Source organism: Caulobacter sp. UC70_42, assembly GCF_044056025.1.
Classification (GTDB): domain Bacteria; phylum Pseudomonadota; class Alphaproteobacteria; order Caulobacterales; family Caulobacteraceae; genus Caulobacter.
Genome location: NZ_CP171994.1, coordinates 954,642 through 1,007,595, shown reverse-complemented (window position 1 = coordinate 1,007,595; position 52,954 = coordinate 954,642). Strand labels below are relative to the sequence as shown.

The window sequence follows — 52,954 nt, the reverse complement described above, 5'->3', positions numbered from 1 at the left end:
GGTCCATTTCGACGTCATCGCCAGCCTGTTCGTGGTCGCCGCGCTCGCGGGCGCGCTAGACGCCATCGCGGGCGGCGGCGGACTGGTGACCCTGCCGGCCTTGCTGCTGGCCGGCCTGTCGCCGGTCCAGGCCCTGGGCACCAACAAGCTGCAGGGCGCGGTCAGCGCCCTGTCCTCGACGACGGCCTTCGCCCGCCGCGGCTTGATCGACTGGAAGACCGCCCTGCCGGTCGCCGGCGCCGCCGTGATCGCCGGCCTTTGCGGCGCGCTGTGCGCCAGCCTGCTTTCGCCCCAGCTGCTGAGGGCGATCGTGCCCCTGCTGCTGATCGCCATCGCCCTCTATTTCGGCTTCTCGCGGGCCCTCAAGGCCGAGGATGTCGCGCCGCGCATGGCGCTGATCCCGTTCGCCTGCTTTGTCGCCCCGCTGGTCGGCTTCTACGACGGCATCTTCGGCCCTGGCGCGGGGGCCTTCTACATGGTCGCGATCGTCACCCTGCTGGGCTACGGCGTGCTGAAGGCGACCGCCCACACCAAGCTGGCCAACGCCGCCAGCAACCTGGGCAGCCTCTGCCTTTTCGTCCTCAAGGGCGCGGTCGTCTGGCCGGTCGGCCTAGCCATGGCCGCCGGCGCCTTCATCGGCGCCCAGGTCGGCTCGAGGCTGGCCATGCGCTTCGGACCCAGGCTGATCCGGCCGCTGCTGGTGGTGATCTCGTGCGCCATGGCCGTGAAGCTGCTGGCCGATCCGGCCAACCCGCTGCGCCAGGCGGTCGGGTTCTAGGCCGCGACCAGCTTCTCGGCCGTCGACAGATCCACGCTGACCAGCTGGCTCACGCCCCGCTCGGCCATGGTGACGCCGAACAGGCGGTCCATCCGGCTCATGGTCACGGGGTTGTGGGTGATGGCGATGAAGCGGGTCTGGGTGCGCCGGCGCATCTCGTCCAGCATGTTGCAGTAGCGATCGACATTGGCGTCATCCAGCGGCGCGTCGACTTCGTCCAGCACGCAGATTGGGGCCGGATTGGCCAGGAAGACGCCGAAGATCAGGGCGCTGGCCGTGAGGGCCTGCTCGCCGCCGCTCATCAGGCTCATGCTGGCCATGCGCTTGCCGGGCGGGCAGGCGAAGATCTCCAGGCCGGCCTCCAGCGGGTCGTCGCTCTCGATCAGCTTCAGCTCGGCCTGGCCGCCGCCGAACAGGGCCTGGAAGAGGGTCTGGAAGTTGGCGTTGATCACGTCGAAGGCGGCCAGCAGGCGCTCGCGGCCCTCGGCGTTCAGCTCCTCGATGCCCGCCCGCAGCTTGCCGACCGCGCCCGACAGGTCGGCGCGCTCGACCCGCATGGTCTCCAGGCGGCCGGCATATTCCTGGGCCTCCTCCTCGGCGCGCAGGTTGACCGGACCGATGGCGTCGCGCTCGCGTTCGAGCGCGAACAGGTGGGCCTCGACCCCGGCGGCGTCCTTCGGCACGGCCACGGCCTCGCCTGCGACGTGGCGGCCCAGCTCTTCGGGCTCCATGCGGGCCTGCTCGCGGATGGCCGAGGCGACCTCGCCGAAGCGCTGGCGGGCGCCGTCCAGGTGAGCGACCAGGGCCGCGCGCCTCTCGCGAGCCTCGCCGGCGGCCTGTTCGGCGGCCCGTGCGGCGCGGTCGTTGTGAAGGCGGGTGGTTTCGGCGGCTTCAAGAGCGTCGCTGGCCTTGGCGCGGCGAGCCTCGGCGGCGGCGAACTCGTCCAGCAGGATGACCAGCTTCTCCTTCAGCGCCGCAGGCGCCTCGCGCGCGCCCTCCAGGGCGGCGGCGGCTTTCACGCGGTCGCCCGCGAGCGACTCCGCGCGCTTGCCGGCGGTCTCGGCGCGCTTGGCCCAGTCGGCGCGGTCGCGCTCCAGGCTTTCCAGACGCCGTTGGCGGCCAGCGCGCTCACGGGTCTCGACATCCAGCGCCGTGCGGGCGGCACTGGCGGCTTCGCGGGCCTGGGCCGAGGCCTGGCGCGCTTGCGCCAGTTGAGGCTGCAGGTCGCCCGAGGTCTGGGCGGCGGCGTGGGCTTCGCGGGCCTGATCCAGCGCCGCGTCGACCTCGGTCTTCTCGGCCTCGAAGCGGGCGATGGTGTCGTCCAGGGATTGCGCGCGGGCGGCCCGCATCGCCTGCTCGCGCTCGAACTTGGCCACCTGCTCGCGGGCGCCGTTCAACAGGCGCTCGGCGTCTGGCGGGCCGCGGCGCTTGTCGCGCAGCAGGTCCTCGACGGCGCGCATCCGATCGGCGGCGGTCTTCAACGCGGCGGCGGTGGCCTCGGCGCGCGGCGTCATGAGGTCGATCTCGGCCTCGACCTCGGCCAGGCGGGTGCGCTGCTCCAGGCGGACGGCGGCGGGCTTGGGCGCGTCGGCGCGGGCCACGAAGCCGTCCCAACGCCACAGGTCGCCCTCCTTGGAGACCAGGCGCATGCCGGGCTTCAGCGCGGACTGGAGACGGTCGCCATCGGCGCGGGCTACGACGGCGACGTGCGAGAGCCGGGCGGCCAGGGCGGGCGGGGCCTTCACGAGCGGGGCCAAGAGGCTGCGCGCCCTCGGGCCAGGTCGGGGCCGGCGCCTCGGCCCCGCCCCAGTAGGACGGCGCCTTGGCGTCGAGCGCGGCGTCCAGGTCGTCGCCGAGAGCGGCGGCCAGGGCCGCGCCATAGCCCTTGTCCGGCGAGACGCTGTCGAGGGCCGGGGCGTGGCCGCTCTTGGAGCGTGGGGCGGTCAGCTGCGCCAGGCCGCGCGCTTCCGTGCGCAGACGGCCCAGCTGGTCCTCGAACATTACGCGCCAGCTGGCGGGCCTGGGCCTCCTGCTCGGCGGCCTTGACCCGTTCGTTTTCCGCCTCCTCCAGCGCCGCGCGGGCGGCGGCCAGGGCGGCCTCGGCGTTGGCGAAGCGCTGGCGGGCTTCGGCGGCGGCCGGATCGACCTCCGGACCGACGGCGGCCCGCTCGGCCTTGGCCTGATCGAGGGCGCGGCTGGTGCGGTTGGCGCGGGCCTCCGCTTCCGAGAGGCGGGCGGCGGCGGCGCGGCCCTGCGCCTCCTCGGCCGCGACCCGGGCGGCCAACTGTTCGACAGTGGCCTCCGCGGCGGCGCGGGCCTCCTCGGCGACCTTGGCGGCGGCGGCCAGCTCGGGCCCGCGCTCCGGCGCGGCGGCGACCAGGGCGCGGACTTCCGTCAGCTCGGCGTCGATCCGGGCCAGGGCGGCGGCGGCGTCATCCTTGGCCTGCGCCTCGCGGGCCAGGTCGGCGTCGATGCGCGCCAGATCGCTTCCGAGGCGTTCAAATTCGGCGGCGGCGGCCTCGGCCTCGCGCTCGGCGCGGTCCTTCTGGATGGCCAATTGGCCCAGGATCGCCTGGGCGATGGTCGCCTCCTCGCGCAGCGGCGGCATGGCGGCCTCGGCCTCGGTGATGGCGACCTGGGCGGCGGCGCTGGCGCGGGCGGTCTCCTCGACCAGGCGGGCGGCTTGGGTGGCCTCGCTCGTCGTCCGCTCCAGCGTGTCGCGGGCTTCGGTCCAGCGGGCGTAGAGCACCGCGCCCTGCACGGCCCGGATCTCGGACGACAGGCGCTTGTACTTCTCGGCCTGGCGGGCTTCGCGACGCAGCCGGTTCAGGGCCGTCTCCAGCTCGCGGGCCACGTCCTCCAGCCGGGCGAGGTTGCTCTCGGCGGCGCGCAGGCGCAGCTCGGCCTCGTGGCGGCGGGTGTGCAGACCCGAGACCCCGGCGGCCTCTTCCAGGATGCGGCGGCGGTTCTGCGGCTTGGCGCCGATCAGCTCGCTGATCTGGCCCTGGCGCACCAGGGCCGGCGAATTGGCCCCGGTCGAGGCGTCGGCGAACAGGAGCTGGACGTCGCGAGCCCGCACCTCGCGGCCGTTAATCCTGTAGGTCGAGCCCTCGCCGCGGTCGATCCGTCGCACGACCTCCAGCACCGGGTCGTCGTTGAACTGGGCCGGCGCGGTGCGGTCTGTATTGTCGATGGTCAGGGCGACGTCGGCGTGGTTGCGCGCCGGGCGCGCGCCGCTGCCGGCGAAGATCACGTCGTCCATGCCGCCAGCCCGCATGGCCTTGGCGGAGTTGGCGCCCATCACCCAGCGCAGGGCTTCCAGCAGGTTGGACTTGCCGCAGCCGTTCGGGCCGACGATGCCCGTCAGCCCGGGCTCGATCCGGAACTCGGTCGGCTCGACGAAGGACTTGAAGCCCGAAAGGCGCAGGCGCTGGAACTGCACGGAGGCGGTCCCCTGGGGCCTAGAGCCTGTCCGTTTCTGATGGGACCATCAGAAACGGATAAACAGGCTCTATCTGTTTGCCTGGAGCGTGGCAGGCGCCGAAACCGCTGGCACTTTCGGCTGCCACGCTCTAGCCCTTCGCCGCGCCGGCGAAGGCCTTGGAGAGCACGGCGAAGTCGGCGCCGTGATCGTAGGGCGCGCCGTTGACGAAGAAGGTCGGCGTACCTTCGACGCCATCGTTCACCGCCTTGGCCATGCGCTCGTTGACGGCCTTCAGGGCCGCCGGATCCTCCAGCGCCGCCTTGAACTGCGCGTCGGTCAGGCCGTACTGCCTGCCGATCGCCTGCAGGCCCTCGAACAGCTTCTCGCTGCGATAGATCTCTTCCTGCTTCTGAAAGACGGTGGTCAGCACCTCGAAATACTTGCCCGGAACGCGGCGGGCCAGGATGAAGCCGGCGGCGGCGAACTCGTTGGGCGGGGTCAGGAACTCGCGGAACACCAGGCGAACCTTGCCGGTGTCGATGAAGGTCTTGCGGACCTCGGGCAGCACCGTCGTCCACCAGTGGGCGCAGTGCGGGCAGCTGGCCGAGGCGTAGACCACCAGCTGGACCGACGCCTTGGCCGAGCCCAGCGCCATCTCGCCCGGGACCGGCGGCAGCGGCGCGGCGCGCGCGGCCAGAGGGCTCGCCGTCAGAGCGAGACCCGCAACGATCAGAGCGCGCCGGTCGAGGCCCATTACTTCGAGGCTTCCGCGATGGCTGCGTCCAGCTGGGCCAGGGTGACCTCGCCGCCGGAACTCGCCGCCGACCTTCTTGCCATTGACGATGAAGGTCGGGGTGCCCTCGATCTTGTCGGCCTTCATCGACTTTTCGATGCGCTCCGCCGACTTGGCGGCGTTCTCGTCGGTCAGGCAGGCGTTGAACTGGTCTTCGCTCATGCCGGCGGCCTGGGCGATGGTCAGCAGTTCGCCGCGGATGTCGCCGGTCTGGAAGATGCGCATCTGGGCGGCGTAGATCGCGTCGGTGACCTGGAAGTACTTATCCTTGCCGGCGCAGCGGGCCAGCATGGCGCCGGCGTTGGCCAGGCGCGGCTCGCCGGTCAGGGCTTCGCGGGCCACGTAGTTGACCTTGCCGGTGTCGATGTACTTGGCCTTGAAGGCCGGGAAGACTTCCGCGTTCCAGGTGGCGCAGTGCGGGCAGGCGACCGAGGCGTATTCGACCACGGTGACCTTGGCGGCGGGGTTGCCCAGGGTCATGTCGTCGGCGGTGACCTTGGTTCCCGTGGGGCCGCAGGCGGTCAGAGCGCCCAGCGAGGCGGTGAGGGCGACGGCGGTCAGGAGCCGGCGGGTCAGCGGACGCATGTTCGATCTTCCTTGCGGTACGGCGGCGAAGTTAAGCGCGATTCTTAGAGGCGGCGAAAAGGGCGCCGATAAGGCCTTGCAACAGCGCGATCAGGGTCGGGTTGTCAATCGGAAGGTCTGTGGATCGTCGGCTCAAGGATGCTCGCGCAGCACGCCGCGCCCCAGTTTCAGCAGGGCGTCCTTGAGGCCGCCGTCGGGCTGGTCGGCCAGGCTGTCGGAGAGCTGCTTTTCCAGCGCCGCGTCCAGCGGCGGCTTGCGGCGCGGACGTTGCGCGACTGGCGCGGCGGCGGCTTTCACGGGGCCCTGGACGATGCGCAGGCGGGTGACGACGCCCTTGCCCAGCAGCATGTCGAGACGGGCGGTGATCTGCGGCGCCTGGTGCTGGATCAGCGAGGCCACCGGGCCGTCGACGCGCAGCTCCAGGGCGCCGCCCTCGCCGTTGCGGCCCTTGATGATGCGGACGGGCTCCGTCCGGCGCGCGAGGGTGTCGCCGACGATCTCGCGCCAGCGGGCCTGCAGGGCGGCGGGACCCTTGCCGAAGCGCTCTTCCAGCGACTTCAGCAGGGGCGCCAGGCTCTTGCCGGCGGGCGGCGGCGGGCGGCGCTGGGGACGCGTGCGTTTGCTGCGCAGGATCGCGAGCGCTTCTTCGGCGGTGGGCAGGGGGCGGCGCATGCGAGGAAACTAGCATGCCGGGCTCGGTTCGCGGTAGGCGAGGGACGATGAAAGACCGTCAAGCGATCCGTTCGGCCCTGCTGGCCTGGTACGACGCCCAGGCCCGGACCCTGGCCTGGCGCGTCTCGCCCGCAGACCGCCGCGCCGGCGTGCGGGGCGACCCCTACCGCGTCTGGCTGTCGGAGGTGATGCTGCAGCAGACCACCGTGCCGCACGCCACGCCCTACTTCCTGAGCTTCACGGAGCGCTGGCCGACGGTCAGCGCCCTGGCCGCCGTGGAGGATGGCGACCTGATGGCCGCCTGGGCGGGGCTCGGCTACTACGCCCGGGCCCGCAACCTGCTAGCCTGCGCCCGGGCCGTGGCTGGCGCCCACGGCGGCGTCTTCCCCGACACCGAGGAGGGCCTGCGCGCCTTGCCCGGCGTCGGGGCCTACACCGCCGCCGCCGTCGCCGCGATCGCCTTCGACCGCGCGGCCAATGTCGTCGACGGCAATGTCGAGCGGGTGATGGCGCGGCTGTTCGCCGTCGAGGCGCCGATGCCGGACAGCAAGCCGGAACTCAAGGCCCTGGCCGGGGAGCTCGTCACCGACGATCGCCCCGGCGACTGGGCCCAGGCGCTGATGGATCTGGGGGCCACGGTCTGCAAGCCCAAGGCCCCGCTGTGCGACCGCTGCCCGATCTCGGACTGGTGCGCGGCCTACAAGGGCGGCGCGCCGGAGACCTATCCGCGCAAGACCAAGAAGGCCGACCGCCCGCGCCGCCACGGCGTGGCCTATGTCCTGACGCGCGGCGACGATATGGCTCTGGTCCGCCGTCCGCCCAAGGGCCTGCTGGGCGGGATGCTGGGCCTGCCGACCAGCGACTGGCGCGCCGCGCCGTTCTCCGACGCCGAGGCGGTGGCCGCAGCGCCGGTCTCCGCCGCTTGGCGCGACCTCGGCGCGGTCGAGCATGTCTTCACCCACTTTTCCCTGACGCTGCGGGTGTTCGCGGCAGGCGGCGTGAATGCTGGCGACTTCGTCTGGACCCCGCGCGAAGGCCTGGGCGCTCTGCCCAGCGTGTTCCTGAAAGCAGCGCTGGCGGCGGAGCGGCTGATCTAGTTCATCCCCGCGCGGACCTGGGCCCGCAGGACGTCGATGGGCGCCAGGCCCGCGTCGGTCTTGAAGTGCCAGTAGGTCCAGCCGTTGCAGGCTGGGGCGCTCTGCACCAGGGCGCCGATCTTGTGGATCGAGCCCGACAGGTCGCCGACCGTGATCGAGCCGTCCGGGCGGACCTTGGCGGCGTGATTGCCCTTGCTGCAGTACAGGGTGTCGCCCGGCGAGAGCAGGCCGCTCTCGACGATCGTGCCGAACGGCACGCGCGGCTCGGCGCGCTTGCTGCCCATGACGTCCAGGTCTTCCGGCGCGATCGGCACGACCTTGGCGATGCGGGCCTTGGCGTGTTCCAGATATTCGGCCTCGCGTTCGATGCCGATGAACTTGCGACCCAGACGCTTGGCGGCCGCGCCGGTGGTGCCGACGCCGAAGAACGGATCCAGGATCACGTCGCCCGGCTTGGTGGTCGACAGGATCACCCGATAGAGCAGGGCTTCCGGCTTCTGGGTCGGGTGGGCCTTCTGGCCGTCCACGCCCTTGATGCGTTCCTCGCCGGTGCACAGCGGGATGGTCCAGTCCGAGCGCATCTGCACCTCGTCATTGGCCATCTTCAGGGCGTCGTAGTTGAAGGTGTAGCGCTTGGCGTTCTGGCTCTTGGAGGCCCAGATCAGGGTCTCGTGGGCGTTGGCGAAGCGGGTGCCCTTGAAGTTGGGCATCGGGTTGGACTTGCGCCAGACGATGTCGTTGAGGATCCAGAAGCCCAGGTCCTGCACGGCCACGCCGACGCGGAAGATGTTGTGATAGCTGCCGATCACCCAGATCGCGCCGTCGTCCTTCAGCACCCGGCGGGCGGCCTTCAGCCATTCGCGGGTGAACTTGTCGTAGGCCGCGAAGCTCTCGAACTGGTCCCAGTGGTCGTCGACCGCGTCGACCTTGGAATTGTCCGGACGCAGCAGGTCGCCGCCCAGCTGCAGGTTATAGGGCGGGTCGGCGAAAATCAGGTCGACCGACTTCTCCGGCAGGGCGTTCATCTGCTCGATGCAGTCGCCCAGGATGATGGTTTCCGGCCCGAACTTCATGTCCCGCGTCCCTACAAAAGAGAACGGAATCATGAGTCTTGCTGGTAAATGCGAGGTGAGCAGACGTGGTTAGCGGGGCGTTAACGCCAGTCAAACGCGGAGGTCTGAGTCCGATCAGAACTCAAAACCTCTTTCGGATCAGAGGTCTAGGTCGTCGCCCAGCGCGAGCTCACCCGCCAGAGCGGCCTTCACGGGGGCCCAGCCCAGGCGGTGGATCGGCGACGGACCAAGCTTCCGCAGGCCCTCGACGTGGATCGGGGCGTGATAACCCTTGTGGCCGGCGAAGCCGTAGCCGGGATAGACCGCGTCCATCTCGACCATGATCCGGTCGCGGGCTTCCTTGGCCAGGATCGAGGCCGCCGCGATCGAGCACGACAGGCTGTCGCCCTTGACCACGGTCTTGATCGGGCAGGGCAGCTTGAAGGCGTAGTTGCCGTCGACGAGGGCGATGGTCGGCGTCACCGACAGGCCCTCGAACGGCTCGGCACATGGCCAGGCCGGCGGCGTGCAGGATGTTGAGCTCGGCGATCTCGTCGATCGAGGCCATGCCGACACCCCAGGCGATGGCGACGGCCTTGATCTCTTCCTCCAGGGCCGCGCGGGCCTTGGCGCTCAGCTTCTTGGAGTCGTTGAGGCCCTTGGGCACCCGGTCGGGATCCAGGATCACCGCCCCGGCGCTGACCGGCCCGGCCCAGGGACCGCGTCCAGCCTCGTCCACCCGCAGACCGGCCCCGGTCCGCAGGCCAGTTCCAGCATCATGTCGGGTCCGGCGCGCATGGTCCGGTGTCTAAGCCGGTTCGCGGCCGTGGAAAAGGAGTTTACGGACGTAATAATTTCCCTTGACCGCGCCCCGCCGTCGCCGCTCAATCGATTACATCCGTAATATCGGGGACGAGCATGGACACCGGCCAGGGCTATCGGCGCGACATCGACGGCCTGCGGGCCGTGGCGGTGGCGGCCATCGTCATCCACCACGCCTTTCCGGCCCTGCCGCCCGGCGGCTTCGTCGGGGTCGACGTCTTCTTCGTCATCTCCGGCTTCCTAATCACCCGGCTGATCGCGCAAGCTCGGGACGCGGGGACCTTTTCGTGGGGCGGCTTCTACCTGCGCCGGGCGCGGCGGATCATTCCGGCCTATCTGCTGGTCGTGCTGATCACGGCGGCACTGGCGGTGGTGATCGAGATGCCGCGGCTGCTGGCCATGACCGGCGCGGCGGCCGCGGCCTCGGGCCTGTTCGCGGCCAATATGCTGTTCGCCCAGACCGCCGGCTATTTCGCGCCGGGCGCCCAGCAGAACCCGCTGCTGCACCTGTGGTCGCTGGGCGTCGAGGAGCAGTTCTATCTCGTCTGGCCCGCGCTGGTCGCCCTGCTGTGGTGGAAACCTCTGCGCGGGATGCGGGCGACCCTGGCGCTGGTCTTGCTGCTGGCCTCGCTGCTGCTGGCCCAAGCGCTGGTTGGGCGGGGCGCTACGACCTGGGCCTTCTTCGGCCTGCCGACGCGGATATGGGAGTTCCTGGCCGGCGGCGTTCTGGCCCTGGGCCTGGTCAAGCCGCCGGTCGACCGCGCGACGGCCAATCTGGCCGGGGTGATCGGCGGGCTGATGATCGCCGCCAGCCTGGCCCTGCTGAACGAGGCCAGCGTCTTTCCAGGGCTCTCGGCCGTTCCGGTCTGTCTGGGGACGGGGCTGCTGATCTGGTGCGGCATGGGCGTCCACCCGGGCCTTGCCGTCCTGCGCCTGGCGCCGGTCGTCGGCCTGGGCCGGGTGTCCTATTCCCTCTATCTCTGGCACTGGCCGCTGCTGGTCCTGGCAGCCGACGTCGCCCAACAACCGCTGACGGCGCCGCAGCGTCTGGGCCTTGTCGCCCTGTCGCTGGCGCTGGCCGTCTTGACCTGGCGCTTCATCGAACAGCCGTTCCGGCGCGGTCCGCTCAATCGTCCGTGGCGACGCCTGGGCGTCCAGCTCCTGCCGCTCCTGGTCCCGATCGCCATCGGCGCGGCGCTGTTCTTCGGCCACGGCCTGCCCCAGCGGCTGTCGCCCGCCGCCAAGGCCCTGGCCGACCTGGAGGAAACCGACGTCAATCCGGCGCGCGAGGCCTGCTTCGAGAAGGCCAGGACGGCCAAGCCCGAGGACTGCCGCTTCGGCGCGGATCCAGGTGCTCAGGGCGACGACGTCCTCGTCTGGGGCGACTCCCACGCCGACGCCCTGACACCCGGCGTGGTCGACTGGGCTGTGGCGCGGGGCTGGAGCGTCCGCGAGGTGGCGCGCGGCGGCTGCCCGCCGCTGGTCGGGGTCAATGTCCGCACGATGTACCGCTTCAAGCTGGAGTGCGCGGCCGCCGCCGACCAGGCCATGGCCCTGATCGCCTCGGATCGGAAGCTGAAGCTGGTGGTGCTGATGGGCCGCTGGCCGCTCTATCGCGACGCGCCGCCGTTCTACGACGTCAACTCGCCGCGCGTGACGATGGAGGCGATCGGCCAGCCCGGGAAGCGCCGGGGCGTCTCGACCGCCCTGAAGGCCACCCTGGACGCCATCGCCCGGCTCCGGCCTGATGTTCGGGTGCTGGTGGTGGGGCCGTTCCCGGAGCTGACCCTGGGCGCGCCCGAGTGCCTGGCCCAGCAGAAGCAGCTCGGCGGCCGGCCGGGGGTCTGCGCGAGCGTCGCCGCCGGCCTGCCCCTGTCGCGCGCTCTGCCGGCCGAGGACGCCTTGCGGGCCGCCGTTCAGGATCGCCCGAACGTGGCGATGGTGTTCCCGTCCGAGACCCTGTGCCGCGACGGCCGTTGCCTGGCGATGATGGACGGGGAGCCGATCTACTTCGACGACGACCATCTCAGCGCCTCGGGCGCGCGCCGCCTGGCGCCGGCCTGGCTGGAAACGGGCTGGTCAAGCTTGGCGAAATCGGATCCGGCGCGTCTAGATGGGTCATGACTTTCAAGACCATCGCCCTCGCCATCGCTCTGCTTTCACTCGCCGCGCCAACCCACGCCCGCGCCGACGAGGGGGGCTGGAAGCTGGTCTGGTCCGACGAGTTCGAAGGCGACAGGCTGGATGACGCCAAGTGGACGCACGCCGCCGACTGCGGCGGGGGCGGCAATGACGAGCGGCAATGCTACGTGGTCAGCCCGGACACCGTCTCGGTCGGCGGGGGCGTGCTGAAGCTGACCGCGATCAAGCGCAAGACCCGGGGCCTTGCCAATCCGTGGGCCGGACCGACGGGGCCGATGAAGACCGGCGACTACGCCTCGGGCAAGATCCTGACCAAGGGCAAGGCGTCGTGGCTCTATGGTCGCATCGAGGCGCGGGCCCGCGTCCCCGGCGGCCAGGGCGTCTGGCCGGCGATCTGGATGATGCCCGAGCACGAGACCTACGGCGGCTGGCCGCGCTCGGGCGAGATCGACATCCTGGAGACGGTCAATCTGGCGCCCCCTGCGAACCTTGCGAGGGCGGTCGCGAGAACCGGATCTTCGGCACGATCCACTTCGCCGGCGACGCGACCGGCGGCCACCGGCAGATCAGCACGGCCGCGCCGATGCCGGCCTCCGCTTCTGGAGCGGATGGCGGCTTCCACGTCTACGCCGTCGAATGGTCGCCCGAGGCCATCGTCTGGTTCGTCGACGGACAGCGTTACGCCGAGGTCAAGGCCGCCCAGTGGAAGCGCGACGACCGCGACGAGGCGGCCGCGCCGTTCGACCAGCCCTTCCACCTGATCCTCAACCTGGCCTTCGGCGGCCGCTGGCCGGAAGGCGCCAACGCCAAGGGCGTCGACGAGACCGCCCTGCCGGCGACGATGGAGGTGGATTGGGTGCGGGTGAGCCAGCGGGGGCTTAGTCGAAGGAGCCTCCGCCCCTAGACCCGCTTGGCCATCGCCTTGCATTCCTCGTGGCGATAGCATGTCACCAGGTGGTCGTTGACCAGGCCGGTGGCCTGCATGAAGGCGTAGACGATCACCGGGCCGCAGAACTTGAAGCCCCTGGCCTTCAGCGCCTTGGCCATGTCGACGGCCAGCGGCGTCTGGGCCGGGACCTCTCCGGCGCGCCACTGGTTCTGGATCGGCGCGCCGCCGACCATGTCCCACAGGAACTGGCCGAAGTCCTCGCCGCGCTCGCGCATGTCCAGATAGATCCGCGCGCCCGAGATCGCCGCGTCGATCTTGCCGTTCGAGCGGATGATGCCGGCGTCGGCCATCAGCCGGGCGCGGTCGGTCTCGTCGAAGCGGGCGACCTTCTCCGGATCGAAGTCGGCGAAGGCGGCGCGGAACCCTTCGCGCTTGCGCAGGATGGTGATCCACGACAGGCCGGCCTGGAATCCGTCCAGCACCAGCTTCTCCCATAGGGCGCGGCTGTCCCACTCGGGCACGCCCCATTCATGATCGTGATAGGCCTCGTAGAACGGGTCGCCGTTCATGCCTTTCCAGGTGCAGCGTGTGGGTTCGGTCATGCGGCGAAGCTAGCAGAAGATCGCGAACTGGCTAGAACTTTTCAGGAACATGCGTTTTCGCGCGACGGATCGGCCGCCTTGGTGCGTTACAAGGCGTTAGAGGGATTAAGCCAAGGAGCAGACGCCGATGAAGCGCCTGAAGACTCTCGCCCTATTGGCCCTGGCGACAGCCACCGTGGCCGCGACGCCCGTCCTGGCCCAGCGCCATGACCGCGACAACAACCCGCCCGGCCCGCGCGGCGGCCCCGGCACCAACTGGGAGAACCCGCCCGGCTGGCGTGGCGGTCCGGGGGCCTCGCCCGACCGCCGCTATTACCGCTGGCACGGCAAGCGCGTCGAATTCCGCTATCGCAACGGCTACTACTACAACCGCGCCTATGGCTACTATCACCCGCGTTACGGGTGGTGGAACCAGGCGGCCCGATGCTGGCTGGACAACGACAACAACCCGCCCGGCCCGCGCGGCGGCCCCGGCACCAACTGGGAGAACCCGCCCGGCTGGCGCGGTGGTCCAGGCGCCTCGCCCGACCGCTTCGGCCGCTGCCGCTAGCTAGGTTAGCCAGGCCGGCCGGTCAACGCGCACCGGCCGGCCGTCCGCCGTCAGGTCCGCGCCCTCGATGCGGTCGAGGCGCAGCAAGGCCATGGCCCGCCCGTCGCCGCCGCTCAGCACCTCGCCCGCCCGAAGCTCGCCGGCCAGCACCTCGGTCCCGAAGGCCGGTGCGGGGCCGTCGAAGGTGATTGGCAACATGCGGTTCTTGATCACGCCGCGCCGCTTCATGCGGCTGGTCGTCTCCTGGCCGACGAAGCAGCCCTTCTTGAAGTCGATGCCCGCCATCAGGTCGAAGTCCGCTTCGATCGGATAGGTCGTCTCGCTGCCCCAGTCGGCGGGGCCGGGGACGCCGAGGGCAAGGCGATGGGCTTCGTACGCGTCCTCGTCGGTTGTGGAGGGGCGGTCGTCATAGGCGCGCGCCCCCAGGCCCGGGAGGCGTGGGTCGATATAGGGACCCGAGACGCCGTCGCCGAACACCGCCAGCACCGGCCGGTCGCTGGCCTCCAGCGTCACCTTGGCCCGCAGGCGGTACATCGTCAGGCGCTGCAGAACGGCGTCGCGGTGCTCGGCCGCCACGTCCAGTAGGGCGCCGTCGCCCATTCCTTCCGGGGTTCCGGCCACGAACAGGTCGTAGAGCAGCTTGCCTTGGGGCGTCAGCAGGCCGGAAAAGCGCAGCTCGCCCGGCGCGAGCGTCTCGACGTCCTGGGTCAGCAGGCCTTGCAGGAAGCTTCTCCAGTCCGGGCCGGAGACGGCGATGACGGCGCGGGAAGCGAGGCGGGCGACATTAAGCGAGCTCATCCCGCAGATGTGGCGCCGAGTCCGCACCAAAACCAGTCCCCGAAAACGGGGAAAGCTCAACCGTTAACGTGGGATGCGCCGACTCGCCGACTGATCTATGGATAGTCCGATGACACAGCGGGCCTTCCCGATTCTCTTCATCACGGCCACCCGCATCGGTGATGCGGTGCTTTCGTCCGGCCTGATCAAATTTCTCGCCGACCAAGTCCCCAACGCCCGCTTCACGATCGTCGCCGGCCCGCTGGCCGCGCCGCTGTTCGCCCACGTGCCGGGCCTGGACCGCGTGATCGTCATGGAGAAGGGCAAGGGCAAGGGGCACTGGTTCAGGCTCTGGCGGCAGGTGCGCCACAAGAAGTGGGGTCTGGTCGTCGACCTGCGCGGCAGCGCCACGGCCCTCTTCCTGCGCCGCGACAAGCGGGCGATCTGGAAGAAGCTGCCCGGCGAGGTGACGCACAAGGTGCTCGACGCCGCCCGCACCCTGAAACTGGAAGGCGACCCGCCCTCGCCGCACCTCTACATCACCCCCGAGGTCCAGGCCCTGGCGGACGACCTGCTGGGCCTGAACGGAACGCGGGACGAGGGGCCGATCCTGGCGGTGGGGCCGGCCGCGAACTGGGTCGGCAAGGTCTGGCCGATCGAGCGCTTCACCCAGACGGCCGCCCAGTTGCTGGACAAGGACGGCCCGATGGCCGGGGGACGTCTGCTGATCCTGGGCGGCCCCGAGGACACCCGCATGGTCGAGGAGCTGCGCAGGGCCTCGACCCGCGGCCGCACCATCGACCTGACCGGCAAGGTGGATCTGCTGACCGCCTATGCCTGTCTGCGTCGGGCGCGCCTGTTCATCGGCAACGACTCGGGCCTGATGCACATCGCCGCCGCCGCCGGGACGCCGACCCTCGGCCTGTTCGGACCCTCGGACGAGCGCCGCTACGCCCCCTGGGCGACAAGGCCGTGGCCGTGCGCGGTCCCCGGACTTTCGACCAGTTCCGGGCCGTCGACCCCGACCTCTCGCAGGCCATTCGCCACATGAGCGACCTGCCGGTGGCCACGGTGGTCCGCGAGGCCAAGGCCCTGCTGATCCGCACCGCACCCGCCGCCGAGACGTCGCCACGGACGGCGGCGGTCGAGGATGCGAACGCGGCGGACGCCGCCGGCGCCGAGATCGCGCCGCCGGTGGAGGAGTTCCGCGCCCGAAGCCGTCGACGCCGTGGTCGAGGAAGCTCCGGCCGAAGAGCGCATGACCGAGCGCGACGCCAGCTAGTTTCGGTTGCCTCGCGCGCGAGCCAGTCCTACGACCGCCTCGACCCATCGCCAGGAGCCCTGCCATGACCCAGACCTTCGACCTGATCGTACGGGGCGGCGAAGTGGTGAACCACGCGGGACGCGGGATCACCGACATCGGCGTCCGAGGCGGCAAGATCGTCGCCATCGGCGACCTCTCCCACGCCTCGGCCGACGAGGTGTTCGACGCTAAGGGCCTGACCGTCCTGCCGGGCGTTATCGACAGTCAGGTCCACTTCCGCGAGCCTGGCCTGGAGTGGAAGGAAGATCTCGAAACCGGCTCGCGCGGCGCGGCCCTGGGCGGCGTGGTCGCCGTCTTCGAGATGCCCAACACCGAGCCGACCACCACGGACCCGGACGCCCTGGCCGACAAGCTGGCCCGCGCCAAGAACCGGATGCACACCGACCACGCCTTCTATGTCGGCGGCACGCACGAGAACGCCAATTTCCTGGGCGAGCTGGAGCGCCTGCCGGGCTGTTGCGGCATCAAGGTGTTCATGGGCGCGTCGACGGGCTCGCTGCTGGTGCAGGACGACGAGGGCGTCGAGAACGTGCTGCGCCACGTCAACCGCCGCGCGGCCTTCCACTCCGAGGACGAGTACCGTCTGGCCGACCGGCGCCACCTGGCCCGTCCCGGCGACTGGACCAGCCATCCCGAGGTGCGCGACGCTCAGGCCGCCCTGCAGTCGACCCACCGCCTGGTCCGCATCGCCAAGTCCCTGGGCAAGCGCATCCACGTGCTGCACGTGACCACCAAGGAAGAGATCGACTTCCTGGCCCAGAACAAGGATGTCGCCAGCGTCGAGGTCACGCCTCAGCACCTGACCCTGGTGGCGCCGGAGGCCTATGAGCGGCTGAAGGGCTTCGCCCAGATGAACCCGCCGATCCGTTCGGCCGACCACGTGGCCGGCGTCTGGCGCGGGATCGAGGCGGGCATCGCCGACGTGCTGGGCTCCGACCACGCCCCCCATACCCGCGAGGAAAAGGCCCGACCCTATCCGGCCTCGCCCTCGGGCATGCCGGGCGTCCAGACCCTGGTGCCGGTCATGCTGACCCACGTGGTCGACGGAAAGCTCAGCCTGGAACGCTTCGTCGACCTGACCAGCCATGGCGTCAACCGCGTGTTCGGCCTGGCTGACAAAGGCCGCATCGCCGAGGGCTTCGACGCCGACTTCACCATCGTCGATATGAAGGCCCGCCGCGTCATCACGCACGAGCAGATGGCCAACCGCGCCGGCTGGACCCCGTTCGACGGCTTCGAGGCCAAGGCCTGGCCGATGGCGACCATCGTGCGCGGGGTCGTGGTCATGCGCGACGACGAGATCGTGGCGGAAGGCAAGGGCGAGCCGGTGCGGTTCCTGGAGACGCTGGCTGGCTAGATCTTCATCCGTCTACGGATCAACCATAGTCGCTCGGCCGGTCCGGGCGCCATGGCGATCGCCCGATCGTAGGCCGCCAGCGCCTCGTCCGGGCGGCCAAGCCGCGCCAGAAGGTCGGCTTGTACGGCGTGGAACGGCTGGAAGTCGTCCAGCCGCGCGGCGTCCAGCTTCTTGATCTCGGCCAGGCCCGCCGCCGGTCCAGCGACCTCCGCCAGCACCACGGCCCGGTTCAGCCTGACGAACGGATCTTCCCGCCAGTCCAGCAGCAGGTCGTACAGCGCCAGGGCCGCCGACCACGGCGGCGGCTCGGCCAGCGAGCGACGCGCGCACCAGACGCCGTGCAGCGCCGCCCGCAGCTGGCGTGGCCCCGGCCTGTTCAGCTGCGCGGCCGCCCGCAGCAGGGCCTCGCCCTCGGCGATCAGGGGACCGGCTCCACAGCCTTGGATCCTGCTCCGACAGCGGAACCATCGCCCCTTCCGCATCCAGTCGCGCCGGCCGCCGCGCCTCGGCGAAGCGGACCAGGGCGGCGAAGGCCAGGCATTCCGGCTCGTTCGGCAGCAGCTCGGCCAAGACCGCCGTCAGGTCCAGCATCTCGCGGGCGTAGCCGGCGTGGGTCCCGGTCCCGGCGGCGTCCTCGTGGGCGCGGGCATAGGCGACCTCCAGGGTCGACAGTACGGCCGCCAGGCGCTCGGGCCAGGCGTCGGGACCGGGGACCTCGAACGACACGCCCGCCTCGGCGATCTTTTTCTTGGCCCGGGTCAGGCGCTGGAACAGGGCCGGCTCGGCGACCAGGAAGGCGCGGGCGATCTCCCGCGCCGACAGGCCGCAGACCAGCCGCAAGGTCAGCGCTGCGCGGGCCTCGGGCGCGACGGCCGGGTGGCAACAGACGAAGATCAGCCTCAGCCGCTCGTCGGGGATCAGTCGCGCGTCCGAAGCTAGAACGTCCTCGGCCGTGGCCTCGGGGGCGGGAGCCTCTGGCGTGAGACGGCGACGAACGGTTCGTCTACGGATCATATCCAGCGCACACCGGCGCGCCGTGACGTAGAGCCAGGCGGCCGGGTCCAGGGGAAGAGCCGTCGGCCAGATGGCGGCGGCCCGCGCGCAGGCCTCGGCGAAGGCCTCTTCGGCAAGGTCCAGGTCGCGGAAGGTCGCGGCCAGGGCGGCGACGATGCGCCCCCCGGCCTCCCGCGCGGCCCCTTCGAGAGCCGTTCCGGGATCGAGAGTTTTCAATCTTCGTCGATGACGGGGCGGACCTCGACCGCGCCATCGCCGGCCAGCGGGATCCGCTTGGCGATGGCCAGCGCCGCGTCCAGGTCCGGAACCTCGACCAGGTAGAAGCCGCCCAACTGCTCGCGCGCCTCGGCGTAGGGGCCATCGTGCAGGGCGTACTGACCGTCGGTCTTGCGCACCGTGGTGGCCGTGTCGACCGTCTTCAGACCCGAACCGCCCTGCAGGACGCCCGCGGCCGCCAACTCGCCGGCCAGGGCCTGGTGGGCGGCGATGATGTCGTCCATCGCCCGGCCGTCGCCCGCGCGGTAGAGGTCTTCGTTCTCATAGATCAGCAGGGCGTATCGCATCGTTCGTCTCCCATGAGCGCGCGGCCATCGCGACGCTTGGACCTGAGAGACGCGCCGGCTCGGGGGGATTCGACAGCGGGCGACGAAAAATGTCGAGAGGGACGCCGCGGCGGCCGTATTTGAACCGCGCCGGGGGCGGTCGCATAACAGGGCATGGACGGATCAGCCCTCAACACCGCCCCCTTCCGCGACGCCCGCTACGCGACCCGCGCGCTGGAGGTCGAGCGCGTCTATGGGGGCGAGACGCTGATCCTGCGCAATCCGATGCCCTATTCGGACGCGGTAAGGACGACAACCGAGCCGCTGGCGCGCTGGGCGGCCGAGGCGCCGGACCGGGTCTGGCTGGCGGAGCGGGACGGCGACGGCTGGCGAAAGGTGAGCTACGGCGAGGCCCAGGCCGAGGTCGCGGCCCTGGCCGGCGGGCTCGCGGGCCTTGGCCTGTCGCGCGGCCGGCCGCTGCTGATCCTGGCCCGCAACGGGATCGACCACGCCTTGATCGCCTACGCCGCCATGAGCCTGGGCGCCCCCGCCGCGCCGGTCTCGCCGCAGTACGGGCTGAAGGGCGCGGACCTGACCCGGCTGCGACACGCGGTCGAACGGTTGAAGCCGGCGGCTATCTATGCCGACGACGCCGAGGCCTTCGGCGACGCCCTGGCCGCGCCGTTCCTGGCCGGTCTGCCGGTCGTGGTCAGTCGCCATGCGCGGCCGGGCGACGTGGCGTTCGACGACCTGCTGGACAGCGCGCCGGTCGAGCCGGTCGCGCAGCCCGACGACATCGCCAAGCTGCTGCTGACTTCCGGCTCCACGGGACGGCCCAAGGCGGTGGTCTGCACCCACGCCAACATCGCGCTGAACGCCGCCCAGATCGAAGCCTGCTACGCCGATCCCGAGCCGCCGGTGCTGGTCAATTCCGCGCCCTGGAGCCACAGCCTGGGGGCGAACGCCATCCTGCACATGGTGCTGCACAGGGGCGGGACGCTTTACATCGACGCCGGCCAGCCCGCGCCCGGACGCTTCGCCGAGACGGTTCGGAACCTCGCCGAGGTGGCGACGACCTATCACAACATGGTCCCGGCTGGCTGGGGGCTGTTTGTCGGCGAGCTGGAGCGCGACGAGGCCCTGGCCGCGAAGTTCTTCGAGAAGGTGCGGGTGTTGCAATATGGCGGGGCCTCGATGGCCCAGTCGATCCTCGACCGCGTCCAGGCGGTGGCGGTGAAGACCGTCGGAGAGCGGATCACCTTCGCGGCCGGCTATGGGGCGACGGAGACCGGGCCGACGGCCTGCAACATCCACTGGCTGAACGCCCGCTCGGGCATGGTCGGCCTGCCGACGCCGGGGACCGCCGTGAAGCTGGTCCCGGCCCCAGGAACGAAGGATGGCGACGGCGGCAAGTTCGAGATCCGGGTGAAGGGGCCGCAGGTCTCGCCGGGCTATCTGGACCAGCCGGAAGCCACCGCTCAGGCTTTCGACGAGGACGGCTTCTACCGCCTGGGCGACGCGGCGCGTCTGGCCGATCCGGAGGATCCGACGGCAGGCCTCGTCTTCGACGGGCGCCTGGTCGAGAACTTCAAGCTGGCCAGCGGCACCTTCGTGGCGGCCGGCGCCCTGCGGGTGGCGGCGGTGTCGGCCATCGGCGGCGTGGTCTCCGACGCGGTGGTCTGCGGCGAGGGCCAGGACGGCGTCGGCCTGATGCTGTTCCTGGACGCCAAGGCCTGCGAGCGGCTGGGGGACGCGGTGGCCGTCCGGGCGGCGATCGTCGAGGGCCTGTCGCGGATGAACGCGGCGGCCAAGGGCGGCGGCGGCAGGATCGCCCGCGCCCTGATCCTGGAGGGCGCCCCCGACGTGGCCAGCGGCGAGCTGACCGACAAGGGCTATATCAACCAGGCCCTGGCGCGGGACCGGCGTCCGAAGGAACTGGAGCGGCTGTTCGCGACGACGCCGGATGAAGAGATTCTAGTTCTCTAGCCGCGCCCAGACAGATCAGCAGCTGGCCGAAATAATAGAGGCCCCAGACCGCCAGGCCCGTGGCCAGGTTGTCCGGCAGCGGCCCCAGGCGGCCGAAGATCAACAGGTCCGAAACGACGAACATCATGGCGCCCAGGCCGACGGTCTTGAGCGGGAAACGGCTCATCAGCGCCGTGGCGGCCATCACCGCCAGGAACAGGCTGTAGAGCGCGATGCCCGGCGCGCCGGATCGATCATGCGGCAGCAGGAACGAGATCCCGACCACGACCGGGATCAGGGTCAACGGGAGCCAGGGACCCGGCTTGCGATGGCGCAGATAGAGGGCGCTGGCCACCACATGGCCCAGCAGGAACGACAGCGCGCCGACCGTCAGTCCGTGGGTTTCCAGCAGCACGTCGCCGCCCGCGCCGAACGCCATGACCGCAGCCAGCAGCCAGCCGTCCGGCGATCTGGCCCGCAGCGCCGCGTGGACCGTCAGCAGCGCCACGCCGGCGCCCTTCCACGCCGTCTCGACGCCCGGCGGCAGGTCCAGCGCCCAGGTCGCCACATAGCCGACGCCGGCGATCACGGACGCGATCAGCGTCCACCGCGCGACCGCGCTCATCCCTTGCATCGAACGTTTCCCCCGTTTCGCCGATCAGACTGCAATGGCGACCGCCCGATGCGCAACCGGGTTGGCCTGCCTGCCGAAATGTCGGAGACAGGAGGCCTGAAAGCGGAGGAACGCATGAACGGCGCGGACGCCCTGATCACCACCCTGGCCGACAACGGGGTGACCGCCTGCTTCGCCAATCCGGGCACCAGCGAGATGCAGTTCGTCTCGGCCCTGGACCGCGAGCCGCGCATGCGCAGCGTGCTGTGCCTGTTCGAGGGGGTGGCGACCGGGGCCGCCGACGGCTACGGCCGCATGGCCGGCAAGCCCGCCTGCACCCTGCTGCACCTGGGGCCGGGCTACGCCAATGGCGCGGCCAACCTGCACAACGCCCGCCGCGCCTTCACGCCGGTGGTCAATGTCATCGGCGACCACGCCACCTATCACCGTGGCTTCGACGCGCCGCTGAACAGCGACATCGCCGCCCTGGCCGCGCCCAACTCGCTCTGGGTCAGGTCGGCCGAGACCGCTGACAGCGTCGGCCCCCTGACCGCCGAGGCCATCGTCGCCAGCTACGGGACGCCCGGCGGGAACGCCTGCCTGATCCTGCCCGCCGACGCCGCCTGGAACGAAGCGACGGTGAAGGGGCCGGTCGTCACGCCGCCGGCCTTCGCCGATCCCGACGCGGTGGCGATCGACACGGTCGCCAAGGCGTTGGGCTTCGCCAGTAAGCCGGTGCTGCTGCTGGGCTCGGGCGCCTGCGGCGAAGTCGCCCTGGCGGCGGCCGGGCGGCTGGCGGCGCACGGTGTCCGCGTCCTGACCGACACCTTCACCGCCCGTCAGGCCCGTGGCGAGGGACGCTTCCGTCCCGACAAGCTGCCCTATTTCGGCGAGCAGGCCCTGAAGGACCTGGACGGCGTCGATCTGATGATCCTGGTCTCGACCCAGCGTCCCGTGGCCTTCTTCGCCTATCCGGACCGACCCAGCGTGCTGGTCCCCGAGGGCTGCTCGGTCGAGACCCTGTGCGGCCGCGAGGTCGACGCGGCGGCGGCCCTGAACGCCCTGGCCGACGCGGTCGGCGCGCCGGCGACGGGGGCGGTGGAGACCTATGCCGCGCCCGACGCGCCCGCTGGACGATTCGACGCCTGGGCCATCGGCGCATCGATCGCGCGGCGCATGCCGGCCGACACGGTGATCTCGGACGATGCGGTGACGGCCGGCCTGCCGATCTTCACCCAGACTAAGGCCGCACGGGCGCACGACTGGCTGTCCCTGACCGGCGGCGCGATCGGTCAGGGGATCCCGCTGGCGATCGGCGCGGCCGTGGCCTGTCCCGACCGCAAGGTTCTGGCCCTGACCGGCGACGGGGCGGGCATGTACACCGTGCAGGGCTTGTGGACGATTGTCCGTGAACGGCTGGACGTCACGGTCGTGGTCTTCGCCAACCACGCCTATCGCATCCTGGGCATCGAACTGGGCCGCACGGGCGCGGGCAATCCGGGGCCCGCGGCCTCGCGGCTGCTGGATCTGGGCGACCCGCGGATCGACTGGGTCTCCGTGGCCCGAGGCATGGGTATGGCCGCCGAGCGCGCCGAGACGGCCGAAGCCTTCGACGACGCCTTCGCCCGCGCCATGGCCACCCCGGGTCCGAGGCTGATCGAGGCGGCGATATAGCAACGAAAAGGCCCGCCCGGATCGCTCCGGACGGGCCTGATCATTCACGGATCAAAGGCTGGGATCAGCCCTTGACCTTGTTGGTCGGAAGCTTGCAGCCGCCGCCGATGCCCTTGGCCTGGGCGCAGGACAGGAACTCCTTGGCCGCCGGCTTGGCGACGCCGGTCGGATAGCCCAGCACCCAGCCCGGCAGGCCGTCCGAGCAGGCGACTTCGACGAAGCCTTCGTTGTCGGTCGAGCCCATGATGCGAACATCCGAGACCTTGCACGAGGCCTTGTTGAAGCCGACCAGGTCCTGGCTCAGACGGGCGTACTGGGTGTCCTTCTTGGTGAAGGAGCAGCGGTAGCCGTTGAGCTCGGCCGTCACGCAGTCGAACACCGTGCCGCCGCCGGCGGCGGTGAAGATGGCGATGGCGCCGACTTCGCTGCCCTTGCACTTCAGCTCGACGACTTCCTTCTTCGGGTCGGCGCTCGGCAGCATGCCGTACTTCTCGACGTCGCAGGGGAAGCCGGCCTTGGCCGACAGCTTGCCGTAGAAGCCGGCCTGCTCGGTCTGAGCGGCGACGGCGTCGGTCATGGTGCAGCCGCCGCCGACGAAGCCGGCCTGGGCGCAGGGGATCGACTTGACGAAGGCCCCGGTGGCCATCGTCTGTTGATACATGTAGCCCTTGCCGTCCTGGCAGGCGACTTCGAAGTAGTTGTCGGCCTTGGTGCTGAGGACATAGCGACGGTCCTTGATCACGCAGTTGTTGGCCGCGGCCGTGTTCAGCGTGTCGACCAGCTGCAGCTGGGTCTGACGGTTGGTCAGCTTGCAGCTGACATTGCCGCCTTCTTCGTACAGCAGGCAGCTGTTGGCGACGACTTCGCCGTTCAGGTTCATCGGGTTCGTCGTCTGGACGATGTAGCCAGCGCCGCCCTTACAGGCGACTTCGAAGAACGAGTTCTTGGCGCCGGAGCCGATGGCGCGGGCGTTTTCCTGCTCGCAGGTCACGCCGGCCTTCTTGACGTAGGGGGCCGACTGAGCGCCGGGGTTGGCGTTGCCGGGCAGGAGGCAGGCCAGGCCGCCGACCTTGCCGTCTGGACCCGGTTCGGCTCGATTCCAGGCAGGAATAGAGCTGCGGAGCGCCTTCCTTCTTGGCGATGACCGCGAAGCCCATGCCTTCGCTACAGGCGACTTCGTAGTACTTGTCGCCGGCCTTCTTGTCCTCGCCCATGAAGCGGGCGTCGGAGACGGTGCAGCTGGCGCCGCTGGCCTGAATGATGGCCGGGGCGTCCTTCTTGCCGATCTCGCGCGACTTGGCGTCGATGGCGGCGGGCTTGCTCTTCTCTTCCTTCGGCGCCGAAATGACGGCGGCCGGAATGAGAATGGCGACCGCGAGGGCGGCCGACAGGCCGATCGCGAAAGGCCTCATGGGTAACATCTCCTGGGTGGATTCCTCGCGCGGACATAAGCGCGTGCTTGTATCAGGGGTCAAGATGCCGTCCGACCTAGGCATGATGATGACTGGGTTTCAGGGCGAAAAATGGGTTGGATCAACGACAAGCGCCGGTTGAACGGGGCCTGGGGAAACGAAAATGCGCGACGGATTCGAGGATGAAGCGGCGGCCGAGGCGCCGGAAGTCCGCAAGGCCGGGCGGCTTGTCTATCCGTTCGAGACTGCGCCCGAGGCCGGCTCGGGCGGCGCCGTCGAGGTGGCGCCGGGCGTGCTGTGGCTGCGGATGCCGCTGGGCGGCTCGCTACAGTTCATCAATGTCTGGGCCATCGAGGATGGCGAGGGCTGGGCGATCGTCGACACCGGCGTCCAGACCCGCGAGACCAGCCAGGCCTGGCGCGACGCCTTCGCCGACGCCCTGGGCGGGCGGCCCGTCACCCGTGTGATCGTCACCCACCTGCATCCGGACCACATCGGCCTGGCCGGCTGGATGACCCGCAAGTTCGACTGCCGGCTGTGGATGACCCGGCTGGAATACTTCCAGTGCCGGATGCTGGTCGCCGACACCGGCCGCGAGGCGCCCGAGGACGGGGTCAGGTTCTTTCACGCCGCCGGCTGGGACGAGGACGCCATCGAGAACTACAAGGCCCGCTTCGGCGGCTTCGGCAAGGCGATCTACGCCCTGCCCGACAGCTATCGCCGGCTGTCCGACGGCGAGGATTTCGACATCGGCGGCAAGACCTGGCGGGTGGTGACGGGGCAGGGCCATTCGCCCGACCACGCCTGCCTCTGGTGCCCGGAGCTCAACGTCTTCATTTCCGGCGACCAGGTGCTGCCACGCATTTCGTCCAACGTCTCGGTGTTCCCGACCGAGCCGGACGCCGATCCGTTGAGCGACTGGCTGCGATCGCTGGCCAAGGTCAAGGCGACGGTTCCCGACGACGTCATTGTCTTGCCGGCGCACAACGATCCTTTCGAAGGGCTGCACACCCGCGTCGACGGCCTGATCTCGGGCCACGAGCGCGGCCTGGCGCGACTGGAAAAGAAGTTGGTCGAGCCCAAGCGGGTGGTCGACACCTTCGGGGCGCTGTTCGCGCGCCCCATCGGGCCGGACCTTCTGGGCATGGCGACGGGCGAGGCGCTTGCGCATCTCAACTGCCTGATCGGTCGCGGCAAGATCCGGCGTCAGTTGGATGGAGACGGCGTGGCCTGGTATTCGGCTTTTTCTAGTCCCGACTAGAAACGTCTGTTTGACATTTCGCATACGAAACATAATCTGCGAGCATGTCCGTGCCCGCCGACCGCCGCCTCATCTTCCTGCTCAACGCCGGCCATCGGCGGGTGCAGCGCTGGATCGAGGGCAAGATGGCGGCCAAGGGTGGCCTGACCGCCGCCCAGTCGGGGGTGCTGTTCTATCTCGGCGAGCGGGACGGGGCGCTGATCGGCGAGGCCGCCGACGCCCTGGACTTGGCTCCGTCGGCGATGACCGGCCTGATCGACCGGATGACCCGCGCCGAGCTGGTCGAGCGCCAGGCCGATCCCAAGGATGGCCGCGCCATGCGCCTGCGCCTCACCGCCAAGGGCCGCGCCGCCCGCCAGGACGCGAAAGCGGGCCTTGATGGCGTCAACGCCCACCTCACCGAAGGCTTCACGGACGAGGAGATCGGCGTCGTCGCGCGCTGGCTCGCCAGTCTGCAGACCAAGTTCCCCAAGGGAGACCAACAATGACCGATCACGTAAAGGTCGAGATCGACGCCGGCGTGATGACCCTCACCCTGGCGCGTCCGGAAAAGAAGAACGCCCTGTCGAACGCCATGTACGGCGTGCTGGCCGACAGCCTGGAGGCGGCCGAGGCGGATCCCGCCGTCCGCGTCGTGGTCATCCAGGCCGACGGTGACAGCTTCACGGCCGGCAACGACCTGCAGGACTTCGCGGCCCAGGCCACGGGCGCCTTTACCGGCGAGCGACACGTGCTCCGCTTCCTGAAGGCCCTGGCCAACGCCACCCGGCCGCTGGTCGCCGCCGTCCAGGGCCAGGCCGTGGGCGTGGGCACGACCATGCTGCTGCACTGCGACCTGGTGTTCGTGACGCCCGACGCGCGCCTGACCACGCCCTTCGTCAACCTGGCCCTGGTGCCCGAGGCCGCGTCGAGCTGGCTGCTGCCGGCCCGCATCGGCCATGCCCGCGCCTACGCCATGTTCGCTCTGGGCGAGGCGATCGACGGCGGCACGGCGGTGGCTTGGGGCCTCGCCAATGGCTCGGCCGAGCTCGGTGACCTGCGCGCCCGCGCCCGCGCCGCCGCCGACCAACTGGCCAAGCGTCCGCTGGGGGCCCTGACCGTCACCAAGCGCCTGATGCGCGACGCCGAGAAGATCGCCGCCCTGATGGATGTCGAGGGCGCCGAGTTCGCCGCGCGCCTGCAGACGGCCGAGGCCCGCGAAGCCTTCATGGCCTTCGCCGAACGAAGGGCTCCCGACTTCTCGAAGGTGGGCTAAGCTCCGCCGACAACACTACGATCTGGGAGGATCAGATGGCGGAACGGATCACCTCGCCCTTCGGGGCGAAGTCGACGGCGCGCGAGGTCGTCGCGGGCCATGACCTGTCGGGCAAGGTCGCCATCGTCACCGGCGCGGCCACCGGGATCGGCGTCGAGACGGCGCGGGCCCTGGCCCTGGCGGGCGCGGAGGTGATCATCGCCGCGCGCAAGCCGGAGCTGGGCGAGGCGGTCGCCAACCAGATCAACGAAGAGGTCGGCATGAAGCGGGCCAGCTTCGGGATGCTGGATCTTTCCAGTTTCGAGGCCATCCGCCACTTCGCTCACCGCTGGGGCGATCGCCGGCTGAACATCCTGATCAACAACGCCGGCGTGATGGCCTGCCCGCTGTCGCGCACGGTCGACGGCCTCGAGATGCAGATCGGCACGAACCATTTCGGCCATTTCCTGCTGTCGGTGCTGCTGGCCCCGAACCTGGTCGACGGCGCCGAGCACTCGGGCCACCGATCGCGGCTGGTGTCGCTGTCCTCGATCGGCCACCGTCGCTCGCCGGTCCATTTCGAGGACCCGAACTACCAGACCCGGTCCTACGACAAGTGGGAGGCCTACGGCCAGGCCAAGACGGCCAACAGCCTGTTCGCGGTCGGCTTTGACAAGCGGTTCAAGGACCAGGGCGTCAACGCCAACGCCGTCATGCCCGGCGGCATCATGACTCCGCTGCAGCGGCACATGACGCTGGACGAGCAGCGGGCCATGGGCTGGTTGGACGAGCACGACAAGCCGCGCGAGGGCTTCAAGAGCACCGAGCAGGGCGCGGCGACCAGCGTCTGGGCCGCGGTCGGCGACGAGCTGGACGGCGTCGGCGGGCTCTATCTGGAGGACTGCAACCAGGCCGTCCCATGGAGCCAGGAACACCCCTGGAACGGCGTCATGCCCCACGCCCTCGACCCCGACGCGGCCGACCGCTTGTGGGATCTGTCCGTCAAGACCACGGGCGCCGGCGCCTGATGGACGATCGTTCCGTCCTGCGCTTGGCCGGCGGGGCCACGATCATCGGCGCGGTGATCGACATCGTCGCGCCGTTCGTCATCTATCCGCATCTGGTCGAGCCTCAGCCGCACCTTGTCTACGTGGCCATCGATCTGCTGCTGATGTTCGGCATGTTGGGCGTCTGGTCGGCGAGCCGGCGCGCCGCGAGCCTTCTGGGCCTGGCCGGGTTCGTGCTGGCGCTGTTGGGCGTGATGCTGGTGCGGACCTCGTCGGCCAGGATGTTCGGCGAGGCCTCGTACATGATCGCCTCCAGCGTCTGGTCGATCGGCATGGTGGTCTGGGCTGTCGACCTGCTCCGGGCCAAGACGTTCCGCATCGCCGCCGGTCTGTGGATCGTCGCGCTCGTCATCGGCCTTGTCGGCGTCGCTCTGAAGGATCACGGTCCCGTCGCGCACGTGGCCAAGATGAGCTTTATCCTCGGCTTCATCGCCGCCGGCGTCGACCTGATCAAAGCGCGTGGAGAACCCGCATGAGCCAGCCCAATTCGCTTCGGGGCAAGACCCTCTTCGTCACCGGCGCCTCGCGCCGGCATAGGCCTGGCCATCGCGCTGCGCGCGGCGCGGGACGGAGCCAATATCGTCATCGCCGCCAAGACCGCCGAGGCGCATCCGAAGCTGCCGGGCACCATCTACACCGCGGCCAAGGCGATCGAGGACGCCGGCGGCCAGGCCCTGCCGCTGGTGGTCGACGTGCGCGAGGAGGCCAATGTCCAGGAGGCCGTCGAGAAGGCCGTCGCGCGGTTCGGCGGGATCGACATCTGCGTGAACAACGCCTCGGCCATCTCGCTGACCGGGACGCTGTCGACCGACATGAAGCGCTACGACCTGATGCACCAGATCAATACGCGCGGCACGTTCGTCACCTCGAAGGCCTGCATCCCCTATCTGAAGAAGGCCGAGAACCCGCACGTCCTGATGCTGTCGCCGCCGCTGGACATGTCGCCGCGCTGGTTCGGGCCGCACGTGGCCTACACCATGGCCAAGTTCGGCATGTCGATGTGCGTGCTGGGCATGGCGGAAGAGTTCAAGAGCGACGGTATCGCCTTCAACGCCCTGTGGCCGCGCACCGGCATCGCCACCGCCGCCATCCAGTTCGCCCTGGCCGGCGACGAGGGTCTCAAGCACTGCCGGACGGTCGAGATCATGGCCGACGCCGCCCACGCGATCTTCTGCAAGCCGTCGCGTGAGTTCTCGGGGAACTTCTTGATTGATGATAGTTTCCTGTACGACGAGGGCGTGCGGGACTTTGACCAGTACAAGGTCGATCCGGCCGCGACCCTGATGCCGGACTTCTTCGTGCCGGAGAGCAGCGCGCCGCCGCTGGGCGTGAAGATCGGCTAGCGCTTCTTCTTGGAGGTCGCCGCTTTCGCCGCGACCTCCAGCGACCTGCGCGACCATTCCAACAGGAGGTCCTGGTCGTCCAGCGCCTCGGCCGGGGCGGTCCAGTAGGCCATGGGCCTGTCGTGGCCGAAGGGCGCGAAGGCCTGTGAGCCGGCGGCCTCGAACGCGCCCTTCAGCGTCTCATCGCCCTTGAGGTAGAGGACGTCGTCGTCGATCAGCGCGAAGAACAGGCCGTTCGCGTAGACGCCGACTCCGCCGAACATCCGGCGCGCGGTGATCTGGCCCAGGGGGGCCAGTTGCTCCACAACGAAGTCCCGATAGTCCGCAGAGACCGCCATGTCCGTTTCCATTCGCTCGGCCACGCCCGCCGACGCCGCCCTGATCCACCAGTTCATCCTCGATCTGGCGGACTATGAAAAGCTGCTCGACACGGTGGAGGCGACGGAGGCCGATACGGCCGCGGCCCTGTTCGGTCCCAAGGCCCGCGCCTTCGCGGATATCGCCGAGCTCGACGGCCAGCCCGTCGGCTTCGCCCTGTGGTTCTACAACTACTCGACCTTCGTGGGCCGGCACGGGATCTATCTGGAGGATCTCTTCGTGCGGCCCTCGGCGCGGGGCGCGGGCGCGGGCAAGGCTCTGCTGGCCAACCTCGCCAAGCGCTGCGTCGACGAGGGTCTGGGCCGCCTGGAGTGGACGGTGCTCGACTGGAACGCCCCGTCGATCGCCTTCTATGACAGCCTCGGCGCGGCCGCGATGGGCGAATGGATCATCCGCCGGCTGACCGGCGACGGCATCCGCAAGCTGGCGGGACTCTAGAGTCTATTCCAGGCGGTCGGCCTTGCGCAGGTCGGGGAACAGAAAGGCCCAGAGGGCCGTCACCGCCATGGCCCCGACACCGCCGAACACCGCCGCGCCGATGGGACCCAGCAGCCAGGCCATGGCCCCGCTCTCGACCTCGCCCAGTTCGTTGGAGGCGCTGATGAACACGCCCGAGACGGCGGCGACGCGGCCGCGCATGGCGTCAGGGGTGACGATCTGGACCAGGGTCTGACGGACATAGACCGAAAGCATGTCGGCCCCGCCCAGCACGGCCAGGGCCCCGACCGAGAGCCATTCCAGCTTGGAGAGGCCGAACACCGCCGTCGCCAGGCCGAACACGGCCACGCCGGTGAACATGATCTTGCCGGCGTTGCGGCGGATCGGGTTGCTGGCCAGGTAGATCCCGACGAGCGAGGCGCCGATGGCCGGGGCCGCGCGCAACAGGCCGAAGCCGCCAGGGCCGATGTGCAGCACGTCCTTGGCGAACACCGGCAGCAGGGCCGTGGCCCCGCCCAGGATCACCGCGAACAGGTCCAGCGAGATCGAGCCGAAGACGATCTTGTTGTTCCAGACGTAGGACAGACCCTCCTTGATCAGCTCGACGCGCGAGCCGGGCTGCGTCTCCGGCCTGGTGTTCTTGCGGATCGCCAGGGCCAGCAGGGCGGCGGCCAGGTAGAGGCCCAGCGAGGCCCCGAAGGCCAGGGCCGGCGAGTGGATCAACAGCAGGCCGCCCAGCGCGGGGCCAATGATCGAGCCGCTCTGCCAGGACAGCGAGTTCCAGGCGATGGCGCGCGGCAAGAGCGGGCGCGGCACCAGCATCGGGCCCATGGCGCTGCTGGCGGGCGAGAGGAACGCGCGGCTGGCCCCGAACATCACGGAGACGGCGAAGATCGGCCACAACGCGTGCGAGCCCATCAGCGCCAGGACCAGCAATATGCTGGCGCTGATCGCGTCCAGGCACAGGGTGAGAGCGACGATCAACTTGCGGGTCCGTCGGTCGGCCGTCTCGCCGGCCACGAGGGTCAGCAGGAACAGCGGCACGAACTGGGCCAGGCCGATCATGCTGACCATGAAGGCCGACTCGCCCACCGAGTGGGTCAGGCGGGCGATGGCGTAGACCTGCCAGCCAAGGGCCACCGACTGGACCTGCACCCCCAGGGTGGAGACGAAACGCGCCACCCAGAAGAGGAGGAAGTCACGCTCCCGCAACAGGGCGCGGGTAGAGGTGTCGGGAACAGGGGGCGCGGGGGAGGCGAGGTCGGACATCGGCCCGCAACATAGGCCGCGCTTCGCGCACCGCAACGTTATTGACCTGAGAAAGGCTTGGCCCTACAGCGCGCGCATCTTTTGGAGGTTTAGGCGATGCGACGCCTGCGACGAATGACGCGCGAACGCGCCACGACCTGACGCCCTCCCGGTCGCGCCTTCGCGTCGGGAGCCCCCGACGCTCTTTCGCATTTCCCGAAGGCCGATGACCTCTCTTTCCAAGTTAGACGTTCAAAAGACCGTTCCGCCCGCGCCCGCCTATCCGCCCCTGGTCAACGAGACCCCGGCGATGGAGGCGGCGGTCACGCGCCTGATCGACCGGGTGTTCGGCCCCGGCCGCTTCGCCAAGTCGTCCGAGCGCTTGCGCGAGGGCAACACCCTGCTGGCCGACTGCTCGTTCGTGGCCCTGCGCGACGACAAGCCGGTCGGCTGCTGCCGCATGTGGCCGGTGACGATCGGCGGCGAGCCGGTCGCCTTCCTGGGGCCGCTGGCGGTGGATCCCGATGAGCGCAGCGCGGGCCTGGGCCAGGCCCTGGTCGAGCGCGCCGTGGAGGCCGCCCGCGCGGCCGGCTGGCGCGCGGTGCTGCTGGTCGGCGACGGTCCCTATTTCGGCCGGGTCGGCTTCACCAACGCCCATACGGCCGGCGTCGTCATGCCCGGCCCGGTGGATCAGCGCCGCGTGCTGCTGCTGCCGCTTAGGGAAGCCGGGGACGAAGGGCTTGCGGGCCTGGTCGAGATCGATCCGCGCGCTTGAGCGCCACTCTTGCTTGAGTGCGATGGCCTATGGGCCTAACTGATCCGTGATGACCGACGCATCTCCCAAGACCGGGCTGGACGGCGTCGCCCAGGCCGCCCAGATCGCGCAAGGCGGGGGCGCCGGCGGGCGCGGCCTGCCGCCGGTTCATCTATGGCATCCTGAGCACTGCGGCGAGATCGACATCCGCATTCGCAAGGACGGGGTCTGGTTCCACGAGGGCTCGCCGATCGGCCGGGAGGCCCTGGTGCGGCTGTTCTCGACCGTGCTGCGACTCGATCCCGGACGGCTATCACCTGGTCACGCCCGTCGAGAAGATGAGGATCACGGTCGAGGACGCGCCGTTCATCGCCACCCGCGTCGACCGCATCCAAAAGGACGATGGGCGCGATGCGCTGGTCTTCCAGACCAATGTCGGCGACACGCTCGAGGCGGGGCCGGACAATGCCATCCGCGTCGAGATCGATCCGGACAGCGGCGAGCCGCGTCCCTATGTCCACGTCCGGCGCGGCCTTGAAGCGCTGATCGCCCGGCCGGTGTTCTACGAATTGGCCGAGATGGCGCGCGAACAGGATGGCGTCTGGGGCGTCGGCTCGAACGGCGCGTTCTTCCCGATCGCGCCGCCGGGAGCCGTCGCGGCATGACGCACCCGGACATGACGCGGGAAGAACGCCGCGCCTGGATCACCAGCCGCCTGCATCCGATCTCGGACTACGACCCCAGCCTCGCCAATCCGAAGAAGTCCGACTACGACCTCAACCCCGGCCTCAAGGTCGACAATCCGCACGCCCTGCGTCCGGCCGCCGTGCTGGTGGGGCTGATCGAGCACGAGGACGGGCTGACGGTCCTGCTGACCCGCCGCTCCGACACCCTGCGCAGCCACACCGGCCAGATCGCCTTTCCCGGCGGTCGCTGCGATCCGGGCGAGACGCCCTGGCAGACGGCCCTGCGCGAGGCCCAGGAAGAGGTGAACCTCGACCCGGCGCTGGTGACCGTGGCGGGCTTGCTGCATGGCTACCAGACCGTGACCGGTTTCCACGTGACCCCGGTGGTGGGCTTCATCGACCCGAAGGCGACCTTCGTCGCCAGTCCCGAGGAGGTGGCCGACGTCTTCGAGACGCCGTTTGCCTTCCTGATGGACCCAATCAACCATCAGCGGCAGTCGCGTGAGGCGCCGGACGGGGCGCGGCGTCATTTCTATGCCATGCCCTGGAACGACCGGTTCATATGGGGCGCGACGGCCGGGATGCTCCGGTCGTTGTACGAGGCGCTTTACGACGAAAGCGGACGGGCGCCCTCCGAATAGGGTGTTTCGCATCTGGCGAAGCCAGGGTCTCCTGGCCTAACAATGTCGCCCCATTCAAGGGGCGAAGCGCGTGCTGTGGGGAGACAGGCGTTGAGCACTGAAACGATCGATGTTCAGCCGTGGATGGCGCTACCTGAAACAAGGGCGGTCTTCGCCGCCCTGGAGGCGCGCGGCTATCCGGGCTGCGCGCGCTTCGTCGGCGGGTGCGTGCGCAACGCGGTGATGGGCAAGCCCATAGACGACATCGACATCGCCACCACCCTGACGCCGGACCTGATCATCGACGCCCTGGAGCAGGCCGGCCTGCGCGCCATTCCGACCGGCGTCGACCATGGCACGATCACGGCGTTGTCGGGCGGCCGGCCCTATGAGATCACCACCTTGCGCAAGGACGTCTCGACTGACGGCCGCCGGGCGGTGGTGGCCTTCACCCAGGACTGGGGTCAGGACGCCGAGCGTCGCGATTTCCGCTTCAACGCCCTTTACGCGGACCTGGAAGGGCGGCTCTACGACCCGACGGGCGAGGGGATCAAGGACGCCCACGAGGGCCGGGTGGTGTTCGTCGGCGATCCGATGACCCGCATCCGCGAGGACTATCTGCGCATCCTGCGCTTCTTCCGGTTCCAGGCCTGGTACGGCAAGGGGGAGGCCGACCAGAAGGCCCTGGCGGCCTGCAAGGCGCTGAAGGGCATGGTCTCGGGCCGCGCCGCCGAGCGCACTCAGAAGGAACTGATGAAGATGCTGGCCGCGGACGACCCGCGTCCGGCCCTGCGCCTGATGGCGGCGACCAGCGTGCTGTCCTCGATCCTGCCGCAGGTGAAGTCTCTGGCCCGCTTCGAGGCCCTGGTCGCCATTGAGACCGAGCAGTTGTTCGAGAACGACCCGGACCTGCGCCTGGCGGCCCTGATCCCGGACGATCCCAAGCAGGCCGCCGACCTGGCCGAGCGTCTGCGCCTGCCCAACAATGTCCGTGATCGGATCGTCGACGCTGTAGGCAGAGTTCCGCGCGTCGTCTCGTGGATGAGCCCGCGTGAAGCGCGGCGCGCCGTCTACGGCCTGGGCGTGCGCGCCTTCAGCGACCGGATCAAGCTGGCCTGGGCCGGATCGGGCCGCGACTCCACCGCTCCTCAATGGCGGGCCCTGCTGGCCCTGGCGGAGACCTGGAGCCCGCCGGCCTTCCCGCTGTCGGGCGACGAGATCATGCAGGCGGGCGTGCCCAAGGGGCCGATGGTCGGCGAGGTGATGCGCGAGATCGAGATCTGGTGGATCGACCAGGACTTCATCGAGGATAAGTTCAGCGCTATCGAGCGACTGAAGGCGGTCGCGCAAGGTATGGTCTATTAGCGTCCAAGGTTCGGAGGGGTGTCTTGAAGATCGGCCTGCTCGAGACCGGCAATCCGCCGGGCGACCTCGCGGAGACCCATGGCAGTTATTCGGCGATGTTCGAGGCGCTGCTGGGTCCCGAGCACAGCTACCGCGTCTACGACGTCCAGAAAGGCGAGCTGCCCGCCGATCCGGCCGAGAACGACGCCTATGTCATCACCGGCTCGGCGGTCGGGGTCTATGACCCGCTGCCGTGGATCGAGCCGCTGAAGGCCTTTCTGCGCGAGGCCAAGGGCGAGCAGCCGATGGTCGGCGTGTGCTTCGGTCACCAGATCATGGCCGAGGCGTTCGGCGGCAAGGCCGAGAAGTCAGACAAGGGCTGGGGCGTGGGCCTGCAGGCCTACGAGGTCTCGGACCGCGCGCCGTGGATGGACGATGTCCGCCACGTGGCCGTGCCCGGCTCGCACCAGGACCAGGTGACGGCCCTGCCGCCCGGCGCGCGGGTGCTGGCCGGCAGCGCGTTCACGCCGTACGGCATCCTGGCCTATGACGACGCACGGGCGATCTCGATGCAGTTCCATCCCGAATTCTCGCCGGCCTACGCCACGGCGCTGATCGAGGCGCGGCGTGGCACGCGTTTCACCGACGAGCAGGCCGACGCGGCCATCGCCAGCCTGGGCGCCGACAACGACCAGACGCGCATGGCCGAATGGATCATTGGTTTCCTGAAGCAGGAAACCCAAGGCTAAGCAGGCGCGTTCCTCCCGCGGTGAAATCCGGGAGGTCCGTCCATGCGTATCGCTACTGTCGTGATCCTGGCCGGAACCCTGGCCGCAGCCGGCGCGGTCGTCGCCAGCGTCCAGGCCGCGCCCGAAGCCAAGTCGACCCCGGCGCCCGTCGCGCTGAAGTCCGCCGCCAGCTTCCAGTCGATCAAGGACCCGGCCGCGCGGTCGGTCGCCCTGTTCCAGGAGGCGGGCAAGGTGATCCAGAGCCCGCGCTGCCTGAACTGTCACCCCGTCCAGCGCGCCCCGACGCAGGGCGACAACCTGCATCCGCACGATCCGCCCATGGTCGCTGGCGACAGCGGCCATGGGCCAGCGGGCATGCCGTGCTTCTCGTGCCATACGGCGGCCAACGTCCCGACCTGGGGCGCGGACATCAAGAGCATCCCCGGTGATCCGAAATGGGCCCTGGCCCCCGCCGAGATGGCCTGGCAGGGCAAGTCGCTGGGCCAGATCTGCGCCCAGATCAAAAATCCCTGAACCAACGGCGGCAAGTCCATGGCCGAGCTGCATCATCACATGGCGCAGGATCACCTGGTCGGCTGGGCCTGGAACCCGGGCGCCGGACGGATCCCGGCCCCCGGCACGCAGGCGCAGTTCGGCGAGCTGATCAAGGCGTGGATAGACACCGGCGCCAAGTGCCCCAAGCCCGCCTAGGGCCGTCTTGAATCCAGGCTAGCCAGATAGGCGGCGAACATGTCGGCCATGGCGTCGGCATGGGCCGTGATCTCGGCGTCCGTCCGGGGTGCCTCCGAGAAGGCCTTGGCGACCTCCTTCAGCGTCAGGGTGATCAGGTCGCCGGCCTGGACGCGGATCGCCTCTGCGGCGTCCGGCAGCGCCTCGCGCATGAAGTCGCGGATGGTGTCGGTTCCCGACACCCGCGCTTCCTGGGCCTCGGGCGCGTCGCGATAGAGGGGCGCGGCGTCGTTCAGCGCCGTGCGCATTGTCGCCTCCTCGCACTCCGACCGAACGAAGGCATGGACCAGGGCGCGCAGGCGCTCCAGCGGCGGCCTGGCGCTATCCTCCAGGATGGCGCGCAGCAGGTCGGTGGTCTGCGCGCCATTCGTCGCTCTGCAGCCGGAACAGGATCGCCGCCTTGTTCGGGAAATACTGGTAGACCGAACCGACGCTGACCCCGGCCTTGTCGGCGACCCGAGCGGTGGTGAAACGCGCCGCGCCCTCCTTGGTCAGAACCTGAACAGCCGCCTCCAGGATCGCCGCCACCAACTCGGTCGATCGGGCCTGCTTGGGCTGCTTTCGCGAGGAAATCCGGGGGCTTGGGTGATCGGGCATCGGGGCGTCCAGCAACGCGACTAGGAAACCTGACGAATTAGTCGCATTTCTGAGGTCGGCGCAACACCGCGCTTTGGGAGACCTCCATGAACACCCTGAACAAGCTTGGGCCCCTGCTGGGCCGTCTGTTCGATTTGAGCGACACGGCGCGCCCCGTCTTCTCCGGCGTGCCCGCCGCCGAGCGCGAGCGGTTGATGCGCAGCAAGACCGAATATCTCGACATCTACGGCGCCCTGAAGGAATTCCCGCTGGCGGTGTCGCGCGAGACCGGCGCGCTGCTCTACATGCTGGCGCGATCGATCGGCGCGAAGACGATTGTCGAATTCGGGACCTCGTTCGGCGTCTCGACCCTGCACCTGGCCGCGGCCCTGCGCGACAATTGGGGGCACGGGGGTGGCGGCCGGCTGATCACCACCGAGTTCGAGGCCTTCAAGGCCGAGCGCGCCCAAGAGCACCTGGTGGCCGGCGGCCTGCTGGACCTGGTCGAGATCCGCCTGGGCGATGCGCTGCAGACCCTGGCCGTCGACCTGCCGGAGACGATCGACCTCGTCCTGCTGGACGGCGCCAAGGCGCTCTATCCGGACATCCTCGGTCTGCTGGAAAGCCGCCTGCGGCCGGGCGCGTTGATCATAGCCGACAACGCCGACTACGCGCCGGACTATCTGGCGCGCGTGCGGTCGACCGAGGCTGGCTACCTGTCCGTGCCGTTCGGCGAGGATGTCGAGCTGTCGATGCGGCTCTGAACGGGCCACAGCAGCACGATCGCCGTCAGGACGAGGTGCGCCCCGGCCGAGAGCCAGGGCGACCCGTCCGGACGGGCCGCGTCGATGGTGACTGCGCCGTCGAGCAAGGTGTTGGTCAGGTTCCAGCCCCAGTGCAGGCCGACAGCGGCCCAGAGGGTCTTCCAGCGCCAGGCCGCGGCCGCGTAGGCCAGGCCGAAGCAGAAAATCCGCATCCAGGCCAACGGCCCGTCGCCCAGTCGGTAGATGTGGTTCAGCAGATAGATGGCGCTGCTGGCCAAGACGAAGGCCGGGCCGGTCCAGGTGACGCCCGAGGCCTTCAGCCAGAAGCCGCGGGTCAGAATGTCCTCGGCAATCGAGGCGACGAAGGTCGACAGCGCCGCGCCGGCGACCATGCCGATCCAGAAAATCGGTGTGTGCGAGGCGGGCGGCGAACCGAAGACGAAGGTTCCGTTGGCCAGCCCCCAGAAGATCGCGGCGAGCCGCGCCAGGGCGGCCAGCAGAATGCCGACCAGAACCAGCCGCGCCCAACCCGGCTTGAAGTCGAGGGCGTAGGCGTCATAGCCGCGATAACCCAGCAGCCAGCGCCCGATGGGCCAAGCCGCCAGCAGCGCGGCGATCATCAGCACCGCCTGAAGAGCGGGGCTGTGCAGCCAGAGCATTCCTACGCCCTCGGCCGATTGGTAGAGGGCGAACAGGATGACGAAAGCCGCGATCCGGCGGCCGACGGGCGCTGCGTCTAAGGCCATTTCACGGCTGGCGGCATCGAGCTGAGGATCGACTCGACATTGCCGCCGGTCTTGAGCCCGAACATCGTGCCGCGGTCGTAGAGCAGATTGAACTCGACATAGCGGCCGCGCTGGACCAGCTGCTGTTCGCGCTCGTCGGCGCTCCAGGCCTCGCCCATCCGGCGGCGGACCAGGGTCGGATAGATCTCCAGGAACGCCCGGCCGACATCTTGAGTGAAGGCGAAGTCCCGCTGCCAGTCGCCGCTGTCGTGGTGATCGTAGAAGATGCCGCCGATACCGCGCGGTTCGTTACGGTGGGGCAGGAAGAAGTACTCGTCGCACCAGGCCTTGTACTTGGCGTACCAGTCCGGATCGTGCTTGTCGCAGGCCCGCTGATAGGCGGCGTGGAAGTCGATGGCGTCCGGGAAGTCCTGCTGGCGCTGATAGCCGAGCAGGGGCGTGAGATCCCCGCCGCCGCCGAACCAGCTCCTGGTCGTGGCGATGAAGCGGGTGTTCATGTGCACGGCCGGCACGCGTGGATTGGTCATGTGCGCGATCAGGCTGATGCCGGTGGCGAAGAACCGCGGGTCCTCGGCCGCGCCCGGCATGTTCTTCGCCATCTCGGGCGTGAAGGTCCCGTGCACCGTCGAGACGTGGACGCCGACCTTCTCGAACAGGCGGCCGTGCATCATGCCCATGACGCCGCCGCCGCCGGCCTCCCGGTTCCAGGGCTTCTTCTCGAAGCGGCCGGGCGCGCCTGGGTAGAGATCGGCGGGCGCCTCGTCCTCCAGGCGTTCGAATTGCGCGCAGATCTGGTCGCGCAGGCTTTCGAACCAGGCGCGGGCCCTGACCTTCTTGTCGTCGAGGGCCAGAATTTCGAGATCTTGGTCGGTGCTCATGTCGTCCGATTAAGCCGCCGCGCGCCGCCGCGCAAATCGGTCATGGCGATATTCGACAAGAACGGCGCGGCGGCCCCATATAGATCAAGGTCTCAGCGCCTTCCGGAGTTCGCCCATGCCCGCCGCCGCCAAGTCCTCGGCCGATGTCTGGATCGCCTCGGGCGTCCGCACCCCGTTCGCCAAGGTCGACGGGCCGCTGGCGTCCTACGACGCGATCGAGCTTTCCGTGCCAGTCGTGAAGGCGATGCTGGCGAAAGGGGCGCGGCCTGATTTCGCGGTCTGGGGCACGGTCATTCCGAACCTGACCTGGAGCAACCTGGCGCGAGAGGTCTTGCTGGACGCCGGGGCCGACCCGACCATTCCGGCCTTCTCCACGATCATGGCCTGCTCGACCAGCATGATCGGCGCGATCGAGGCGGCCGGCATGATCGACGGGCGCGGTCGAGACCTCGCCTTGGTCGGCGGCGTCGAGAGCATGAGCCGGGTGCAGATCGGCCTTTCGGTCGCCCTCTCGGATTGGATCCGCAAGTTCCAGGGCGCCAAGACCGGCGGCCAGCGCCTCCAGGCCCTGGGCGCGCTGAACCTGAAGGACGTGAAGCTGTTCATTCCCAAGGTCGCCAACCGGGTCACGGGCCTGTCGATGGGCGAGCACACCGAGATCACCGCCAAGGAATGGGGCCTGTCGCGCGCCGACCAGGACGCTATCGCCTTCGCCAGCCACCAGGGCGCGGTGAAGGGCTGGGAGGAAGGTTTCTTCGACGACCTGGTCATCCCGATCGGCGGCGCCAAGCGCGACACCATCCCGCGCAAGGACTCGACGCTGGAGAAGCTGGCCAAGTTGGGGCCGGCCTTCGACAAGACCAGCGGCAAGGGCACGCTGACGGCCGGCAACTCCTCGCCCCTGACCGACGGGGCCGCGGCGATCTGGGTCGGCTCCGAGGCCGGCATGGCTCGCCTGCCGTCAGAGACCCCGAAGGTGAAGATCGTCGATCACGAAGTCACGTCGATAGACCTGCGGCACGAGGGCCTGCTGATGGCCCCCGCCTATGGCGTGCCGCGCATGCTGGCCCGCAACGGCATGACCTATGCCGATGTCGGGCTGTGGGAGATCCACGAGGCCTTCGCCGCCCAGGTGCTGTCGCACATCGCGGCGTGGGAAAGCGCCAAGTTTCTGAGCGACAAGGCCGGCGTCACTGCGCCGATGGGCGCGTTCCCGCGCGATCGCATGAACCCGTTCGGCGGCTCGCTGGCGCTGGGTCACCCGTTCGGGGCGACCGGAGCGCGGATTCTCAGCCAGGCGGTGAAGGAGCTGGCCGCCCGTCCGAAGGGCGAGCGCGCGATCGTCAGCATCTGCGCCGACGGCGGCCAGGGCACGATGATGCTGCTGGAGAGCGCGTAAGCGCGACAGCCAAAAGTGGACGCCGGTTTTGGCGCCCGTTGCGCGTCAACAAAAAGCCTAGGTCAGGGCCGTGAAGATCAGGGCCACGACGGCGACGTCGAAGATGCGGATGGCGACGGACAGCATGCGAAAACCCGTGGGCGATGAACTCGCCAACGCATAAGCAAGACGGGCGCCAACCCCACGGTTCCCGCTAATGGCTCTGTTCTTCGACGCCGCCTGGTACGACGACCGTCTCGCCGAGCGCGGTCTTTCCCGTACGATCCTGGCCGCCGCGGCCGGTATGACCGAGGCCGATCTGGCGCTGGCCTTCAAAGATCAGCGCGAGTTGTCGATGCGGGAAGTGTCTGTCTTCGCTGAGCTTTTGGGCGTTTCGCCGGCGGAGGCCGCGTCCCGCGCCGGCGTGCGGCCGCCACCGGCCAGCGACGCCCAGCGCCTCGCGGCGCTGGAGGCGCGGGTCGCCGCGCTCGAGGCCGAGCTGGCGCGCCTGAAAGGCTAGATCTTGGTCTTCTTCAACAGGCCCGTTGGGGGACGGCGATCGGCCGGACCGGAATATTCGGTCCCGAGATAGGTCGATCTGGCCGTATCGAGCACTTCCTGCCCACCACGCAGGCCGCGTTTCTGTCCGGACTGGCCCATGACGTGCGCGGCGAAGGCGGCGAAGCCTCCCCGGCGCGGCGGGGGTTCCTGACGCGGTGGGGGGGCGTCTTCCTCCACGACGAACACGACCTCTTCTTCGGCCTCCGGACGCTCGCCATCGCGCGGCGCCGGCAAGGCGCGGCGCGCGGGACCAGGGCGTCGAAGAGGATCGATCGGGCCGCTCATGGTGAAGAGCCTAGAAGCCGGACGGTTAAGAACGGCTGGAGCGTCTTGGTTAAGACTTGTTCGCCAGTTTGGCCAACTGCTCCTGCATCGCCTCCATCTGGCGCTTCAGGTCCGCGAGGGAGTCGTCGCCGGCGGGAGCGGGCGGGGGTGTCGGCTGAGGCTCCGCGGGCGCCGCGCCGCCGTCTTCTGGGCGCACATAGGCGAACGGCGAGAACATCTTCATGGCCCGGTCAAACAGAGCCATGTTCTGGCGGATCTGTTCTTCATAGACGCCCATGCCGGGGATCTTGCCGGGGGCCAGGCCCGCGAACTGTCCGCGCATGCGTTCCTGCTGCTTGGAGAAGCTTTCCAGCGACATCTCCAGGTACGACGGCAGGAAGGCCTGCATCGAGTTGCCGTAGAAGCCGATCAGCTGACGCAGGAACTGGATGGGCAGCAGGTTCTGGCCGCCGCCGCGGTTCTCTTCCTCGAAGATGATCTGGGTCAGGACCGAGCGGGTGATGTCGTCATTGGTCTTGGCGTCATAGACCACGAAGTCGACGCCCTCCTTCACCATGTCCGACAGGTGTTCGAGGGTCACGTAGGACGACGAGGCCGTATTGTAGAGACGACGGTTGGCGTACTTCTTGATGATGACGCGCTGGCCCGCCGCCTTCTCGGCGCCCGCCTTTTCGGTGTTGGCGGCCGTTTCGCCTTTTTCAGGGTTCTCGGACATTTCGTTCCCTAGGGTAGCGGTTGGTCCGCTTCTCGCACCGCACTATCGCTAATGCAAAGGCGTGGCGCCAGTGGTCAGATGACTTGGAGCTGTCGCCAAGCCGTGAAATTGTGGCCGTGACGAACGCCGTCGCGATGTGCATGTTGGATGCTGCATCGCAAAAGCACGGGCGCCGCAACCGCGAAGGCGTCACGTCAGAACGTCACGGGAGCCTATCCATGAGCGACATCGTCATCGTCTCCGCCGCGCGTACGCCGGTCGGTTCGTTCAACGGGGCGCTGTCCAGCCTGCCCGCCTCGGACCTGGGCAAGGTCGCGATCCAGGCCGCTGTCGAGCGCGCCGGCATCACCCCCGCCGATGTCGACGAGGTGATCCTCGGCCAGGTGCTGCAGGCCGCCGCCGGCCAGGGCCCCGCCCGCCAGGCCTCGGTCAATGCCGGGATTCCGGTCGAGAGCCCGGCCTGGAGCCTGAACCAGCTGTGCGGCTCGGGCCTGCGCGCCGTGGCCCTGGCGGCCCAGCAGATTGCGGCCGGCGACGCCAAGATCGTCGTGGCCGGCGGCCAGGAGAGCATGAGCCAGGCGCCGCACGCTCAGAACCTGCGCGGCGGCCAGAAGATGGGCGACCTGTTCGTTCGTCGACACCATGATCAAGGATGGCCTGTGGGACGCCTTCCACGGCTATCACATGGGCCAGACGGCCGAGAACATCGCCAACCGCTGGCAGATCACCCGCCAGGACCAGGACGTCTTCGCGGTCGCCAGCCAGAACAAGGCCGAGGCCGCCCAGAAGGCCGGCAAGTTCGACGCCGAGATCGTTCCGGTCACCATCAAGGGCCGCAAGGGTGACACCATCGTCGACAAGGACGAGTTCATTCGCCACGGCGCGACCCTGGAAAGCGTCCAGGGCTTGAAGCCCGTGTTCAACAAGGAAGGCTCGGTCACCGCGGCCAACGCCTCGGGCCTCAATGACGGCGCCGCCGCCCTCGTGCTGATGACCGCCGACGAAGCCGCCAAGCGCGGCCTCAAGCCGCTGGCCCGGATCGCCTCCTGGGCCAATGCCGGCGTCGAGCCCGAGATCATGGGCACGGGGCCGATCCCGGCCTCGAAAAAGGCGCTGGAAAAGGCCGGCTGGACCGTCGCAGACCTCGATCTGGTGGAAAGCAACGAAGCCTTCGCCGCCCAATCGCTGTGCGTGGTCCGCGAACTGGGCCTCGACCCGGCCAAGGTCAATGTCAACGGCGGCGCCGATCGCCATCGGCCACCCGATCGGCGCCTCGGGCGCGCGGATCCTGACCACCCTGCTGCACGAGATGAAGCGCTCGGGCGCCAAGAAGGGTCTGGCCACCCTCTGCATCGGCGGCGGCATGGGCGTGGCCATGTGCGTCGAGGCCGTCTAGGGGCACACGCGGCGGCTGACTAAAAACCTTCGCGCAACCTTAACCGTGGCCGCGCGCTTTCAGCCTTGCTGGGGCGCGCGGATCACGTGAACCATAAGAAAACTGCGTTCGGGAGAGATCAGATGACGAGAGTGGCTTTCGTGACCGGCGGCACCCGGCGGAATCGGCCGGGCGATCTGCGAACGATTGATCGCCGACGGCCACAAGGTGGCGGCGGGCTATTCCGGCAACGAGGAGGCGGCCGCGGCCTGCGCCAAGGCGCTGGGCGTGATGGTGGTGAAGGGCAATGTCGGCTCGTTCGACGACTGCGCCGCCGCCGTGAAAAAGGTCGAGGCCGAGCTCGGCCCCATCGACATCCTCGTCAACAACGCCGGCATCACCCGCGACGGCATGCTGCACAAGATGACCTACGAGCAGTGGTCCGAGGTGATCCGGGTCAACATGGACTCGGCCTTCAACATGACCCGTCCGGTGATCGAAGGCATGCGCGACCGCGGCTGGGGCCGCATCGTCAATATCAGCTCGATCAACGGCCAGAAGGGCCAGATGGGCCAGACCAACTATTCGGCCGCCAAGGCCGGCCTGATCGGCTTCACCAAGGCGCTGGCGCTCGAGAACGCCAAGAAGGGCGTGACGGTCAACGTGATCTGCCCCGGCTATATCGACACCGAGATGGTGGCGGCCGTGCCCGAGAACGTGCTGGCCCAGATCATCGCCGGCATCCCCGTGGGTCGCCTGGGCAAGGGCGAGGAGATCGCCGACATGGTCTCGTTCCTGTCGGGCGAACGCGCCGGCTTCGTCACCGGCGCCACGCTGAGCCTCAACGGCGGCCAATATATGGCCTGACGCGGTCTGATCCTGGTTCCCCGAAGTCCAAGGCTTGACGCCGACTGTTGCGGTTGGGCCTCATGCCGCCGGCTTCGGGGAATGGACGTTAACGCGTCCAAGATTCGCCCCAGTCGGCGGGCAGTACGGATCGCATGAAATTCTGTAAGGCGGAGTTGGCTGACCTCGGGGCCCGTGCGTCCCTGGCGATCGCGGCTCTGATGGTCATGACGGCGTCCGCGAACGCCCAGCAGCTTCCGCATTCGCTGCGGGACGCCTTGCTTGGTCATAAGGGACCGGCCGAGGCCCGCCGCGTCGCCGCCCCGCCGGTGGGGCGCTATGTCTCCGAAAGCGGCGGCGCCTTCATCTTCGACCAGGCCGCGCCCCAGCCGCTGATGAAGTTCGACAACAGCGCCGAGGTCTGGGTGCTGTCGGCCCAGCCAGCCTCGCGCGGCGACACCATCTACCGCAACGATCTTGGCGAGCCCGTGCTGCGGGTGACCAAGCTGGGCGGCATCATCCTGTTCACCGACGACGCCCCGATGGGCGCGGCGGCCGCCCTGTCCGGCCGCGCCTCGTCGATCCAGCCGCCGGCGATCATGTCGTTCAGCGTGTTCGTCCAGCGTGTCCGCATCGCCACGGCCCGCGCCAGTCGCGCGGCCCAGCGCGATATCGAGTTCTCGACCGTCGAGGACGTGCGGCCCGAAACCTCGGTCCTGGCCGCCGACTCCGCCACCGTCGTGGCCGAGGCCTTCGAGCGCATGGCTCGCAAGGGTGACCGCTCGATCATCGCCAAGGTCTTCCGCGTCCTGCTGGCCGAGGGCCGCAAACCGTCAGCGGCGCTGAAGGACGGGGCGCTGACCATCACCTATTCGCCGGACCAGGGCCTGGCTGGCCGGCCATCGTCCAAGCGGATCATCAAGGTCATGAACCGCTGATCGACCTCGGGTCATTGAGTTCTGGCGAACATTGTTCTTCAAGCGTAACCATAAGTCCTCAGCGACCATTTACCCGAATGGTCTAGCTTGATGGCACACGGCTTCGATGGCGCCGCCGCGCGGGATCAACCCCGCTAGTGCGACGCCAGCGAGGCTTTTCGTGCATCCGCAAGGTTCTATTGTCTGGTCATGGAAAGCTCCGACCTCGCCGAGTTTCCTGAACGTGGGCGGCTGAAGATGGCCGACATCGCCCGCATGGCGGGCGTGTCGATTTCTACGGTGTCGCGCGCGCTGGCGGGCAATCCATTGATCCCCAAGACGTTGCGCGACCAGATTGTCGAGATCGCCCAGACCCACGGCTATGTCGTCAACCAGTCGGCGCGGTCCCTGCGCCTGCGCAAGACCGACACCATCGGCGTCATCATTCCGCTGGCCCACGAGGCGGGGCAGCTGATCTCCGACCCGTTCTTCCTCGAGATGTTCGGGAGGCTGGCCGACGAGATTACGCGCCGCGACTACTCCGTCCTGCTCAACAAGGTGGTCGTGACCGAACCGGGCTGGCTGGACCGCATCATCCAGTCGCATCGCGCCGATGGCCTGGTTCTGATCGGCCAGAGCACCCAGCATGAGGCGCTGAACGTCGTCGCCGACACCTACAGGCCTATGGTGGTCTGGGGCGCCCAACTGCCGGGCCAGCGCTATTGCGCGGTGGGCAGCGACAACGTTCAGGGCGGTCGACTGGCCGTCGCGCACCTGGTCGCCACGGGCCGCAAGCGTATCGCCTTCCTCGGCGCGGTCCACGCGCCCGAGGCCGCTCAGCGTTTCGAGGGCTACAAGCAGGGCTTGGCCGAGGCGGGTCTTCCTTTCGACCCGAGTCTGGTCGTGCCCGCGCCCTACATGATGGAAGAGGCCCAGGAAGCGATCGCGGCCTTCTTGGCGACCGGCGCGTCGTTCGACGCCGCCTTCGCCTTCTCGGACGTCATCGCCCTGGCGGCGATCAGCGCCCTGAACGCGGCCGGCAAGAGCGTGCCGGGCGACGTGGGGGTGGTCGGTTTCGACGACATCGTCCTGGCCCGTTACGGCAATCCGCCCTTGACCACGATCCGCCAGGACCTCGCGTTCGGGGCCCGGGCGATGGTCGACCTGCTGTTCCGCCGCATGGCCGGCGAGGATGCGCCCGGGACCCTGTCGCCGGTCGAGCTGGTGGTGCGCGGCTCAAGCGTTTAGCGGCGTTTTGCCGGTCGGGATCCTTCACGAGATTGAAGGCCCGCGCCGGCGGCGACCGCTGGACAAGCAGCGGCGCCGGGCATCCGCGCTCCCGCGTTCGCTGGGGCCGTTTCTAGGCCGCTTCGACGCCGATCGACTTCAGTTCCTTGAGGAAGCGGGCCAGGCTCTGGTGCGAACGGCGCAGCCCCTGAACGACCTCGGGCTTGGACAGGGCCGATTGCGGGACGATGAAGCCCTCGCGGCCGACGCGCTGGGCCATGCCCTTTTCCAGCATCTCGACGAAGCGGCGGCGCACGGTCTCGTAGGGCAGGGCCAGCGAGTCGGCCACCTGGCGCACGGTCAGGGGGCGACGCTCGTGGTCCGGGGGAATGTCGTCGACCTCGGCATAGAGGCCACCTCGGATGTGCGAGCAATTGCCCGCCCAAAGGGTCGTGAAAACGAGGGCGTAGAGGAGGTCCGAACCATGGACTTCGTTAGCGATCTCGACCCAGCGCAGAATGTAGTCCGTCGCGTAGCGGGTCGCCGCGCGAGCGTTGATGTACTCATCGGACATAGGTTACTCGGTTCCCCAGGGTCGACGTTGCGACGCGACGTGAAAAGGATTGCATGGCTCGATGAACGACGCCATGCGACCAAGTTGCCCACTATGGGTACCCTATCTGAGCATCCGCGACCGGTTGTCGCAGGCATGGAGGGCTCAGGTTTTCGAGGGCTTCCAGTCGGGGGCGCCAGCTCGAAGCCCTCGAAACGGAAGCCCGGCGCGACGGTGCAGCCGACCAGGGTCCAAGCGCCCAGGCTGACCGCGGTCTGCCACCACAGCATCGGCACGACGACCTGCGGCCGGCAGCCGGCGCGCAGGTCCGGACCCAGCACATGGGGCCGCGGCGCCCGGCCGTCGGGCGGCGACAGGGTGATCGAGATCGGCGCGCCGGCGTACCAGTGCCAGGTCTCGACGGCGTCGACACGGTGCCAGGCCGACATCTGTTCGGCCTCGAGCAGGTAGTAGATGCAGGTGGAATGGGCGCGGCCGTCGGGACCGGGTTCGTCTTCGAAGGTCCGCTTGTACCAGCCGCCCTCGGGATGGGGCTGCATGTCCAGCATCCTGACGATTTCCTTCGCGCCCAGGTCGCCGGCGATAGCCCGCTCCGAAATGTTTGGGTCGATCACGCTGTCACTCATCCCTTGAAGCTGTCCTTGGCGGCCCGGATCTCGGCGAAGGCCTGGGCGGGGGTGGGCGCGCTCGGCCGCAGCAGGGGCGCGCGCAGGAAGGGATTGGTCGCCTTCTCGGCGCCGATGGTGGTGGGCACGGTCGGTTCGCCGCGCTCACGGGCGGCGAACACCGCGTCGGCGCGGGCCTTGAGGGCGGGGTCGTCGTCGACCGACAGCGCGAACCGCGCGTTCGAGGCGGTGTATTCGTGGGCGCAGTAGACGGTGGTGTCGTCGGGCAGGGCGGTGATGCGGGATAGCGACGCCCACATCTGCTCGGGCGTGCCCTCGAACAGGCGGCCGCAGCCCAGGGCGAACAGGGTGTCGCCGACGAAGGCGATGCCGTCGGCGGCGTCGTGATAGGCGATGTGGCCCAGGGTGTGGCCGCCGCTGTCGATGACCTCGAACCGGGTCTCGCCCAGCGGCGCGACGTCGCCGCCGCGCAGCACGCGGTCCAGCGGCGCGATGCGGGTCACCTCGGCCGGGCCGGCGATCATCGCGCCGGTCGCCTTCTTCAGCGCCGCGTTGCCGCCGGCGTGGTCGGGGTGCCAGTGGGTGTTGAGGATCAGGTCGAGACTCCAGCCCAGCGCGTCGAGCTCGGCGAGGATGGCGTCGGCGTCCGGCGTGTCGATGGTCGCGACCTTGCCGGTCGCCTCGTCGCGCGCGAGGAAGCCGTAGTTGTCGGACAGGCACGGGAACTGATGAACTGTCAGGGGCATCACGGGGCGCTTGCTCTATCGCGCCGACGCGGGCGCGCCTACAAGGATGGCCTCGACGCTCGGGAGACTCAATGCGCCGCGACGTGCTGGACCTGAGAGCCTTCTACGCCGCCCCGCTGGGCCGCGCGGCGCGGACCATGCTGACCCGCAAGGTGGAAGAGGCCTGGGGCAATACGCGGGACCTCGACGTGCTGGGCGTCGGCTACGCCACCCCCTTCCTGGACGCCGCCCGGGGCAACGCCCGCCGGGTGGTGGCCGCCATGCCCGCTCAACAGGGGGTCGAGGTCTGGCCGCACGGCGGTCGCAACCAGGCCTGCCTGGTCGAAGAGACCGCCTTGCCCCTGCCCAACGCCATGTTCGATCGCGTCTTGGCTGTCCACGCGCTGGAAGAGGCTGACGACCCGGCCGCCCTGCTGGCCGAGATCGGCCGCGTCATGGCGCCGACGGGCCGTCTGATCGTGGCGGTGTCGTCGCGCGATGGCGTCTGGACGGGGGCCGAGACTACGCCGTTCGGCCACGGCCGCCCCTACAGCCGCAGCCAGCTGGAGTCGCTGATTCGGGAAGCGGACCTGGAGCCGGCCGGCTGGACGCGGGCGCTCTATGTGCCGCCGGTCGGGGCCATGGCGTCGTGGGCCGAGGGCTTCGAGCAGGTCGGCGCGCGACTGTGGCCGCGCTTCGCCGGGGTGATCCTGATGGAGGCCATCAAGCAGACTTTTGCGGTCAAGCCCCGCGGCCATCGCGCCCGCGCCCGGGTGTTCGCGCCCGGCGTCCTGCTGCCCAGTCCGGCCGGACCGACTCCGGCGCGGCACGAAGGCGGGAGGTCCGTTCCCGCTCATCAGGCGCCCGTTCCTCAGGCGCCGAGCGGTCGGGACGTCTGATCTTACTTGGAGCGAAGCGCGCGGACGCCTAGCTTGTGGTCCTGACAACCGTTCGCTCTCGGGAACACCGCCATGAAGATGATCGTCGCCGTGATTAAGCCGAGCCGCCTGGATGCGGTGCTTGAAGCGGTCACCGAGGCGGGCGCGTCGGGTTTGACCGTCACCGAGGTGCGCGGCTACGGCCGCCAGAAGGGCAAGACCGAGGTCTATCGCGGCGCCGAATACGAGGTGAAGCTGCTGCCGAAGGTCAAGCTGGAGATCGCCGTGCCGACCGACGTGCTCGAGCCCGTCATCGAAGCCCTGCAGCGCACCGCCAACACCGGCAAGATCGGCGACGGCAAGGTCTTCGTCATGGACCTGGAACAAGCCCTGCGCATCCGCACCGGCGAACGCGACGCGGCGGCCATCGCCGGCTGACCGATTCGCCGCGACGTCGTGAAGTCGTGAACAAGCGGAGCCATAACCGGCCCCGCGCGTTGTCGAAGCTCACGGCGTCCACCCGCCAGGTCGTTCAGAACCTGACGGGGGGTGAACATTCCGAGCGTGGCAGGCGCCGAAACCGCTCACACTTCGGCTGCCACGCTCAAGGGGCACATGGATCCACGGTCTTCAGTCTTCCAACCGGGATACAACTGCTGGCGGGTCGAGCCCGCCGATCGCGTGGCCCTGTTCATCGACAACGACGAGGCGTTCGACGCGCTGAAGCCGTTGATCCTGTCCGCCAGGAAGTCGATCTGGATCCTGGCTTGGGTGTTCGACCCCTTGACGCGCCTGGATCCCGACCGCGTCAGGAAAAGCCGTGATCCCAGCCACGCCGACCGCATCGGCCTGATTCTGCGGCGGCAGGCGGCGCTCAATCCCGCGCTCGACGTGCGGGTGCTGACCTGGGACATGCCGCTTCCGATCGCCGCCTCGCAGCTGTTCGGTCCGCATCGCGGCGCGGCCTTCTTCGCGGGATCCCGCGTCAAGTACCGGCTGGACGCCACCTTGCCGGCCAGCGCCTGCCATCACCAGAAGGCGGTGATCGTCGACGGCGTGACCGCGCTGGTCAGCGGCGGCGACATCGGCGTCGACCGCTGGGACGACACTTGTCACCTGGACAACAATCCCCTGCGCCGACTGCCGACCGGGCGACACTATCCCGCCCGGCACGAGGTCTCGATCCTGGTCGACGGCCGGGCGGGCGAGGCGATGGCCGACCTGTTCGTCGATCGCTGGAAGGCCTCGGGCGGAGATCCGGTCGACCGCCCCGACCGCCCCGATGAGACGCCCTGGCCCGACGGCCTGTTGCCCGATCTGCGCCGCCTGCCGGTCGCCGTGGCCCGCACGTCGGCCGCGTGGCAGCAGCGCCCGGAGATCATCGAGTGCCTTCTGCTGCATCTCTCGGCGATCCAGCGCGCGAAGCGGCTGATCTATCTGGAGAACCAGTACCTGACCTCGCCGATCATCGTCGAAGCCCTGGCCGAACGGCTGGCCGAGCCCGATGGGCCCGAGGTGGTCACGGTCGGGCCAGCGCGCAGCCCCAGCTATTTCGACCAGATGACCATGGACAGCGCGCGGACCTCGGCCATCAACCGCCTGCGCGAGGTCGATATCCATGGGCGTTTTTCGGCCTTCTCGGCCCATACGCCCAAGGGGCGACCGATCATCGTCCACTCCAAGGTGGCGATCATGGACGACTGGATGCTGCGGATCGGCAGCGCCAACCTGAACAACCGCTCGATCGGGCTCGACAGCGAGTGCGACCTGGCCTTCGAGGCCAGGAGCGAGATCGAGCGCGAGACGGTGCGCGCCTTCCTGGGCCGTCTGGTCGGCCACTTCATCGATCGTCCGGCCGCCGATGTCCTGGAGGCCATGGATCGCGAAGGCGGCCTGGGCGCGGCGATCAACGCGCTGGACGTCAAGGGCGGCCCGCCACGCCGGCTGCGGCCGGTGCCGGCGCGTCACCTGAGCGGGGTTCAGAAGTTCATCGCCGACTGGAGCCTGGGCGACGCCATCGCGCCCGACGACGCCTGGCGACCCTGGGGCCGCCGGACGCGCCTGAAGCGCGACATCGCCCGGCTTACTCAGCCGCCGCCCGAGCCTCCGGAGCGGCTCAAGCCGTGACCTCCAGCTCGACCACCAGCGGCAGGTGGTCGGAGGCCACGCGGGCCAACGGGCTGAACGGCGAATTGACCCCGCGCGTCTCCAGGCCCTTGGTCAGGAAGACGTGATCGATGCGCATGAACGGGAAGCTGGACGGGAAGGTCGCCGTGGCCGGTCGCGGCCAGCTTGGCGTCGGCGCCTGGGCGTCGCGCAGGGCCGTTCGCAGCATCCGGTAGGTCGCCGAATAGGGCGTGGCGTTGAAGTCGCCCAGCACCACGCCAGGGGCCAGCCACTCGTCCGCGCCCATCCAGTCCGGACCCAGCAGGGCGGCGGCCTGGCGCTTCTGTTCCTGTGGCACCAGGCCCAGGTGAGTGTTGATGATCTGGACCTTGGTCCCGCCGACATCCACCTCCACCCACAGGGCCCCGCGCGGCTCCAGGCCCGGCACGCGCTTGTAGAGCGGCAGGCTCTTGGCCTTGACCCGTCGCTCGGGAAGGGCGGTCAGGATGGCGTCGCCATAGAGCTCTTCCTCCACGGCCATGGCCGGATGGAAGTGGAAGCTCATCTTCAGCAGTTCGGCGAGGCGGTGGGCCTGGTCGACGCCCTTGGTGCGGGCGCGAAGGACATCCAGTTCCTGCAGGGCGACGACATCGGGCTTTTCGGCCGCGATGACTTCGGCCACCCGCTCGACATCGAGCTTGCGGTCCGTGCCCACGCAGCGGTGGACGTTGTAGGTCATGAGACGAAGCGTCTTCATCCGTCGAACAGATCGCCCGAGACCGGCGGAAGTTCCCCCCAGGATGGTTTCCTTGCGTCGTCGCGGCGTTGCGGCTGAGCATGAACAGGCAGGTCTCGGCCCGCCAGTTCTCGAGCGCGCTGGCCGGATTCATCGGTCGGGCCGGACCGGCGCCGGCGAAAGCGGCGCAGGCGTCGACGCGCAGGTTGAGCTCGGCCGTCAGGGCCAGGAAGTCGGCCAGGGTGCAGAGGTGGATGTTCGGCGTCGACCACCACGGCATCGGCAGGGCCTTGGTCTCGGGCATCCGGCCTCGGCTCAGCAGCGACCAGCGCACCCGCCAGTGGCCGAAGTTGGGGAAAGAGACGATGGCCCGGTCGGCGATCCGCAGCAGTTCGTCCAGCACGTGACGCGGATGGCGCGTGGCCTGCAGGTCTGGGACAGCACCGCATAGTCGAACGAGCGGTCAGGGAAGTGGTCGAGGTCCAGGTCGGCGTCGCCCTGCACCACCGACAGGCCGCGCGCCATGCAGGCGGCCACGCCGCTGGCGCTGATTTCCAGGCCCCGGCCGTCGACCTGCTTTTCGTGGCTCAGCAGATCCAGCAGCGCCCCTTCGCCGCAGCCGACGTCCAGCACTCGCGAGCCGGGGCGCACCAGTCGCAGGATCTCTCGGAAGTCCTCGCGGACCTTATTCTGGGAATTTGAGGTCAAATCAGTCCCGATCCCGTTCGGCCGAACTCAGGAAGCCCGCCAGCGCGGCGTCCATCACCGGCTCGTCCAGCAGGAAGGCGTCGTGGCCTTTGTCGCTCTCGATCTCGGCGAAGGCGGCGCGGGCCCCGGCGGCGGTCAGGGCGCGGACCAGATGGCGGCTCTCGGCGGTGGGATAGAGCCAGTCGCTGGTGAAGCTGAGCACGCAGAACCGCACGTCGCGGGCGCGGGTGAAGGCCTTGGCCAGAACCCCGCCGTGGCTGGCGGCTATATCGAAATAGTCGGTGGCCCGGGTGATGTAGAGATAGCTGTTGGCGTCGAACCGGTCGACGAAGCTGGCGCCCTGGTGACGCAGATAGCTCTCGACCTGGAAATCGGCGTCGAAGCCCCAGGACAGGCCG

General features: G+C 69.3%; 47 protein-coding genes and 14 pseudogenes (2 of these 61 only partly in view). 34 read left to right on the top strand and 27 right to left on the bottom strand.

Annotated elements, in window-relative coordinates:
- Positions 1-778, top strand: partial view of a TSUP family transporter gene (locus ACHMW8_RS05205; protein WP_395444948.1) — the 3' portion only. It extends 2 nt beyond the left edge of the window; 778 of the gene's 780 nt are visible here — the last part of the coding sequence; only part of the start codon is in view: it crosses the left edge, with 1 base visible at position 1; the stop codon is at positions 776-778.
- Here ACHMW8_RS05205 and smc read toward each other — a convergent pair.
- The 4 genes and pseudogenes from smc to ACHMW8_RS05185 form a co-directional block, all read right to left on the bottom strand.
- Positions 775-4,220 (bottom strand): annotated as a pseudogene (gene smc / locus ACHMW8_RS05200) (chromosome segregation protein SMC). The gene ACHMW8_RS05205 and the pseudogene smc overlap by 4 nt on opposite strands.
- 130 nt (positions 4,221-4,350) lie before the next feature.
- Positions 4,351-4,854: pseudogene (locus ACHMW8_RS05195) on the bottom strand (thioredoxin domain-containing protein); the annotation flags it as partial.
- A gap of 101 nt (positions 4,855-4,955) precedes the next feature.
- Positions 4,956-5,580 (bottom strand): annotated as a pseudogene (locus ACHMW8_RS05190) (DsbA family protein).
- Positions 5,581-5,712: 132 nt separating this feature from the next.
- Positions 5,713-6,252: a DUF721 domain-containing protein gene (locus ACHMW8_RS05185; protein ID WP_395444947.1), complete on the bottom strand. Its 540-nt coding sequence runs from the start codon at positions 6,250-6,252 to the stop codon at positions 5,713-5,715.
- Between the two features lie 47 nt (positions 6,253-6,299).
- Here ACHMW8_RS05185 and mutY point away from each other — a divergent pair, with 47 nt between their 5' ends.
- Entirely contained in the window at positions 6,300-7,349 is a 1,050-nt protein-coding gene (gene mutY / locus ACHMW8_RS05180; RefSeq protein ID WP_395444946.1) for an A/G-specific adenine glycosylase, read from the top strand.
- Here the strand turns inward: mutY and ccrM are convergent.
- A complete protein-coding gene (gene ccrM, locus ACHMW8_RS05175) occupies positions 7,346-8,422 on the bottom strand; it encodes an adenine-specific DNA-methyltransferase CcrM (protein WP_395444945.1) in 1,077 nt (358 codons plus the stop codon). The two genes, mutY and ccrM, sit on opposite strands and share 4 nt — an antisense overlap.
- Before the next feature lie 138 nt (positions 8,423-8,560).
- A pseudogene (locus ACHMW8_RS05170) lies at positions 8,561-9,199 on the bottom strand (ribonuclease HII).
- Between the two features lie 120 nt (positions 9,200-9,319).
- Here ACHMW8_RS05170 and ACHMW8_RS05165 point away from each other — a divergent pair.
- Both ACHMW8_RS05165 and ACHMW8_RS05160 read left to right on the top strand, forming a co-directional pair.
- Positions 9,320-11,347: an acyltransferase family protein gene (locus tag ACHMW8_RS05165; RefSeq protein WP_395444944.1), complete on the top strand. Its 2,028-nt coding sequence runs from the start codon at positions 9,320-9,322 to the stop codon at positions 11,345-11,347.
- A pseudogene (locus tag ACHMW8_RS05160) lies at positions 11,344-12,269 on the top strand (family 16 glycosylhydrolase). Before ACHMW8_RS05165 ends, ACHMW8_RS05160 begins: the two are co-directional and overlap by 4 nt.
- Here ACHMW8_RS05160 and ACHMW8_RS05155 read toward each other — a convergent pair.
- Positions 12,266-12,856: a DNA-3-methyladenine glycosylase I gene (locus ACHMW8_RS05155; protein ID WP_395444943.1), complete on the bottom strand. Its 591-nt coding sequence runs from the start codon at positions 12,854-12,856 to the stop codon at positions 12,266-12,268. The pseudogene ACHMW8_RS05160 and the gene ACHMW8_RS05155 overlap by 4 nt on opposite strands.
- A 127-nt stretch (positions 12,857-12,983) precedes the next feature.
- On the opposite strand from ACHMW8_RS05155, the gene ACHMW8_RS05150 reads away from it, so the two are divergent.
- A complete protein-coding gene (locus tag ACHMW8_RS05150) occupies positions 12,984-13,406 on the top strand; it encodes a hypothetical protein (protein WP_125155099.1) in 423 nt (140 codons plus the stop codon).
- Here the strand turns inward: ACHMW8_RS05150 and ACHMW8_RS05145 are convergent, their stop codons facing one another.
- The gene (locus tag ACHMW8_RS05145) at positions 13,407-14,204 is read right to left on the bottom strand and encodes a YgfZ/GcvT domain-containing protein (RefSeq protein ID WP_395444942.1); all 798 of its coding nucleotides are present in this window, start codon (positions 14,202-14,204) and stop codon (positions 13,407-13,409) included.
- 109 nt (positions 14,205-14,313) lie between these two features.
- On the opposite strand from ACHMW8_RS05145, the pseudogene ACHMW8_RS05140 reads away from it, so the two are divergent.
- Positions 14,314-15,533: pseudogene (locus tag ACHMW8_RS05140) on the top strand (glycosyltransferase family 9 protein).
- Positions 15,530-16,864, top strand: a complete 1,335-nt coding sequence (locus ACHMW8_RS05135) for a dihydroorotase (protein ID WP_395444941.1) — start codon at positions 15,530-15,532, stop codon at positions 16,862-16,864. Before ACHMW8_RS05140 ends, ACHMW8_RS05135 begins: the two are co-directional and overlap by 4 nt.
- On the opposite strand, the pseudogene ACHMW8_RS05130 reads toward ACHMW8_RS05135, so the two are convergent.
- Positions 16,861-18,094, bottom strand: a pseudogene (locus ACHMW8_RS05130) (RNA polymerase sigma factor). The gene ACHMW8_RS05135 and the pseudogene ACHMW8_RS05130 sit on opposite strands and share 4 nt — an antisense overlap.
- A complete protein-coding gene (locus ACHMW8_RS05125; RefSeq protein ID WP_395444940.1) occupies positions 18,091-18,441 on the bottom strand; it encodes a YciI family protein in 351 nt (116 codons plus the stop codon). Before ACHMW8_RS05125 ends, ACHMW8_RS05130 begins: the two are co-directional and overlap by 4 nt.
- A gap of 153 nt (positions 18,442-18,594) precedes the next feature.
- Here ACHMW8_RS05125 and ACHMW8_RS05120 point away from each other — a divergent pair, with 153 nt between their 5' ends.
- Positions 18,595-20,406 carry a feruloyl-CoA synthase gene (locus tag ACHMW8_RS05120; RefSeq protein ID WP_395444939.1) on the top strand — a complete coding sequence of 604 codons (1,812 nt, stop codon included), beginning with the start codon at positions 18,595-18,597 and terminating at the stop codon, positions 20,404-20,406.
- On the opposite strand, the gene ACHMW8_RS05115 is transcribed toward ACHMW8_RS05120, so the two are convergent.
- On the bottom strand, positions 20,318-21,019 hold the full coding sequence (locus tag ACHMW8_RS05115; RefSeq protein ID WP_395444938.1) for a lysoplasmalogenase: 702 nt from the start codon (positions 21,017-21,019) through the stop codon (positions 20,318-20,320). The genes ACHMW8_RS05120 and ACHMW8_RS05115 overlap by 89 nt on opposite strands.
- A gap of 114 nt (positions 21,020-21,133) precedes the next feature.
- Between ACHMW8_RS05115 and ACHMW8_RS05110 the strand changes: the two genes are divergently transcribed.
- Entirely contained in the window at positions 21,134-22,672 is a 1,539-nt protein-coding gene (locus tag ACHMW8_RS05110) for an acetolactate synthase large subunit (RefSeq protein WP_395444937.1), read from the top strand.
- Positions 22,673-22,736: 64 nt separating this feature from the next.
- Here ACHMW8_RS05110 and ACHMW8_RS05105 read toward each other — a convergent pair.
- Positions 22,737-24,093 (bottom strand): annotated as a pseudogene (locus ACHMW8_RS05105) (hypothetical protein).
- A 154-nt stretch (positions 24,094-24,247) separates the two neighbouring features.
- Between ACHMW8_RS05105 and ACHMW8_RS05100 the strand changes: the two are divergent.
- The 6 genes and pseudogenes from ACHMW8_RS05100 to ACHMW8_RS05075 all read left to right on the top strand — a co-directional run bounded on the left by ACHMW8_RS05100 (position 24,248) and on the right by ACHMW8_RS05075 (position 28,989).
- Entirely contained in the window at positions 24,248-25,345 is a 1,098-nt protein-coding gene (locus tag ACHMW8_RS05100; RefSeq protein WP_199743334.1) for an MBL fold metallo-hydrolase, read from the top strand.
- A 44-nt stretch (positions 25,346-25,389) separates the two neighbouring features.
- Positions 25,390-25,833: a MarR family winged helix-turn-helix transcriptional regulator gene (locus tag ACHMW8_RS05095; protein WP_125155109.1), complete on the top strand. Its 444-nt coding sequence runs from the start codon at positions 25,390-25,392 to the stop codon at positions 25,831-25,833.
- A complete protein-coding gene (locus ACHMW8_RS05090) occupies positions 25,830-26,600 on the top strand; it encodes an enoyl-CoA hydratase-related protein (RefSeq protein WP_395444936.1) in 771 nt (256 codons plus the stop codon). Before ACHMW8_RS05095 ends, ACHMW8_RS05090 begins: the two co-directional genes overlap by 4 nt.
- Positions 26,601-26,635: 35 nt before the next feature.
- Entirely contained in the window at positions 26,636-27,607 is a 972-nt protein-coding gene (locus ACHMW8_RS05085) for an SDR family NAD(P)-dependent oxidoreductase (protein WP_395444935.1), read from the top strand.
- A complete protein-coding gene (locus tag ACHMW8_RS05080; RefSeq protein WP_395444934.1) occupies positions 27,607-28,122 on the top strand; it encodes a hypothetical protein in 516 nt (171 codons plus the stop codon). The genes ACHMW8_RS05085 and ACHMW8_RS05080 overlap by 1 nt, the downstream gene beginning before the upstream one ends.
- A pseudogene (locus tag ACHMW8_RS05075) lies at positions 28,119-28,989 on the top strand (SDR family oxidoreductase). The gene ACHMW8_RS05080 and the pseudogene ACHMW8_RS05075 overlap by 4 nt, the downstream one beginning before the upstream one ends.
- Here ACHMW8_RS05075 and ACHMW8_RS05070 read toward each other — a convergent pair.
- Positions 28,986-29,327, bottom strand: coding sequence for a TfoX/Sxy family protein (locus ACHMW8_RS05070; protein WP_199743335.1), 342 nt, complete (start codon positions 29,325-29,327; stop codon positions 28,986-28,988). The pseudogene ACHMW8_RS05075 and the gene ACHMW8_RS05070 overlap by 4 nt on opposite strands.
- Between ACHMW8_RS05070 and ACHMW8_RS05065 the strand changes: the two genes are divergently transcribed.
- A complete protein-coding gene (locus ACHMW8_RS05065; RefSeq protein ID WP_395444933.1) occupies positions 29,326-29,805 on the top strand; it encodes a GNAT family N-acetyltransferase in 480 nt (159 codons plus the stop codon). The two genes, ACHMW8_RS05070 and ACHMW8_RS05065, sit on opposite strands and share 2 nt — an antisense overlap.
- Positions 29,806-29,808: 3 nt before the next feature.
- Here the strand turns inward: ACHMW8_RS05065 and ACHMW8_RS05060 are convergent, their stop codons facing one another.
- Positions 29,809-31,074 carry an MFS transporter gene (locus ACHMW8_RS05060; protein ID WP_125155116.1) on the bottom strand — a complete coding sequence of 422 codons (1,266 nt, stop codon included), beginning with the start codon at positions 31,072-31,074 and terminating at the stop codon, positions 29,809-29,811.
- A gap of 96 nt (positions 31,075-31,170) precedes the next feature.
- Here ACHMW8_RS05060 and ACHMW8_RS05055 point away from each other — a divergent pair, with 96 nt between their 5' ends.
- From ACHMW8_RS05055 to ACHMW8_RS05020, 8 genes and pseudogenes are all read left to right on the top strand, one after another.
- Entirely contained in the window at positions 31,171-31,215 is a 45-nt protein-coding gene (locus ACHMW8_RS05055) for a hypothetical protein (protein ID WP_395445901.1), read from the top strand.
- 64 nt (positions 31,216-31,279) lie between these two features.
- The gene (locus ACHMW8_RS05050) at positions 31,280-31,828 is read left to right on the top strand and encodes a GNAT family N-acetyltransferase (RefSeq protein WP_395444932.1); all 549 of its coding nucleotides are present in this window, start codon (positions 31,280-31,282) and stop codon (positions 31,826-31,828) included.
- Between the two features lie 49 nt (positions 31,829-31,877).
- A pseudogene (locus tag ACHMW8_RS05045) lies at positions 31,878-32,472 on the top strand (DUF1285 domain-containing protein).
- An 11-nt stretch (positions 32,473-32,483) separates the two neighbouring features.
- A complete protein-coding gene (locus tag ACHMW8_RS05040) occupies positions 32,484-33,134 on the top strand; it encodes a CoA pyrophosphatase (RefSeq protein WP_125155814.1) in 651 nt (216 codons plus the stop codon).
- A gap of 123 nt (positions 33,135-33,257) precedes the next feature.
- Positions 33,258-34,478, top strand: coding sequence for a CCA tRNA nucleotidyltransferase (locus ACHMW8_RS05035; RefSeq protein ID WP_395445900.1), 1,221 nt, complete (start codon positions 33,258-33,260; stop codon positions 34,476-34,478).
- A 23-nt stretch (positions 34,479-34,501) separates the two neighbouring features.
- Entirely contained in the window at positions 34,502-35,206 is a 705-nt protein-coding gene (locus tag ACHMW8_RS05030) for a type 1 glutamine amidotransferase (protein ID WP_125155120.1), read from the top strand.
- Between the two features lie 42 nt (positions 35,207-35,248).
- Positions 35,249-35,719, top strand: a complete 471-nt coding sequence (locus tag ACHMW8_RS05025; protein ID WP_395444931.1) for an Isoquinoline 1-oxidoreductase subunit — start codon at positions 35,249-35,251, stop codon at positions 35,717-35,719.
- An 18-nt stretch (positions 35,720-35,737) separates the two neighbouring features.
- A complete protein-coding gene (locus ACHMW8_RS05020) occupies positions 35,738-35,896 on the top strand; it encodes a hypothetical protein (protein WP_395444930.1) in 159 nt (52 codons plus the stop codon).
- On the opposite strand, the gene ACHMW8_RS05015 is transcribed toward ACHMW8_RS05020, so the two are convergent.
- Both ACHMW8_RS05015 and ACHMW8_RS05010 read right to left on the bottom strand, forming a co-directional pair.
- The gene (locus ACHMW8_RS05015) at positions 35,893-36,225 is read right to left on the bottom strand and encodes a hypothetical protein (RefSeq protein ID WP_395445899.1); all 333 of its coding nucleotides are present in this window, start codon (positions 36,223-36,225) and stop codon (positions 35,893-35,895) included. The two genes, ACHMW8_RS05020 and ACHMW8_RS05015, sit on opposite strands and share 4 nt — an antisense overlap.
- 31 nt (positions 36,226-36,256) lie before the next feature.
- Complete coding sequence (locus tag ACHMW8_RS05010) at positions 36,257-36,532, bottom strand: helix-turn-helix domain-containing protein (RefSeq protein ID WP_395444929.1); 276 nt, start codon at positions 36,530-36,532, stop codon at positions 36,257-36,259.
- Positions 36,533-36,618: 86 nt separating this feature from the next.
- Between ACHMW8_RS05010 and ACHMW8_RS05005 the strand changes: the two genes are divergently transcribed.
- Positions 36,619-37,275: an O-methyltransferase gene (locus ACHMW8_RS05005; RefSeq protein ID WP_395444928.1), complete on the top strand. Its 657-nt coding sequence runs from the start codon at positions 36,619-36,621 to the stop codon at positions 37,273-37,275.
- On the opposite strand, the gene ACHMW8_RS05000 is transcribed toward ACHMW8_RS05005, so the two are convergent.
- On the bottom strand, positions 37,224-38,021 hold the full coding sequence (locus ACHMW8_RS05000; RefSeq protein WP_395444927.1) for a lysostaphin resistance A-like protein: 798 nt from the start codon (positions 38,019-38,021) through the stop codon (positions 37,224-37,226). The genes ACHMW8_RS05005 and ACHMW8_RS05000 overlap by 52 nt on opposite strands.
- Positions 38,012-38,899 carry an oxygen-dependent coproporphyrinogen oxidase gene (gene hemF / locus ACHMW8_RS04995; RefSeq protein WP_395444926.1) on the bottom strand — a complete coding sequence of 296 codons (888 nt, stop codon included), beginning with the start codon at positions 38,897-38,899 and terminating at the stop codon, positions 38,012-38,014. The genes ACHMW8_RS05000 and hemF overlap by 10 nt, the downstream gene beginning before the upstream one ends.
- Before the next feature lie 115 nt (positions 38,900-39,014).
- On the opposite strand from hemF, the gene ACHMW8_RS04990 reads away from it, so the two are divergent.
- A complete protein-coding gene (locus ACHMW8_RS04990) occupies positions 39,015-40,298 on the top strand; it encodes an acetyl-CoA C-acyltransferase (RefSeq protein WP_125155125.1) in 1,284 nt (427 codons plus the stop codon).
- A 57-nt stretch (positions 40,299-40,355) separates the two neighbouring features.
- Here ACHMW8_RS04990 and ACHMW8_RS04985 read toward each other — a convergent pair whose 3' ends face one another.
- Positions 40,356-40,421, bottom strand: coding sequence for a hypothetical protein (locus ACHMW8_RS04985; protein ID WP_125155815.1), 66 nt, complete (start codon positions 40,419-40,421; stop codon positions 40,356-40,358).
- Positions 40,422-40,494: 73 nt separating this feature from the next.
- On the opposite strand from ACHMW8_RS04985, the gene ACHMW8_RS04980 reads away from it, so the two are divergent.
- On the top strand, positions 40,495-40,797 hold the full coding sequence (locus ACHMW8_RS04980) for a helix-turn-helix domain-containing protein (RefSeq protein WP_125155126.1): 303 nt from the start codon (positions 40,495-40,497) through the stop codon (positions 40,795-40,797).
- On the opposite strand, the gene ACHMW8_RS04975 is transcribed toward ACHMW8_RS04980, so the two are convergent.
- The gene (locus tag ACHMW8_RS04975) at positions 40,794-41,123 is read right to left on the bottom strand and encodes a hypothetical protein (RefSeq protein WP_125155127.1); all 330 of its coding nucleotides are present in this window, start codon (positions 41,121-41,123) and stop codon (positions 40,794-40,796) included. The genes ACHMW8_RS04980 and ACHMW8_RS04975 overlap by 4 nt on opposite strands.
- A 49-nt stretch (positions 41,124-41,172) precedes the next feature.
- Entirely contained in the window at positions 41,173-41,838 is a 666-nt protein-coding gene (gene phaR / locus ACHMW8_RS04970) for a polyhydroxyalkanoate synthesis repressor PhaR (RefSeq protein WP_125155128.1), read from the bottom strand.
- 218 nt (positions 41,839-42,056) lie between these two features.
- Between phaR and ACHMW8_RS04965 the strand changes: the two are divergent.
- The 4 genes and pseudogenes from ACHMW8_RS04965 (at position 42,057) to ACHMW8_RS04950 (ending at position 46,224) form a co-directional block, all read left to right on the top strand.
- A pseudogene (locus ACHMW8_RS04965) lies at positions 42,057-43,234 on the top strand (acetyl-CoA C-acetyltransferase).
- A gap of 122 nt (positions 43,235-43,356) precedes the next feature.
- Positions 43,357-44,080: pseudogene (locus ACHMW8_RS04960) on the top strand (beta-ketoacyl-ACP reductase).
- A 134-nt stretch (positions 44,081-44,214) separates the two neighbouring features.
- Complete coding sequence (locus ACHMW8_RS04955; RefSeq protein WP_395444925.1) at positions 44,215-44,997, top strand: DUF4908 domain-containing protein; 783 nt, start codon at positions 44,215-44,217, stop codon at positions 44,995-44,997.
- Between the two features lie 237 nt (positions 44,998-45,234).
- Positions 45,235-46,224 (top strand): LacI family DNA-binding transcriptional regulator, encoded by a 990-nt coding sequence (locus ACHMW8_RS04950; RefSeq protein WP_395445898.1) that lies wholly within the window; start codon positions 45,235-45,237, stop codon positions 46,222-46,224.
- 112 nt (positions 46,225-46,336) lie between these two features.
- On the opposite strand, the gene ACHMW8_RS04945 is transcribed toward ACHMW8_RS04950, so the two are convergent.
- The 3 genes and pseudogenes from ACHMW8_RS04945 to gloB all read right to left on the bottom strand — a co-directional run bounded on the left by ACHMW8_RS04945 (position 46,337) and on the right by gloB (position 48,149).
- Positions 46,337-46,777, bottom strand: coding sequence for a hypothetical protein (locus ACHMW8_RS04945; protein WP_125155132.1), 441 nt, complete (start codon positions 46,775-46,777; stop codon positions 46,337-46,339).
- Positions 46,778-46,932: 155 nt separating this feature from the next.
- A pseudogene (locus ACHMW8_RS04940) lies at positions 46,933-47,403 on the bottom strand (cupin domain-containing protein); the annotation flags it as partial.
- Positions 47,400-48,149, bottom strand: a complete 750-nt coding sequence (gene gloB, locus ACHMW8_RS04935) for a hydroxyacylglutathione hydrolase (RefSeq protein WP_395444924.1) — start codon at positions 48,147-48,149, stop codon at positions 47,400-47,402. The gene gloB and the pseudogene ACHMW8_RS04940, both read right to left, overlap by 4 nt.
- A gap of 71 nt (positions 48,150-48,220) precedes the next feature.
- On the opposite strand from gloB, the gene ACHMW8_RS04930 reads away from it, so the two are divergent.
- The 3 genes from ACHMW8_RS04930 to ACHMW8_RS04920 all read left to right on the top strand — a co-directional run bounded on the left by ACHMW8_RS04930 (position 48,221) and on the right by ACHMW8_RS04920 (position 51,133).
- A complete protein-coding gene (locus ACHMW8_RS04930; RefSeq protein ID WP_125155135.1) occupies positions 48,221-49,027 on the top strand; it encodes a class I SAM-dependent methyltransferase in 807 nt (268 codons plus the stop codon).
- 72 nt (positions 49,028-49,099) lie between these two features.
- Positions 49,100-49,444: a P-II family nitrogen regulator gene (locus ACHMW8_RS04925; RefSeq protein WP_010918409.1), complete on the top strand. Its 345-nt coding sequence runs from the start codon at positions 49,100-49,102 to the stop codon at positions 49,442-49,444.
- A gap of 177 nt (positions 49,445-49,621) precedes the next feature.
- A complete protein-coding gene (locus tag ACHMW8_RS04920) occupies positions 49,622-51,133 on the top strand; it encodes a phospholipase D-like domain-containing protein (protein ID WP_395444923.1) in 1,512 nt (503 codons plus the stop codon).
- Here ACHMW8_RS04920 and ACHMW8_RS04915 read toward each other — a convergent pair.
- The 3 genes and pseudogenes from ACHMW8_RS04915 to ACHMW8_RS04905 form a co-directional block, all read right to left on the bottom strand.
- Complete coding sequence (locus ACHMW8_RS04915; protein ID WP_395444922.1) at positions 51,123-51,869, bottom strand: endonuclease/exonuclease/phosphatase family protein; 747 nt, start codon at positions 51,867-51,869, stop codon at positions 51,123-51,125. The genes ACHMW8_RS04920 and ACHMW8_RS04915 overlap by 11 nt on opposite strands.
- Positions 51,866-52,556 (bottom strand): annotated as a pseudogene (metW, locus tag ACHMW8_RS04910) (methionine biosynthesis protein MetW). The gene ACHMW8_RS04915 and the pseudogene metW overlap by 4 nt, the downstream one beginning before the upstream one ends.
- 1 nt (position 52,557) lies before the next feature.
- A protein-coding gene (locus ACHMW8_RS04905) for a homoserine O-acetyltransferase (protein WP_395444921.1) crosses the window boundary here: on the bottom strand, positions 52,558-52,954 show its end. It continues 746 nt past the right edge of the window; the window shows 397 of its 1,143 coding nt (coding positions 747-1,143); its start codon lies beyond the right edge, outside the window; its stop codon occupies positions 52,558-52,560.

What these genes read in the sequence shown, in the direction of transcription:
- ACHMW8_RS05185 (WP_395444947.1), bottom strand. Translation starts at nt 6,252, where the DNA reads ATGCGCCGCCCCCTGCCCACCGCCGAAGAAGCGCTCGCGATCCTGCGC.
- mutY (WP_395444946.1), top strand. Translation starts at nt 6,300, where the DNA reads ATGAAAGACCGTCAAGCGATCCGTTCGGCCCTGCTGGCCTGGTACGAC.
- ccrM (WP_395444945.1), bottom strand. Translation starts at nt 8,422, where the DNA reads ATGAAGTTCGGGCCGGAAACCATCATCCTGGGCGACTGCATCGAGCAG.
- ACHMW8_RS05165 (WP_395444944.1), top strand. Translation starts at nt 9,320, where the DNA reads ATGGACACCGGCCAGGGCTATCGGCGCGACATCGACGGCCTGCGGGCC.
- ACHMW8_RS05155 (WP_395444943.1), bottom strand. Translation starts at nt 12,856, where the DNA reads ATGACCGAACCCACACGCTGCACCTGGAAAGGCATGAACGGCGACCCG.
- ACHMW8_RS05150 (WP_125155099.1), top strand. Translation starts at nt 12,984, where the DNA reads ATGAAGCGCCTGAAGACTCTCGCCCTATTGGCCCTGGCGACAGCCACC.
- ACHMW8_RS05145 (WP_395444942.1), bottom strand. Translation starts at nt 14,204, where the DNA reads ATGAGCTCGCTTAATGTCGCCCGCCTCGCTTCCCGCGCCGTCATCGCC.
- ACHMW8_RS05135 (WP_395444941.1), top strand. Translation starts at nt 15,530, where the DNA reads ATGACCCAGACCTTCGACCTGATCGTACGGGGCGGCGAAGTGGTGAAC.
- ACHMW8_RS05125 (WP_395444940.1), bottom strand. Translation starts at nt 18,441, where the DNA reads ATGCGATACGCCCTGCTGATCTATGAGAACGAAGACCTCTACCGCGCG.
- ACHMW8_RS05120 (WP_395444939.1), top strand. Translation starts at nt 18,595, where the DNA reads ATGGACGGATCAGCCCTCAACACCGCCCCCTTCCGCGACGCCCGCTAC.
- ACHMW8_RS05115 (WP_395444938.1), bottom strand. Translation starts at nt 21,019, where the DNA reads ATGCAAGGGATGAGCGCGGTCGCGCGGTGGACGCTGATCGCGTCCGTG.
- ACHMW8_RS05110 (WP_395444937.1), top strand. Translation starts at nt 21,134, where the DNA reads ATGAACGGCGCGGACGCCCTGATCACCACCCTGGCCGACAACGGGGTG.
- ACHMW8_RS05100 (WP_199743334.1), top strand. Translation starts at nt 24,248, where the DNA reads ATGCGCGACGGATTCGAGGATGAAGCGGCGGCCGAGGCGCCGGAAGTC.
- ACHMW8_RS05095 (WP_125155109.1), top strand. Translation starts at nt 25,390, where the DNA reads ATGTCCGTGCCCGCCGACCGCCGCCTCATCTTCCTGCTCAACGCCGGC.
- ACHMW8_RS05090 (WP_395444936.1), top strand. Translation starts at nt 25,830, where the DNA reads ATGACCGATCACGTAAAGGTCGAGATCGACGCCGGCGTGATGACCCTC.
- ACHMW8_RS05085 (WP_395444935.1), top strand. Translation starts at nt 26,636, where the DNA reads ATGGCGGAACGGATCACCTCGCCCTTCGGGGCGAAGTCGACGGCGCGC.
- ACHMW8_RS05080 (WP_395444934.1), top strand. Translation starts at nt 27,607, where the DNA reads ATGGACGATCGTTCCGTCCTGCGCTTGGCCGGCGGGGCCACGATCATC.
- ACHMW8_RS05065 (WP_395444933.1), top strand. Translation starts at nt 29,326, where the DNA reads ATGTCCGTTTCCATTCGCTCGGCCACGCCCGCCGACGCCGCCCTGATC.
- ACHMW8_RS05070 (WP_199743335.1), bottom strand. Translation starts at nt 29,327, where the DNA reads ATGGCGGTCTCTGCGGACTATCGGGACTTCGTTGTGGAGCAACTGGCC.
- ACHMW8_RS05060 (WP_125155116.1), bottom strand. Translation starts at nt 31,074, where the DNA reads ATGTCCGACCTCGCCTCCCCCGCGCCCCCTGTTCCCGACACCTCTACC.
- ACHMW8_RS05050 (WP_395444932.1), top strand. Translation starts at nt 31,280, where the DNA reads ATGACCTCTCTTTCCAAGTTAGACGTTCAAAAGACCGTTCCGCCCGCG.
- ACHMW8_RS05040 (WP_125155814.1), top strand. Translation starts at nt 32,484, where the DNA reads ATGACGCGGGAAGAACGCCGCGCCTGGATCACCAGCCGCCTGCATCCG.
- ACHMW8_RS05035 (WP_395445900.1), top strand. Translation starts at nt 33,258, where the DNA reads ATGGCGCTACCTGAAACAAGGGCGGTCTTCGCCGCCCTGGAGGCGCGC.
- ACHMW8_RS05025 (WP_395444931.1), top strand. Translation starts at nt 35,249, where the DNA reads ATGCGTATCGCTACTGTCGTGATCCTGGCCGGAACCCTGGCCGCAGCC.
- ACHMW8_RS05020 (WP_395444930.1), top strand. Translation starts at nt 35,738, where the DNA reads ATGGCCGAGCTGCATCATCACATGGCGCAGGATCACCTGGTCGGCTGG.
- ACHMW8_RS05010 (WP_395444929.1), bottom strand. Translation starts at nt 36,532, where the DNA reads ATGCCCGATCACCCAAGCCCCCGGATTTCCTCGCGAAAGCAGCCCAAG.
- ACHMW8_RS05005 (WP_395444928.1), top strand. Translation starts at nt 36,619, where the DNA reads ATGAACACCCTGAACAAGCTTGGGCCCCTGCTGGGCCGTCTGTTCGAT.
- ACHMW8_RS05000 (WP_395444927.1), bottom strand. Translation starts at nt 38,021, where the DNA reads ATGGCCTTAGACGCAGCGCCCGTCGGCCGCCGGATCGCGGCTTTCGTC.
- hemF (WP_395444926.1), bottom strand. Translation starts at nt 38,899, where the DNA reads ATGAGCACCGACCAAGATCTCGAAATTCTGGCCCTCGACGACAAGAAG.
- ACHMW8_RS04990 (WP_125155125.1), top strand. Translation starts at nt 39,015, where the DNA reads ATGCCCGCCGCCGCCAAGTCCTCGGCCGATGTCTGGATCGCCTCGGGC.
- ACHMW8_RS04980 (WP_125155126.1), top strand. Translation starts at nt 40,495, where the DNA reads ATGGCTCTGTTCTTCGACGCCGCCTGGTACGACGACCGTCTCGCCGAG.
- ACHMW8_RS04975 (WP_125155127.1), bottom strand. Translation starts at nt 41,123, where the DNA reads ATGAGCGGCCCGATCGATCCTCTTCGACGCCCTGGTCCCGCGCGCCGC.
- phaR (WP_125155128.1), bottom strand. Translation starts at nt 41,838, where the DNA reads ATGTCCGAGAACCCTGAAAAAGGCGAAACGGCCGCCAACACCGAAAAG.
- ACHMW8_RS04955 (WP_395444925.1), top strand. Translation starts at nt 44,215, where the DNA reads ATGAAATTCTGTAAGGCGGAGTTGGCTGACCTCGGGGCCCGTGCGTCC.
- ACHMW8_RS04950 (WP_395445898.1), top strand. Translation starts at nt 45,235, where the DNA reads ATGGCCGACATCGCCCGCATGGCGGGCGTGTCGATTTCTACGGTGTCG.
- ACHMW8_RS04945 (WP_125155132.1), bottom strand. Translation starts at nt 46,777, where the DNA reads ATGTCCGATGAGTACATCAACGCTCGCGCGGCGACCCGCTACGCGACG.
- gloB (WP_395444924.1), bottom strand. Translation starts at nt 48,149, where the DNA reads ATGCCCCTGACAGTTCATCAGTTCCCGTGCCTGTCCGACAACTACGGC.
- ACHMW8_RS04930 (WP_125155135.1), top strand. Translation starts at nt 48,221, where the DNA reads ATGCGCCGCGACGTGCTGGACCTGAGAGCCTTCTACGCCGCCCCGCTG.
- ACHMW8_RS04925 (WP_010918409.1), top strand. Translation starts at nt 49,100, where the DNA reads ATGAAGATGATCGTCGCCGTGATTAAGCCGAGCCGCCTGGATGCGGTG.
- ACHMW8_RS04920 (WP_395444923.1), top strand. Translation starts at nt 49,622, where the DNA reads ATGGATCCACGGTCTTCAGTCTTCCAACCGGGATACAACTGCTGGCGG.
- ACHMW8_RS04915 (WP_395444922.1), bottom strand. Translation starts at nt 51,869, where the DNA reads ATGAAGACGCTTCGTCTCATGACCTACAACGTCCACCGCTGCGTGGGC.